The sequence below is a fragment of the Nostoc sp. FACHB-892 genome (genome assembly GCF_014698795.1).
In the GTDB taxonomy this organism is placed as follows: Bacteria; Cyanobacteriota; Cyanobacteriia; order Cyanobacteriales; family Nostocaceae; genus Nostoc.
Map to the genome: position 1 here is coordinate 1 of NZ_JACJTR010000042.1, position 51,526 is coordinate 51,526.

Sequence of the window (51,526 nt, forward strand, 5' to 3'; positions counted from 1 at the left end):
GCTGGTGATCCACTCGCAAAACCGATCCCATACGTTGGCGCTTGAGCGCTGTTGTAAGGTTGCTGTCATGGTTTTATAAGTGCGGTTAGTTATTTATAAATCAGGCGGTTTTGTTTTTGCCTGTGAATCTACTTTACAATGCTTTACATTTTTTAATCAAGTTTCTCACTTTTGTAAAAATGATAAAAGTCATTAGTTTTACTTATCAAAAGGTAAAAAGGTAGATTTAGCCAAACCATGCATATCATTACATATATAGTTGAATTCCTTTACAAACCTTAAATAAGAAGGCGATGTTTACGACGGGTTGCGCCTACGCTCTCCGGCTCTTTCAGATAATTCATGCATATAGGACTTATACGCCTATTGCAGATAATTGTTACAAAAAAGCCCGGTCATTTGCACAACCGGGTTTTGAGCTATCTCAATCTATCAAAGGAGGTAGAGTAGTCTGATCGCAACCCATTAGGTAGCAGATTGTTTCAAATTAACCTTGACAACTTTGTTTTTTTCTTGTTCAGTTTTCGGCAGTGTCAGATTCAAGATGCCGTCTTTATAATCTGCCGTAACGTTAGTATTTTGAATCCGAGCAGATAGAGGAATTACGCGTTGAAATTTACCGTAATGAAACTCACTTCTGGTAACACCTTTATCTTCAGTTTTAGTTTCAGACTTCCGCTCACCGCTAAGGTAAACAGCATTTTCTGTAACTTGCACATCCAGGTCTTTAGCTTCTATTCCTGGCAATTCTAGCTTCAAATGAATAGCATTTTCAGTTTCTTGTATTTCAGCAGCAGGAACTTTGCTTAAGCCTCTGCCTAAGAATTCAGATGTTACTTTGCTGTCTTCAAATAAACTATTGAGTTGACGTTGTAGAGTGTCAATTTCTCTCCAAGGGTTCCAACGAACTAGTGTCATAACTCTTCCTCGCATCAATTAGCTTTTGTTCAAGCAACTTTGCACTTCAATTAGTACTTACATATTCATATTATGCAAAGTTAAATCTGCTATAAATTCGGTTATTACCACCAAGTAAATGATAATTACCGTCCAAAACTAAACATGGTAAAAGTTACGGTTTACTTTCATTTGTATATTCGGGTTTACCGAATATACAAATACATTCAGTCATAGTTAAAGAAGAAATCTGCTGTTGAAGGGAGAGTGCAAAAACTCAATATCTTGGTTGGGTTACGCCTACAACTAAGTAACAGCGCTGCATAAATTTTTAGATTATCTCAGTTAAATGTATATCTGTTTAACTTTGTCCTGAACTTTGCTCTCGATTTATTTTTTCAGTTCTTGCGCTCAATTAGCTCACCCGAATGGGTGAGGAATCCATCAATCGCTCAGGTGACCTGAGTGCAGGAAGCTGAGACTTATAACAAATAATACTCTATTCCTCAAGAACACTAATTGCACTTTACTCTAACTAAGGATAACCCTATGAAATTCTCCACCCTGATTGATTCTGTATTGATTGTTGCTTCTATTGCTTTATTACCTGGAATCGATGGCGCTCAATCAGCTACTAATAACAGTGGCGAACCTATAACTATCAACTCTAACAACTTACTCACTCATTTTACAAACGTTAGCTACCTAAAACCCTTTAATGCTGCATTCCTAGCTTATCAAGGTAACCTGAAAGCACAGGGTATTCCTAGTGGTAGTGCTTTGGTTTCTCAATACCAAACAGGAAAGCTGACTGCACTAGATGTAGTTAAGGCTGCTGTCAATGCTAAAAAATTACCAGCACAAGCTTTGAATGATACAGCTTACCTAAACGCTGTCGAGTCGCAGCTGACATCATTCATCATTACTAGTAATTTATCTCACTAAGTACAGTGTTGTAGGGTTCGTAACGGATTTATGAAATGCTGTACTATCATCTCGTTGCTTTGACAAGAAAATACGTCACCAGAAAAAAAGGCTGCTGTCTTTCCCTAATCACCATCTCATCAACAAAAATTACTTTAACCCCACCAACCTTGGAGGGGTTTTTATTTGGTGCTACGCTTGCTGCTTACTCTAGCATTGTCCACTGTCCTCAGAACCGTTTCATAGTTTAACGCGATCGCGCCATGTACAGTAGATTGGCGTAGTGCATTTGAATCCTGGTATTTACTTTTGGAATGCTTGTTAGCCAGTCGTACTCCTAGGTCGAAGCAAGCTACACGTAGCCTCTCGCAGAGAAGACATAGTTTCTTGCTGAAAAAAATGGTCAGGCAATAAATTATTTACTGTTATATCAAATTAACGTTGTTAAGTTACTCAGCAGGTGTAGTTTTCACCTCCAGGCTGTGTTAAATATTGTGACGCGAAACAGGAGTATAAATACGTTGCAAAAGCTTTCTCCAGAATCTCCTCTATTTGTTCTGTTAATCATTATTAGTTTTCTAGTAGTAACTTTGTCAACTTGGCTATCATCTAAACCATTTATTTTAAAACCATTTGGTCTTAATGATATTATCCAGTTACTCAGCTTGCAATTATTTATTTCTTTGTTGTTAGAACGTTCTTTAGAAGTTTTTATAACTACTTGGCGAGGCCCATCCATCGAACAATTAGATATTAATATTCAGCAAAAAAAGGCTCTATTATCTGAGAAGATAAGACTTATGGAAGAACAACGGAACCAATTCTCTTCTGTAGAATCCAACCAAATCAGTGGACTACCACCTGAAGGAATGAGTTTAGAACAGCAAATTATTCAAAATTTCACACAAAACCAACAAGAACCATTAAAAATATTCAAGCCACAAATTGATGATATAAATGAAAAAGAGCGGCAAAGAGCAGCCTATAAATCTGATACACGAACAATTGCTCTATGGACATCCCTTTTATTCGGTCTTTTAATGAGCGCAATAGGTATTCGATCAATCGAGCCACTTGTCGTTATGGATTTAGATAATTCAATACAAGTAGTAATTTTCCGTTGTTTAGATGCATTGCTGACAGGAGGCTTGATTGCAGGAGGTAGCGAAGGAATCCATAAACTTATAAAAGTTTTTATCGATTTTATGGAAGCTACATCTAAACAAATCAAAAATCAGGGATTATCTTGAGGAAGAAAAGAATTTTTCCTTTCAAAAGACAGGATATGAAACTATCAATTAAAAGTCCTATTTATTCTAAATACATTGTATTGTCTTCCCATAGATAATTTTTAATATCTACAAAATTTTTGTTTGTATCGCTTAAGAAATTTTCCTCAGGAAAAACTTTAATTCCTTCCGTTTCTAACTTATTTTTTTGGTTATTCACATAAGTTATCAAATAACCTTTAGAGTCTAATATTCTATGTACTGGATAATCAGCAGCCGAAGTTTTTTTCAGGTATGTAGGCATAGCTCTTAGATAGCTATTATCTACTCCTATACCTTTGATTATCTGTTTATATGTAACTACTTTCCCATTGGGAATTTTGATAATAAAATTTAGAAATCGTTTATATGGATTTTCAGATAATGCGAGAAATTTATTAGCTTGAACCTGAAAATTACTATTAACCTGAATTTGACCTGATTTAATAACTACGCCTAAAATGCCTCGTTTTCCTTGAATACTCTTTAATGATTTTACCAAATTGGCTATTTGCTTACACGGTTCACAGTAAAAAGTTAGACGAATTGCCGCACCACTTTCAAAGGTTAGTAAAGAACCAGGAATAAAATTCTCAAATTCTATCCCTGCAACCACAATATTTTCTCGCAATTCTCCTGGTTTAATTGATAAGTCTAAAATATCTTCATACCTAACGATTAAAACTTGTCTTGGACTTATAGGGTCGGCATTAATATCCCCTTCTATACCATGACCTACCTTTAAATTTAATGTTTTAAGTTCTACCATCGCAGAGCCTGGTTTTACCTTGGTGAAAAGATGCATGATTGAGAGAGCCATATTGATTTGTTTGCTAGAGGCTCTAAATCTTCTTTATCTGGCTCAAGGCTAGCCGTCACTTTGACATATCCTGATACTAGTACAGCGCGGCGTAAATAAACAACACATTCCAAATCAACGAAAGGCTTACATTATATTCATTATAAGTCCCTAAGATAAGGAGCTTTCCAAATTTCTATGCTTTAGTAGTACAACTTTGTTAAAGATAATCCCAAAATAACTGAAAAGATTGCCTAAATGGCAACATTGCTCTGCTGAGTTTAGGTATTGTCAATGTTTAGTTCATACACTGTATGTTCTACACTCAGACTTGTCTATTCATTTCGCAAACTTTGTATTAAAAACTACAGCTAGCCTATTTTTGGTACTGAAGATCAAATTTGCACCGTTATCTGCTCAACTTTATATATACAGGAGGAAGAAATTTGGTATACTGAAGTCTTTGTCTATACCAAAATCTACGTTAAAAAAACAGAGCAAACATTTAAGAAAGAGGCAGTATAACGATGTAAAACTACGTTATGACCTCTACTAACATTCATTTAGGCTGTAAGTCGCCAATTAAAGCGAAATATGTAACTTTTCTGTAGTTGACTAGTGCTAGATTTAAGTTACTGTTAAAGCGGATCGCTTCTTGTAAGAATCCACCTGACAGAAGTGTATAAAGATATAGTTAAATTTAGCAATTCTGTCCGAGATTTTTAATTTGCAAACTGAATAGTTTGATACGGCGCTCAAAAACTTAATCCACTACCCTAAACAAGGTAGTCAATTAACGACTCAATATCATCTATCCGGTAATTGTATTGAATAGTCTACAATACCAATGGGTGAGAAAATCTAAAGAAAATATAAAAGAAACTCAAATTACTGTGGTGTCTGGAGGACAAAAGTGTTTCTGAGACTAGCACATCAACATCGACAATTCGTTCAAGACTTGGTAATGAACCTGCAAGCCTTGGCGGTTGTATTAGAGCGGCGCGGGTATCCTGCATCCTGCTACACCTGTGGCGACCAAATGAATAGTGCATCGTTTATGGTTAGCTTGGGCGATAACCACCTGATTCGGTTTTTGGTGTCCGATTACGGGATTACTTGGACGGAAATGCGGGATGACCGCGAATTAATGAAGCTAGAAGGTGCTGAGGCAATTAGCCAATTAGACGAACTAGCTGATCTTGTCAAGCAATCTATGCAAACCGATACAGGCTCTAAAACTCTTGCTAAGAAGTGTTAAGGTTTCAAAGGTCAATGGCAAATTACAAATTGATTATCGGTAACTGGTAATAGGTAACAGCGACTTAGTTGACGATCGCTCTTACCTATTCTCCATTACCGTGAAGTGATTGGCTCATGGCTGGCTGATCGCATATATTAGTATCCGCCAAAACCTCACGAACCGGATTTTGAGCCTTTAGCTCAAAGGTTGGTAAAACTTACTGCTAATCACAATTAACTTAATTAGTAATTATTGATTCATAATTCATAATTAAAAGACAGGTTAAAGAACCTGCAACTATCAAGCAAACAATCCTGTTTTGCTTAAGGTCTAAATCTACTTAACATAATGCAATTATGAATTATGAATTTTTAATGAATTTTCTAACTGACACATCAGCCAGAATCTTGACAAAGGCATACTCTGACAGAGGTGAGGAAAGATCAACACCTAAAGTCCATTGCCAATCAAAATAAAAGATCCCCAGTAGTACGGGTGACTAAAATCGCTAACTGCTGCCACGGGTAAATTGTGGCCTCTTGCCTTCCAGTCCCCATTAATTAATGAAACTTGAGCTTGTCGTAAAGCTTCAGTTTTAATTAACTTATTACTAGAGAGAATATTATAAAAAGCACTCATAAGTGCCTGTGTACCACCATCATCCACAGACCATAATGAGGCGATCGCAGCTCTTGCGCCTGTTTTTTGCATCTGATAGCCAAAACCCAAAATTTCCTCACCGTTGCCTAACTTGCCTCCCAAGCCGGTTTCACAGGCGCTCAACACTACCAAATCTACATGGGGGAGTGACCAAGTGGCGACATTTCTAAAGTTAATGCGATCGCCATTCCCGAATAAAATAAACGAATCTTCTGGTTTACCCACCACAAAGGCTGCATGAGTCGCTAAGTGAACAATTGTATAATCATCCATTTGAGGTACAGTGGCTCTGGGGTTAAAAGCATCGTCTAAAAGCTTCGTAGTCTCAGGAACCATAGCTGCTAAACTTTCGACTTCTCGCGTTGCAAAGGGTAAGCCAGCGAAAGCAAACTGCCGATTACCAACTTTGATTTGATAATTACCTTTAGTAAAAGCACCGGCTAAAACCCGCAAGGTAGATTGTTGTGGGGTATTTAAATTAGTCAGGCTGGCAGATGTAATGTGATTGATAGCCAAGCGCTGCACTAGCCATTGTTTGCCATTATATAAAGCAGTTAAAGGAATATAGCGTAACTGGTCATCTGGAGCGTAAATCAGAGTTTGTGTACCTGATAGCTCTAGGTCTTTTTCTATCGGTTTAATTAGCCAGTCATACAGTTGGCGTGCAGGTGCTTTGATATTTCGACTGGGATTGACTAAAGCTTGGCGGAAAATACCAATTGTTTGATAAAGGTCTTCGCGTTTTACAGGAATGGTGCGATGAATTGGTGGGGATTCAGGAGTTACCAGTACCAATTCCAAACTATCTTTTAAAATCAGTGGGTAGAGTAGGGCCGAATTTTGAGGTAATTGCGCCAAATTATCCCGAAGTTGGTTGAGACTCTCCAAATCCAAATTTTGCCGCCTAGCTGTCTGGCTAATTTGCTCTACCTGTGCTTTTACTGAAGGACTATTGATAAATTCGTTAAATCCATCCAGGAGTTGCTGTTGATTTAAGACTAATTGCTCTATGCGTTGTTTCTGTTGGAGCGATCGCTCTTTAGGGGAAATTTTTCGTAGTGTTGTCAGTTCTTTACCCAACACAACAGCATTATTTACGGTTTGATCCAACTTTTGTTTAATTGGTTTTTCTGCTGCCGCTATATTAATACCTTTGGCAGTAAGTTTATTACCTGGCACAGTCTGGAGATATTCTTCTAGTTCTTCAACTTTGAGTAAATCTATTGTCCTTTGTGCTTCAGCAATACGTTCCTGTTTGAGCAATCGTTCACCTAAAATGCGATATGTCTGGCTAACAGTGATGCTATAAGCATCTGGTTGTGGCGCACTAAGCGCTGATGGATTCAAGCGAGCTTTCTCACGATTAATCAAGCAATGCTTGTAGAAAAAAATTGCTAACTCTGGTTGGTTTTGGATGTCAAATAAGTAACCTATATTACTGTAGGTTTTGCCAAGTCGAACGAGATCGCCAAGTTCTCTATTAATTAATAAAGCTTGCTGATAGGATTGAAGTGCTTCGGGATACTTTTTTTGACTTTGGTAAATTCTGCCAATGTTGTTGAATGTTATCGCTTCCCAAGAGCGCTCTCCAAGTTCTCTACTGATGGCTAATGCTTTTTGTAATCTCTGCAACCCCTGTTTCGATTGTCCTTGCCGAGATTCTTTGATACCTTCTTCGTTGAGCCTTGCAATTTCTGAAAGTTGATTATTCTTAGGTAAAGCTTGAGCTTTTTCTCCAGAGCCATCGCTCAACTTTGCATTTGTCGTTACCTGGTTATTGTCTGGATAAGCCATCCCAAAACCTAGTAGACTAAGTAAAGTCAAAGTCATAAAACTAACATACTGGAGATTAGGCTGCATAACAAAACACTCCCTATACTCGGAAGTGTAAATATTAAATCAAGAAGTCCTACAACGCAATTAATTTTTATGCTGTTCAATAATTTGGAAAATTTATAGGTGGTTAGAAAATTGAAGATGTCAGAAGAAAAATCCAACCAGGCAAAATTACCACCAACCAGCGCCCTTGACAATCCATCAACTGATGAATTTGGGAATTGGTTTGAATATCCTGTGAGAGTACAACCCCACCAAACGGACTATGCAGGTGTTGTCTGGCACGGTTCCTATCTAGCTTGGATGGAAGAAGCGCGGATTGAATGCTTGCGATCTATAGGGATTGAATTTGCTGATTTAGTCGCTATAGGTTGTGATTTACCAGTTGTAGAACTCTCGGTGCGCTATCACCGTTCAATTCAATTGGGAATGGCAGCTGTGGTAAAAACGCGCATGGCTGAGGTGACTGGTGTGCGAATTAATTGGGATTATGCCATTGTCTCAACTGATGGACAACAATTGTACGTCACTGCCAAGGTGACTTTAGTAGCTTTAGATCGCGAAAGAGGCAAGATTATGCGTCAATTACCACCGAGTTTTAAAGATGCCTTAGCCAAGATTTCAGCATTAAATAATTAATCAGCAAGGAAGGTTATAAAAACCACAGGAGTTTTTACACAACTAGCATCAAATTTAGAAATTTTGTCATTTCATATTGTTTACTTCACTTTTGCTAATCAAAGGTGAAGTATATATTTTCATTTACCACTTTGGACCTGCGACAGGTTTTGAGCAAACTGCGTTACATAATGCCAAATATCCTGTGGAGTAATGCCAAAACCAATATTTAATAAAATAAGAATTGCCGCAGCAGTTAATGCATTGCTCACGGTTGCTTTCAGCAACTTCCACAATATTATGAAGACTATCCAAGCTACAATCAGCATAGCAATCATATATATTCATTCCTTAATAATTACCCTAGTCTGAGAAGATGTTTTTTCAGAAAGGGGAAGTTTTTGTTTTGCTAAAAATCACCGGGATAAAAGGTGATGAACCCAATTTTTAATCTTTACTATAATGGGGCTTGTTGTGATAGTTAGCCTGGGGATATTTTATCTAAAAATGGGATAATTATTTCTGCTACATGACGCTTTGTTTGCAAAGTTTTTGTAAAGTTTTTTATTTGTGTGTGTAGATAAATATTTATAGATATACATAAAATTGATGGCTGATCCGGAAGCCAATGACTATCTTTAATAAAGTCTCATTTATTAACTTTTTGTAGTTGGGAGAGTATGTCTTTTTTATAAGGTTAAATGATTTCCATATTAATTAGATTAGAGGCTGGGGATTAAAGATTGGGGACTATAGCAATCCTATCTGAGTTGTAAGAAATCTGGATGATGACGAACCGCCAAGTACGCCAAGGAAAAAAGGAATTCACAACTTTCACGAATGAATTAGGAGCGTTATAGGCATCAATTTCTAATCCACAGTCCAATCTCAACTGAAGGTTTTTATCGCACAGAGATTATCCGCGAGTGAGTTTCTAAGTTTTCAGTCGCTGTTAAAACTTCTTGTCTCGCCCATTTATCTGCTGCCAAAATGTCATCTAAAGAGGGATTAGCACGATTATCATTTTGATGGCGATCGCACACCCACTCGATACACCGAGGAATATCTAAAAACCGAATTTTTTCTGATAAAAATAAAGCCACAGCTTGCTCATTGGCGGCATTTAAGACAGCTGGCATCGAACCACCAGCTTTACCCACAGCATAAGCCAACTGCATACAAGGATACTTTTGGTGATCTGGTTCACGGAAGGTTAAGTTTCCAGCTTTGACTAAATCTAGTCGTTCCCAGTTAGTGTAGATGCGATCGGGCCAAGATAGAGCATACAGTAAGGGTAAGCGCATATCAGGCCAACCGAGTTGGGCTAAAACTGAAGTATCTTGCAGTTCAATCAGCGAGTGAATAATGCTTTGGGGATGAATAACAATTTCGATATTGTCATAATCCAACCCAAACAAGAAGTGAGCTTCAATTACTTCCAGTCCTTTATTCATCAAAGTAGCAGAGTCTACTGTGATTTTACGCCCCATTGACCAATTAGGATGCTTCAAGGCATCAGCAACGGTTACATCTGCTAACTTTTCTACATCCCAGTCCCGGAAAGCTCCGCCAGATGCCGTGAGTAAAATTTTTCGCAAGCCTCCCTTTGGCACACCTTGGAGGCATTGAAAGATTGCGGAATGTTCGGAATCGGCAGGGAGTAATTTTACACCGTGCTTTTCAACTAGGGGTAGAACCACAGGGGCCCCAGCAATTAAAGTTTCTTTGTTCGCTAAGGCAATATCTTTACCAGCCTCAATAGCTGCGATCGTGGGTAGCAAACCAGCACAACCAACGATCCCAGTTACAACCGTTTGGGCATCGCCGTAGCGAGCGACTTCTATCACTCCGGCCTCACCAGCCAGTAGAATCGGTTGGGGATCGAGGTCAATGATAGCTTCTTTGAGCGCTGGTAATTTATCTTCTGAGCAAATAGCTGCTATTTCCGGTCGAAACTGCCGAATTTGAGCAGCCAGCATCTCTACATTATTCCCAGCTGCCAATCCCACAATCCGAAACTGATCTGGGTACTGAGTGACAATATCTAAAGTCTGAGTACCAATAGAACCAGTAGAACCAACAAGAGTAATCGCTTTCACAATTGCTTAAGGATTTACAGACAACTCCCACTATAAATTGCTGGGGACTCTTTAATAACAGCAATCACTATAATCGATACACTAACGACAGTAAGTAGAGACGCGGGGAGGGGGAAATGTCCTTGTCGCTGCGCCCCAATCCGTTAATTTCAACTCGATAGACTGCTAGCTAGAAACTACTTAAATTGCTCAATTTTATATATAGCAGTTCCCATTCAGATGCGGTACAAAATTTATCGCAAGGTGTAGGGGCATGGCATTACCGTGCCCCTACGGGTGTACCTTACGTAAGCGAGAAACGTTATAACTAGACAAAAAAGTATTTATAAATACTCTCTTTTCAAGACCAATTCTAAAAAATTGGCAAAAGTAACCAAATAGGAAATAATTTTAATTGATTGTTATTCTGTCCAGTTTGTTAATTATGTTAGTGGAGAATTGAATATGCAAAATGTTACTTATAAATTGCTGTGTTATAGCCATAGGTAAAAGGATGCATAAAGGAGTTTGTTGAAGCAATTAATCTTATGGTCAAAGTTCAGGTAGTTATAAATAAAGTTTTATGGAAAAATGATTTCCTATTTCCAGCAGCAATATGGCTTGCTAGCCGAATATTCATCTGGACTGCTATGTTGCTGATTGCGCCAAAGCTACCGTTACCAGCAGAAGAATCTTTGCCCCATTTTAGCTGGGGGGTTGTTGATGCATGGGATAGTATGCATTATCGAGCGATCGCTACTTCTGGATATGAATATGTAAATGACGGCAAGCAACACAATCTAGCCTTCTTCCCGCTTTTCCCTATCAGCATTTGGGTTTTGATGAAGTTGGGCTTACCGTTTGAGTTAGCAGGTACTTTAGTCAACAACCTGGCATTTTTCGCAGCGCTTTACTGTTTGTACTTTTGGATCAAAGAGCATTATGGCATCAATGCAGCGCAGTGGACTACTGCTGTGGTTTCTTTGTATCCATCTTCCATGTTTACGGGGGTGATTTACACAGAGGGGCTGTATTTGTTTTTAAGTACGGCGGCTTTGCGGGCGTTTGATCAAAAGCAGTATGCTTGGACTACCCTTTGGGGTGCGATGGCGACAGCAACACGTCCCACAGGTATGGCACTAATTCCAGCATTTGCGATCGCAGCCTGGAAAGAACGCCGACCACCTATTGCCTATATTGCTGGTTTTGCTAGTGCTATTGGCATACTTCTATTCAGTTTGTATTGCGCGATTTATTTTGGTAACCCTTTAGCTTTTATCGAAGCACAGAAGGGATGGCGACCAACTCTGGGGTTTGATTGGCAGGGTTGGTTAAATATGCTGATGCAAATTCTAGTTGGCACAAAAAATTGGCAATATGGTTGGATTCAAAAACCATCTGGCGGAATTCAAGATCCCTGGTATCTCTTGTTGTTTGGCGTAATTGTTGCTAGTGGTTATCTTTTATGGCGTTTCCGTCAACGTTTTAGGTCTTTGAAATTATTCTATGGCTTTTATGCTTTAGTCTTATTTTTGTTAATTTTGGCGAGTGAAGAGTGGATCAATAACTTGCTCAACTTATTCATGGTCTTGGTTGGTGGCTATATGTTGTGGCGCTTACACAGGCAACTAACCGCAGTTACAGTTATTTATGGCTTTTGTGGTATTGGTTTGTTGCTAGCCTCTGGAGGTACTATTTCCTTGAGCCGTCTCGCCTACGGTATTGTGCCTCTGAATATAGCCATTGGTGTGCTGCTATCTCGCCATCCTCGCCACGGATATTTAATGTTGGGCGTTTTTGTGACATTACTAGCCAAAATAGCTGTAGGATTTGCCCAAGAGCGTTGGGTTGGTTAGAGGGTTTGATTCTATATTGATAAGAAGTTGAATTTAAATTTCCTAATGAATGTATCCAATCAAACTAAGATAGCGATCGCTTCATTATTGGTAGGTGTAGGTGCCATTTCTTTTGGCTCTATTTTTATGAAATTGAGCGAGATTCAACTCAGTCCCAATGCCACTGTATTTAATCGTTTTTGGCTTGCTAGCGTGGTTTTTTTGCTCTGGCATGGATACAAGGCAATAGGGCAGCAATTTTCCTTAGACAAACCTGTAGAACAGCAGTCTTACACCAGTCAGGATCTGTTGCTATTGCTAGGTGCTGGTATTCTTTGGGCTGCTACTTTAGTCTTTTTGGCTTGGTCGCTGACTCAAACTAGCGTTGCGATTTCTAGCGTGTTGCATAACCTTGCCCCCATGTTTACCAGCTTAGGGGTATGGCTGTTATTTCGTCAGGGTTTTAAGAGGCAATTCCTGATTGGGATCGTCATCGCCCTTGGGGGAGCGATCGCTATTGAATTTGAGGAACTGCAAATTGCTACAGACGAAGTTCAAGGAAGCTTTGCTGCGATTGTTTCTGCGGTTTTCTTAGGTGCATATTTGCTGATTGTAGAAAAATTACGAACCAAATTTTCTCCTACTACAATCCAATTGTGGATTTGTGCGATCGCGGCTTTAGTAATCTTCCCGATACTTTTGTTCACTCAAGATCAGGTTTTTCCCTCTACAATTAATGGGTGGGTTTGGGTCATTTCCTTAGCCCTGATCTGCCAAGTTTTAGGTCATGGGCTTTTAACCTATAGCCTTGCCAGATTTTCCTCTGTAGTTGTTTCCTTGGTACATCTATTAGAGCCAATATTTAGTGGCATTTTTGCTCTTATAATATTTTCGGAAAAATTAACTTTTTCAAATTGGGTAGGTTTTGCTGTAGTTTTAATGGGTTTATACTTAGCCATATCTAGCCAAGCTACTCTTAATTTGCCGTTTCAAGAATCAGTCAAAACTATAGTTAACACTTTCATTAAAAGTATGACGATAAAACTGTCATTACTAAAGCAACAATTCTCCAAAACACCAGCTTTATTAGGAGGCATCTCATTATTTGTTGCCCTAATTCCCATATCTTTGGCACCATCTCTGGCAAAATTGTGCGAACAAGAAATTGGCGCGAATGCTGTAGGATTTCATCGCAGTTGGATCGCCGCAGTCGTCTTTGGGCTGTGGAATGGACTTGAGGCTTTGCGCCGTCAACAATCTGATCCTCAACCTATAGAACAGAAGCCTTTTACAAAACAGGATGTGTGGCTGTTATTGGCAATGGGAACTGCTGCAACGACCTCCCTGTTGTTGTGGGCTTGGTCGCTGAGTCAAACTAGTGTTGCTAACGTGGCTTTACTGTCTAATTTGAACCCCTTATTTGTTGCTGCGGCTGGGTATCTGTTATTCGGTCGGCGCTTCGATAACAGATTCATTATTGGCTTGGTCATAGCCTTGGGGGGAGCGATCGCCTTTGAAGTTCATAAAATGCAATTTGCAACTGACCAAATACTTGGTGATGTGCTAGCGTTTCTAACCGCGATTTTTATTGCCACCTATTTGCTGCTGATAGAACAACTCCAAGCCCGATTTACTACCGCAACCATAATGCTTTGGCGTTGTGGCGTGACTACAATGTTTCTGTTGCCCATCCTCCCATTCATCGAAGAAAGATTGTTTCCGTATTCTTGGATGGGTTGGTTTTTCATCATTTTTCAAGCTCTTTTCTGCCAAGTGCTGGGTCAGGGGCTTATAACTTATAGCCTCAGCAGAATCTCGTCAAGCGTCGTCGCCGTTACCCTTCTCCTCAATCCAGTCTTGTCTTCCATTTTTGCTTGGTTCATTTTTTCAGAACAAGTAGGTTTGTTTGACTGGGCGACTTTCGCCATAGTTTTAGTAGGTATTTATTTAGCTCAATCTAGCCAATCTACAGTTCAAGTAACAAACGAAGGCTCGCAGTAAAGAAATTTTATTTCTCTTTGCCTTTTACTTTCTAAGATACCCAGATGTTTAACTTATGGTGAAATCAGTGTAAATCCTTTAGCTGTTCCTATGATTTTGCTCCCAGTTAAATTTATTTGTTGTAAAGCCGCATCTTCTAACAGCAAATAAGATTTATTAGATAACATTTGTTGTAAAACTGGCATAGTTGTAGCAGTTACCTTGCAATCGCTATAAAAATTTAAGCTAGGACGATCGTAAGCAAAAGAAGTATAAATTTGGGTTCCTGGTGAAACATTTGTCCGAATTAAGTCCGCAACTGGTTTAACTGGAAAAGCTTCATTTAATTCCCAAATCCATGATTGCGAACTCATCAACAGTGCTAAAACTAAATACATACCAGAAAATAAAACTGGAATAAAGTTGCGATCGCGCTGTTTAGCTAGCCATGCTGCGATACCCATACTTATTGCCAAAACAATACTCATAACTATTAAAATAGGTTCTTTTTTAATAAAAAAGTAAACACAACCTCCTAAACCAGCAATACAAATAATAGCCAGGAATATTGTCCAAATTCGCCCTCTAAAATGAGAATTATGCCAAATTTCGCTAAGTTTAGCACCAATTGCTAAAGCTAAAAAGGGATATACAGGCATAACATACCACGGCAGCTTAGTTCTCATTGAAGAGATAGTTAATAAATAAACAATTGTGCCAATAATTACTAGGCTACCCCAGGTTGTTTGACGTTTTTTCCAGGCTAAATAAAAACCTCCTGGTAAAAATAATAGCCAAGGGAAACTATACTTAATTAACTCAATTAAATAGTACCAGGGAGGGCCACTATGACCTTCAACAGATTGTGTAAGGCGAGCAAAAGTTTGTGCTTGAAAATTCACTTGTAAGAAATTTTCGCCATAATGTTGCCATTGGGCAGCAAACCAAGCGATCGCAGGTGCATTTCCTAAAAATATTCCCAATAATAAATAAGGACTTTTTAACAAAGCAAACTGCCGATCTGCAATGAGAAATAAACAAGCGATCGCTCCTAGTGGCAAAACCATCATCCCTTTAGTTAACGTGATTAACCCTAGACAAAATCCCACACCTAAAGCATACCGGCGATTCTGACGTGCTTTTAGCAAACAAAACAACAACAGCAAAAAAAAGGTAATAGTTGCACCATCTAGCATTGCTAGCCTTCCGTGACGCACCACAGGCAACATCGTCAGGTAAACTAAAGCGGCAAACAAAGCTGGTAAACTTTCGTTAAAAAGCAAACATCCCACTAAGTAAAGCAATGGCACACCCAAGGCAGTTAACACTGCACCCGGTAGACGTGTTGTCCATTCATTCACGCCTCCGATAGAGTAAGTCCAAGCAATTAGTAAGTGCATGAGTGGTGGCTTGTTATGATAAGGTTCACCTCCCAAGGTGGGGTAAAGCCAACGCATTGAACCAAGTGGGGCACGCCAAATTTCACGGGCTACCTGTGCCACAGTCCCTTCATCCCAGTCTCGTAAAGGGGAGTTTCCTAAAAATATCAGCCATAAAACTAGAGATATTACCAGTAGGCTAAATAACCATTCTTTTTCTCGGAATAGACGCATATAAAATCGGGATAATCATCTCAAAGACTGTAAGGCGGTATTTTACCCCAGATTCTGCAATGGGAGTTTGGTTACTTTTTTAAAAGGGCGTTTATATGGTGCGATCGCTCAAAATGCCAGAATACTAAAAATTACTTATAGCCAGGATACTTTGACTAAAACAACTATGTGGCAGGTTGACAAAGTGATATAAGCGTATGATCTTAGAGCGTTTAGAAGGTAAACCAGATGAATAACCACATTAAGAGTCTATGCTAACAGCACGACCTATCACTATTGATTTGTTTGCTGGGGCTGGCGGTTTTGGTCTAGGTTTTGAGATGGCAGGTTTCTCTGTTCCTTTATCCGTTGAGATTGATACCTGGGCTTGTGATACACTGCGCTATAACCGTCCTAATATGACAGTTATTCAACAGGATATCCGTGATTTAAACACTGCAAGTAGCGTTAAGGATATCTGTCCCTTCAAGCCGGATGTTGTTATTGGTGGGCCTCCATGTCAAGGCTTTAGTATTGCCGGGCCAGCACAAAAAGATCCTAAAGACCCTAGAAATAGTCTATTTATTAACTTTGCTGAGTGGATATCTTTTCTCGAACCTAAAGCTTTTGTAATGGAAAATGTTAAAGGTTTACTTTCGCGCAAAAATATTGAAAGTAGAAAAGTAACAGATATCATTAAAGAAACTTTTGAAAATCTAGGATATTTTGTAGAAGTATGGTCATTAAATGCTGCTGAATATGGTGTACCACAAATTAGGGAGCGTATTTTTATTGTTGGAAATAAAAGAGGAAAAGAATTAGGTACTCCTCCAAAAACACACTCCTTAGATTTATTGCATATAAATAGCTCCCAATTATCAATATTTGCCTGCATGGGTCTACTTCCTGCCATAAGCTTGTGGGATGCTATATCAGATTTACCACCACTGAATGCACGTGAAGGTGAAGAAGAACAACCTTATATTTCAGAACCTCTCAATAACTATCAAAGCTGGATTAGGAATGGTAGTAAAACACTTTATAATCATGTTGCAATGGATCATTCCCAGAGGCTTGTAGAACGCTTCAAACATATTAAATGGGGTGAATCAAGTTCAGACGCACCAAAAGAACATGGAGCTAGACGGCGTAGTGGAAATGGTGAGTTATCTGAGATAAGTTATGACCAGAATAACCGACGTTTAAATCCATATAAACCATCACATACAATAGCAGCTTCATTTTACGCCAATTTTCTTCATCCTTTCCAGCATCGCAATTTGACAGCCCGTGAAGGCGCACGTGTTCAATCTTTTCCTGACACTTATCGTTTTCTAGGGAAGAAGACTGTTGTATCTCACAAATTATTACATCGGGAAGAGAGATTTGATGAGAAGTTTCTTTGCCAGTACAATCAGGTAGGTAATGCTGTACCACCTATTCTTGCTAAAGCGATCGCACTTCATCTTCAAGAGAAATTAGAGCTATGCCCAAAAGCGATCGGAACCCTTTAGTTCACGGCTCTAATCTTGAACAAAAGGAGAATCACCGGACAAAATACAGAGATGTTGAGAGTAAAAAATATCTCACTGAAATTAGAACTGAGTATGATACGTGGCGTTCAGCTAATCTCGAATTAGTTGGCCCGACATCAACACCTACCGATCAAGATGACGCAATTATTGCTACTTTAGGTATTAATGGTTAAATTTTTGACTTATCTAAACTCAACGAGTACGGTAATTTCTCACAAATGATTTAGGATTGCTATAGATTTTACTTAGGTGATTTCCGACAAAGAAAATACCTGTGTTGTTGAGTTTCGACTTCGCTCAACTCTCGATCTATCAGTTAGTTGAGCGAAGTCGAAACCAACGGCATCGGTATATTTATTCTTGTAAATCACCTTAGTAAACATCATCGTGACTACCAATATCTACAAACACAGAATCACCATCATCTGTAAAGTAAAAAACTACTCTTTCGTCATAATCTACACTAAAACTCCATAAGTCTTTAAGCTTACCTGACAATTTGTGAGTTTTCAAACCCTGGTCAAATGGATCTGCTGTAAACTGCTCCAACTTTTGCCAAAATCGTGCTTCTAAATCTACATTCCTTTGAATTCGCTTTTTAAAAGCACGTTGAAATGAAGAACTGAAACTTACTTTAATCATCACTCTTCTATCAGTTGTCTCAGTTCATCCATATTCGAGGAAAACTTTAGTTCACTATTTTGCTGTTCTACTTGCGCCGCCTGAAAATTTTGATAAATCTCTTCACGCCTTTCTTCTCGTAGATACTGCTGCAATAACAGTTGAATTTCTAACTTTTCTTCGCTGGAAAGACTTTTAATTGCTTCAACTACATCACTGAAGATCATAACTTAGAATACCTTTTAGTGTTTATCGGATTAATCTAACATGGTAACGATAAAGCTAGACTAGAAATCACCGATAATCGCGCTCCATGTCACCACTGAAGGAAACTGCGACTTTGTAACCAATGCGAATACCAAAAAGTCGAGCTAATGGGTTTTGATTACGTAAATATCGTGCCGATTCTAAGCCTGTCTTATCAATTGCGTATTCACCTGTTTCTATATCGATAATCACCATTTTACCTATGTTTTCTTCTCGCTCTACTTGTTGACGAATGCTATTTTCATATAATTCTTTCGCACGTCGTCCAACTTCTTCGCGGCTTAAAAGTATGGCTTGCACGTCTTTGAAACTTGGTTCGTGGTGTGTACTAATTATAAGTTGCTTTAATAGAGCAAATTAACACAAAGTAAGATTAATATTTGTTGAGTTTTACTTAGTTCAATTTTTCTCATAACTCTCTAGTAAATTAGACTAACTCCGCAGCTAAAAGCCTACCTTCAATTGGTTCATACTCATCTTCTAGTAACCATAACTTGGCTGCATTATAGTCATTACTAGAAAATACTATTTTATAACCCTGCGCCGGATCATAAACTTGACAGTTATCTTCACTGTCGCAAAGCAATAAAAGAATATATGGAGGGGATAACATTGGATCTATCCATACTTCTGTAAATTCCCAGTTATTCTTCACTCGGTCTTGTGCGGGGGATGACGTGGTATTGGTCGTCTGCATTGATTTTTATCTCCCCATAGTAAAGTAGAATACGGCTACCATCTGGACTGATTCTATAACCTATTGGTTCATTAAAAAACATCCCATAACGTTCATATCCTCGAATCATTCCAGTGAACTGCCCATTTTCTATTATGGCTTGAGTAACTCTATTCATTGTAGGTTCATCGTTAAATACATGAGCGGCAAGTCCTCGTTTGAGAAGTCTTTGACTTTGAGGTGTACCTGCTATGTGCTTGGTAACTTGTCTAACGTCAAGGGTAATTTGACGATTAATTCCACTCATGATTAAGAGTTAAGTTTTTTGTATTTCCAGGATTTACGCTGAAAACAGCTAAATTCCACAACTACGATAAAAACAAAATTTATATAAATTGGTCTGAGGCAATAAACCCAACCATACCAATAGGATTTGTTAAGTTTCTTTATTACTCAGCCCAACCTACCACTAATTTAGTTATTTTCACGCAATACTTTAAGTTCATTTGCCTGTAACATAACCAAAAGGTAAGTCTGAATCATTAGCAATGACTCTTTAGACAAACCACTTCAATCACTTGCGGGAATAGGTATTGATTTCCGTTGTTGATCCTGCGACGGTGTATTTCACGGTCAGCTTTACGAGGATTTTATTCTTCTAAATTGCCTCCTGATCCTTATCCGAATAGGCGAGAATACACCTGCAAGTGATATTTTTTATTTACAATCGTAGAAATTAGCATGATATCTGTGTCAAGGCTAAATCTAAATATGACTGTTACGTTACATCGCTCAAATGTAGCTGATTAAGCATAACTCAGAGGACAAAGTGAAAAAAAACTCTCAGTTACTTCTCACAGATAGCCCCGAATCTTTACGAGAGAAATTTTACTCTCTCAAACAACCGATGGATATAGCTGACCTTTTAGAGGTTTCCTATCCTCGGCTTGTTTATCATATATATCTTGTTGAAACTGACAAACGTTATAAAACTTTTGAAATTCCTAAAAAGTCTGGTGGTGTTCGTCAGATATCAACTCCGATAACTGCACTTAAAATCATTCAAACAAAACTTAATCAAGTATTACAAACAGTGTATGAGATAAAACCCTCAGTGCATGGTTTTGTGATAGGTAAAAATATTGTAACTAATGCTCAAGCTCATACTAAAAAACGCTATGTTCTAAATCTTGATTTAACTGATTTTTTTCCGTCGATTAATTTTGGTCGAGTTCGGGGTATGTTTATGGCTACACCCTATGGTTTACATCCAGATGTAGCGACTGTTTTAGCACAGATTTGTTGTCATAACAATCAGTTACCTCAAGGTGCCCCAACTTCACCCATCGTGACTAATATGATTTGTGCCAAGATGGATAGTCAATTGCAACGTTTAGCTAAAGAGTATAAAGCGACTTATACAAGGTATGCAGATGATATTACTTTCTCAACAACTTTACCTAAATTTCCTGAAGAATTAGCATATAAAGTTGCTGAAGGAGATGTAGATAAAATTTTGATTGGTAATAAATTACTATCAATTATTAATGAGAACGGATTTGAGGTAAATGAGCAGAAAATCAGACTGCAAAGCAGGGGTAATCATCAAGCAGTAACAGGATTAACGACAAATCAGTTTCCTAATGTTGACCGCAATTATGTGCGTCATATTCGCGCTATGCTACATGCTTGGTCTAAATTCGGACTAGAAGCTGCTGAAGAAGAGTATTTAACAAAATATGAAACTAAAAGTAGATTTTCTGCAAAAGACAAACCAACTTTTCAGCAAGTACTTCGAGGTAAGATAGAGTTTATTTCTATGGTTAAAGGAAAAGATGACCCAATATATAGAAAATATATAAAGCAATATATAAATCTGGTTAGTTTTAGCCAGACATAACCAAGGAATTAAGGAAAAGTGCTTTTATGATGGAAGGAGATTTGTTTAAAGAAATTGAAAATCTAAAGGAAAAACTTAGTGATTTAGAAAATTACATCAAAGTTAATGATTATGAATCATATAAGCGGGTTCAGGAATATATGTCAATAATCCCATATTCTGCTTTGGATTATCTTAAAAAGAATGAATGGCTAAGAAAACAACTTGAATTTGACTACAGGATGATGATTAGAGCTAGGATTGATGATGACTTTTTAGAGTTTTGTCGATATGCTAATTTTCAAATTGAATTGATGATTGATGTATTTATAAAGGCTCAGGAAGAAAAAGGTGATATCACCATCGAAAGAGGGGATTTTGGTGAAATTAAGTCAATTATAAATCACAAACAAAAAAATTACGGAGGTAATAATCTGGATAAACTAGACTTTTGTCTAGATTCAATAGGACATAATAAACGTCCAATGAAAGAAATTATTAGGAAGATTGTGAAATTAAGGAATATTGCTAGTCATAGAGATGCTGCATACGAAAATATCGTGTCTCGGATTAATGATTCATAGTTAAGGCTCATACTAGTAATATTAATCTTACTGTTACACTTATTTTTATTTATAATTTTTTTTAAATTTTTATGGGCTAAAGACAATGACAATTAGCATATTTTTGCAGAATTGGGCTATTGAAGGTAAAGAAGATGATTTAGTGAAAAATGATTTAATTAAAATATTTAATAATAATGGTAGTCAAGTAAAAACAATAGAATTAGTAAATCATAAAGATGGTAACGGTAAATACGTTAATGTTGAAATAGAAAATTTAAATCACGAGAAGCAAGTAGCCGAAAATATTAGCCAAATTAAATATAATAAATCAACACTTCGACCAAAAATATCTCATGATATTATTATCAAAAATCTACCCGAATGCACTGAGGAAGATATAAAAGAAGAATGTGAAAAGATTGGGAAATGTCTGAGGGTAAATATTAAGGGCACAACACATAAATATGCCTATGCCAAACTAGATAGCCTAGAGATCGCACAAAGTTTAGTCACCAATCTTAATAACCAAATTTGGCATGGTAACAAACTTGAAGTGGAGTTCAGTCAAAAAAATCCAAATAAACAAATAGGGAAAAATAATTTAGAATCACAAGAAAGTATAGATAAAACACCAGTCAAAGCTGAACTAAGTTCTCTGAAAAGTTTTTATAAAAGTAGTGACTACGATCTAGTTACCCAAAATTTGAAAATCTTTATATCTGAAATATGTCAAAATTTAAGCAATCCTCCATCTAATTAAAATTAAATAACTATTTAAATAGCACAGAGAATAACTACGAAAAACAGTGAAATGGAATGTGATCGTCAATTGTACACTCCAAAAAAACGGTAGAGCAATAAATACTCTACCGTTTTCTAATTTTTATTTGAGATTTAAATCCCAAACCTTAAATCTTACTCAACACCTTGGGGTAACAATTCCCGACGCTGTTGAGAACTAACTTGCACAACGCCATTTTCATCCACATCAACAAGGGCTGTATCGCCATCCTTGATACGACCAGACAGAATTTCTTCTGCTAGGCTATCTTCTAACAGGCGCATAATTGCCCGACGTAATGGCCTTGCGCCGTAGCTAGGACTGTAACCTTCTTGGATCAATCGATCCTTGAAGCGGTCTGTGACTTCTAAGGTGATACCCTTTTCAGTCAGGCGACCAAATACTTCCTTGAGCATAATTTCGGCGATTTGGGTCACTTCCGGCTTGTTCAACTGACGGAAGACGATAATTTCATCGAGTCGGTTGAGGAACTCTGGACGGAAGTACTGCTTGAGTTCTTCGTTGACCAAAGAGCGAATCCGGTTGTAAGTTGACTCGCTAGCATCTTCAGAGAATTCAAAGCCGATACCGCTACCGCCTTTTTCAATTACCTTAGAACCAATATTGGAAGTTAAAATCAGCAAGGTGTTCTTGAAGTCTACCGTGCGACCTTTGGCATCAGTTAACCGACCGTCTTCCAAAATTTGCAGCAGCATATTGAATACATCGGGGTGCGCTTTTTCGATTTCGTCGAACAACACCACGGTGTAAGGACGCCGCCGCACGGCTTCGGTTAGCTGACCACCTTCGTTATAGCCAACATAACCTGGAGGGGAACCAATCAGCTTGCTGACGGTGTGACGCTCCATGTATTCGGACATATCTAAGCGGATCATCGCTTCTTCGGAACCGAAGAAGTAAGCAGCTAAGGATTTTGCCAACTCGGTTTTACCTACACCAGTAGGACCAGAGAAGACAAAGCTAGCTATGGGTCGATTAGGATTCTTCAAACCGACACGAGCGCGGCGAATTGCTCGTGAAACTGCTTTCACAGCTTCGTCTTGACCAATTAAACGCTGATGCAAGGTGTCTTCCATGTGCAGCAGCTTTTCAGATTCAGATTCGGTGAGTTTGTTCACCGGTACTCCAGTCCAGGAAGCGACAATGTGGGCAATGTCTTCTTCTGTAACTACAGGTTCTTCACCTTCTGTGCCTGTTGCATTGGTCTTGCTTTGAGCGATCGCCCGGATTTCAGCTTTGATTTCCATTTCGCGATCGCGCAGTTCTCCAGCTTTGTCAAAGTCTTGAGAGCGCACCGCGTCATCTTTTTCTTTTAATATCTGACGCAGTTCTTTGTCTAACTCTTTGGCTGCGGGTGGCAGTTGGGAGTTAATCAAGCGCACCCTAGAACCAGCTTCATCAACTAAGTCGATGGCTTTATCTGGGAGGTAGCGATCGCTAATGTAACGGTCTGACAATTTCGCCGCCGCTACCAATGCTTCGTCGGAAATTTTCAGTTTGTGGTGTTGCTCGTAGCGTTCGCGCAAACCATATAAAATTTCAATTGTTTCATCAACTGTAGGTTCACCAACCATTACTGGTTGGAAACGTCGCTCTAGCGCTGCATCTCGCTCGATGTGCTTCCGGTATTCATCTAAGGTTGTAGCACCGATACACTGCAACTCACCTCTAGCCAAAGCTGGCTTGAGGATATTTGCTGCGTCAATTGCACCTTCTGCTGCACCCGCACCAATTAAGGTGTGTACCTCATCAATCACGAGAATGACATTACCCGCCGAGCGGATTTCATCCATGATTTTTTTCAAGCGTTCTTCAAATTCACCCCGGTACTTGGTTCCTGCTACGAGCAAACCAATATCCAAGGTGACAACGCGTTTATCTTCGAGGATGTCAGGGACATCTTTGGTGGCAATGCGTGAAGCTAAACCTTCAGCGATCGCTGTTTTACCAACCCCTGGTTCCCCAATCAGCACTGGGTTATTTTTTGTTCGGCGACCCAATATCTGGATCACTCGCTCAATTTCTTTAGCGCGTCCCACCACTGGATCGAGCTTATTATCTATTGCCATCTGAGTCAGGTTTGAGCCAAATTCATCCAGAGTCGGGGTTTTTGTGCGCCCGGATGAACCGCCTGGTGAAACTTCAGCAGTTTCTCCCAACATGCGGATGACTTGGGTTCTTACCTTAGATAGATCCACACCGAGGTTTTCTAGCACCCTGGCTGCGACGCCTTCCCCTTCGCGGATTAGGCCCAACAGCAGATGCTCGGTGCCAATGTAGTTATGCCCCAGTTGGCGTGCTTCCTCCAAGGAGAGTTCTAAAACTCGCTTTGCCCGTGGCGTAAACGGAATTTCCACAGCAACAAAGCCTGATCCCCGTCCTATAATTTTTTCAACTTCAATTCGGGCATCTTTGAGATTGACGCCCATTGATTTCAGCACCTTGGCAGCCACTCCAGTGCCTTCGCCAATCAGACCCAGGAGGATCTGCTCGGTTCCAACAAAGTTGTGACCTAAACGGCGGGCCTCTTCTTGGGCCAGCATGATTACCTTAATGGCTTTTTCTGTGAAGCGCTCAAACATGGCTTTATCCCATCATCTGCGGTCGTGCCGGTATGCTGATTTTAGCACAGGCAAAGCTTTTGGATGCCTGTATAACAGATTATAGACATCCTGAAGCTATGACTTGAGTTGATGGGCTAATTGTTAACTATTAACTACTTTTATCTGGCTAGTGTACTGAGGAGCTTTAGTTCACCAGCCTTTTTGGGATTTATTACAAACAGTTCACTGCTTACATTGAGAGTTAATTTATTCAATCCCAAACATCTATAACTAACATACGCTTTCTTTAATGTCAAGTATAGAAAAATTTTTATAGCTTTTGCTTATGAATATTGATTATTAAATTAAATATTTAAATATATATCAGCGCAGCAAAGTTACATTTTTTTGCTGAAGCTGATCGCAAGCTCCAATAATTCAAAATTTGTAATCTTTAGCTACTAAAAGTTATGCATTGACAAGAACGAGTGATATAGATTTGAAAAAATACATCTGTCGTAAGAAGTATTATCAAGAAAGGCAGAGGGCAGGAGGCAGAAGGGAATTCTCCTGCTCTCTGTCCCTAATCTCTGGTCGCAGCAGTCCCCACGTTAGGCATGCTCTGTCTCCAACTGCGAACGAGACGACAAGACGAATCCCCAACTACTTAAAAAGCAAGTGCCAAGAGGATTTGTTTAGGCGATCGCTAACCATAGAATACCACTGGTCTAAAGTTGCTTTAAATTTGGAGTGTTGTAAATCTGGGAGCCAAAGGATTAGGGCATCCTCACCGTTATCTTGGTAGTAACGCCGCCGCCGTCCAGCTGTTTTGAAGCCAAATTTTTGATATAAAGATATTGCCGCCAAGTTGGAAGCTCGGACTTCGAGGGTAGCTCGCTCCATTTTGCGATCGCAAGCTGTCTTAATGAGTGAATATAATAAAGCCGCACCCATTCCTTGACGGTGATATTGAGGATGAACCGCCAAAATTGTAATGTGGGCTTCATCTAAAATTGACCAAAAGCAACCCATTCCTAGCAAACTTGTGCTGGAGGACGGGGAAAATAAACCGAGTATATCGCTGTTGGGACTATCCAACTCTCGTTTGTAGCCCTCCAGAGTCCAAAGTCCGCCAAAACAAGCTTGATCAAGTTCCAGTATTGCACTGAGATTATCTGGTGTCAGTAATTTAATTTCTAAGTCTAATGAGATCACATTTATTGAATAACGTTACAAACCCTTTGTACACTGGGAATCGGGAGACAAACTCAAAGCCCGTAATTTGAACAAGGAAAACTTTTATAGTTATGGTATCGACTCACCCCACTGGGGTTCAACATTCTGGAAGTCAATATTTACCTCAAAGGCACGACACCAAAGCAAATCCATCGCCTAATCAGGAACTTTTACCCTTAACTGCCAGAGTCCATAATCATGACTCCCTGGAAATTGGTGGGTGTGATGTCACAACCCTAGTTGAGCAGTTTGGTTCACCTTTATATATTTTAGATGAAGAAACCCTGCGTTCAGCTTGTCAGCAATATCGAGATGCTTTCAAGCAATACTACAAGGGTGAATCTCAAGTATTGTATGCCTCAAAAGCTTGGAATTGTTTAGCCGTTTGTGCGATCGCAGCATCAGAGGGTTTAGGAATTGATGTTGCATCAGGTGGTGAACTTTACACCGCGCTGCAAGCAGGTGTCAATCCTGAGAAAATCTATCTTCATAACAACAATAAATCTCGTGAAGAACTGATTTTTGCTACAGAAGTCGGTTGCACTATTGTCGTGGATAACTGGCACGAGTTACGCACTTTGGTAGAAATTGTCGAGAGTGCAAATTCTGCCTCTGTACATCCTCGATTCCTGTTGCGTCTGACCCCAGGTATTGAATGTCACACACATGAATATATCCGCACGGGGCAACTAGATAGTAAATTCGGCTTTGATCCAAATGAGTTAGAGGAATTATTTACTTTTGTCAGCAAACAGTCTTTCCTTAACTGCGTAGGGTTACATGCTCATATCGGTTCCCAAATTTTTGAACGCCAACCGCATCGAGATTTAGCAGCTTTGATGGTGCAGTGGTTGCAAAAAGCGGCAAAGCATGGTTTAAAACTGACAGAGTTAAATGTCGGCGGTGGTTTAGGGATTAAATATATAGAATCAGACGATCCCCCTAGCATTGAAGAGTGGGTGAAGCCGATTTGTGAAGTGATCCAAGAAGCTTGTGCAGCCGAAAATTTACCTTTGCCAAAATTATTGTGTGAACCGGGGCGATCGCTAATTGCCACGGCTTGCGTCACTGCTTATACTATTGGTTCATCCAAAGTTATCCCAGAAATTCGTACCTACGTAGCGATCAATGGGGGAATGTCTGACAATCCCCGTCCGATTACTTACCAATCAGTTTATCGGGCAGTCGTTGCCAATAAAATGTCTTCTCCTTTAACTCAAACAGTCACAATTGCTGGTAAACATTGTGAATCAGGAGATATTCTGATTAAGAATGCACTACTTCCAAAGACTGAACCAGGAGATATTCTCGTAGTTATGGGAACTGGTGCGTACAATTACAGTATGGCATCTAACTACAACCGCTTACCCCGACCGGCAGCAGTCGTAGTAGCGAATGGCGAAGCAAATTTAATTTTGCAACGTGAAACTTATCAAGACTTAATTCGGCAAGATCGCCTACCAGAAAGACTAAAAAATCAAGAGTTAGGAGTTAATAGTTAGAAGTTAGAAGTTGTGTATTTTAAGTTATGAGTTGTGAATTAAAGTTTTTTTCATAACTCCTAACTCATAACTCCTAACTCATAACTCATAACTCCCAATCGTAATTAGAGGCAAAAGTGTAATCCAGATGTCATGAGAGATTGGTGGACGCAATGGCTGATAAACCTGGGATGGTCACAGTCCTTGCTACTTGGGACTCTGGATATTGTGTTAGTGCTGGCGCTGACGTACATGATACTAGTTATTATTAGTGAGCGCCGAACACTATGGATGGTGAGGGGATTCATTATCTTAATGCTAGCCTCAGCACTAAGTGGCAGCTTAGGACTACCTCTGCTAAGTTTTGTACTAGAAAAACTGGTGATTGGTTGTGCTGTAGCGATGGCAGTTGCTCTACAGTCAGAGTTTCGGCGATTTTTGGAGCAATTAGGGCGTGGCGAATTCCGCCAGCTGTTTCAACCCGATCGGCTGGCAATCCCCAAATCTGATAGTGTAATTGATGAAATTGTTGAGGCTGTTAAAGAATTGTCAAAAAACCGTATTGGAGCTTTACTAATTGTGGAAACCACAGGGCCAATTGATGAGCGAGATTTTTCTGTGCCAGGAGTAAAGCTAAATGCGGAGGTTTCTAAAGAACTAATCCAGACAATTTTTCAGCCGAAAACTTTGCTACACGATGGGGCAACATTAATTCGCGGATCACGGATCATCTCATCAGGTATAATTTTACCACTTTCGGGACGCACAGCCTCACGCCAGTTGGGAACACGCCATCGGGCGGCAATGGGAATTACTGAGCGGGTCGAAAATTGCATTTGTGTCGTTGTTTCTGAAGAAACGGGTTCCATTTCCTTAGCGGAACGGGGAACCTTAAATAGACCCCTGACGATTAGGAAACTGAAAGAGTCATTAGAGGCTCTTTTATCCCCAACCGTAGATAGGGAAGCTGTTGCTCCTGGTCTATTGAGTTTTGTTCGTCAGACAGGTGGGAAGGCACTAGCACTGGTTTCACGTTTACTCGGATTACCATCGACCGCTTCTCGAGATAAAAAATGACAGCACAACAAACTAAACTGCAAGATTTGCCTACTGACTTAAAACGAGAACAATTGCCGCAGCACGTTGCGGTGATTATGGATGGCAATGGTCGATGGGCTAAACGTCAGGGTCTACCACGGATTATGGGTCATAAGCGAGGAGTAGATGCTCTCAAGGATTTACTTCGCTGTTGTCAAGATTGGGGAATTCAGGCGCTGACGGCTTATGCTTTTTCAACAGAAAACTGGAAAAGGCCGCAGGAAGAGGTAGATTTTTTGATGACTCTGTTTCAAAGAGTTTTGCGCCAAGAATTGCGGGAAATGATCGAAGAGAATGTTCAAATTAAGTTTGTGGGAAATTTGCAGGCCCTGCCACGATCGCTCCAACAAGAAATATCCCGTTCAATGGAAGCAACAAAGCATAATGGTGGTATCCGATTTTCAGTAGCAACTAATTATGGCGGACGGCAAGAGATTTTACAAGCTTGTCAGGCGATCGCAAAACAAGTCCAGCAAGGTCTGCTACAACCCGATGAAATTAATGAACAGGTCTTTGAGAGCCACTTGTACACAGCCGGAATTACTGACCCAGATTTGTTAATTCGCACCAGTGGAGAAATGCGTCTCTCAAATTTTCTTCTCTGGCAAATGGCTTATGGAGAAATTTACATCACTGATGCTCTTTGGCCAGATTTTGACCGGGCTGAGTTTCACCGCGCCTTATGTGCCTACCAGCAACGCGAACGACGATTTGGGAAAGTGTAAAATAATACATTTATAAATATGTAGATGCGTTAGCGAAGCTACAAGATTGGCGATCACCTCCACCTCATTTTCATGCAATCTATGGCGAGTACAATGCGTTAATCAGCATTGAATCACTTGAAACCATTGAAGGAGATTTGCCAAATCGCGCACAAAAGCTAGTCCAAGAGTGGGCAACTTTATACCAGCAAGAACTGTTACAAATGTGGAATACCCAGGAGTTTCGTAAGCTACCTCCTTTGAAGTAAATTTAGTTAGAAGCATTATGAAGTATCCCAGAATTCATCAAGCCAAAGCAATGGATGATACAACTTTAGTGATTGAATTTACCAATCAAGAGGTGAAAAAATACGATGTTCGTCATCTCTTAGATACTCCAATGTTTTCTCCACTTCGACAACCTGCTTTTTTTAAGAACTTTAAAGTCGAGCCAGGGGGCTATGGGATTGTGTGGAATGAGGAGATTGATCTTAGCGAGTATGAGCTTTGGAAGAATGGTATGTCCTTGATGGAGAGTGAAGACAAGGCTAGTGATCGCATTCAGCAGCCATAGTACGATGGCTTTCCTCCCTTTTTAAAGCTTCTTGAAGGTTGGTTGCACTATCGACTTTGGTCTAAATTTACGCTCAACTGTACTCAGCAATTCCTTATGGCCCAGAAAACACCGCTTGTTCTACATCATCCCGACTGAGAGAATATTTGAATGAACGTTGGATATCTTGCCCATTTTCTCCAGATTGGACATATCGCACTACAATTTGCTCAACATCGAGCCATAGTTCAGCTTTCCAACTAGGGCGCTGTATGTGCCAGCAATGCCTCTGTGTGTCGTCTTGTTGACAGCCTTGGTCTTTTAGCCACTGTTCAATTTGTGGCAGGGGATGATTATATAACGGGGTATCAGAGGGAAGAAGAGGCATAGGAATTTTGGATTTGAGATTTTGGATTAGGAAATTTTTTAGTTTTTAATTACTATAGGGGTAATTAGTTGTAATACATGGGTTATCTGCTGTTGTACAGATGGAGTTGGCTGTAGCAAAGGCGAATGGATCGCAGCCTCACCACGAGTTAAGCCAATGGCAATTGCTAGTAGCAGACAACCTACAAATGTTAACACCAGCATAAATAAAGCAAAAATTTCGCCAGATGAGAGGGGGCGATCGCTAGGATCGAGATAAGCTGATTTTGACCAGTCATGACGCGAGACGGGACGGTTCAAGTCAGGAGGTGGTTGAATCACCGCAAAGCGAGAATAGCCAATTTTTGAATCATAGCTTAACCGCCGTTCTGGATGGCTAAGGGTAGCGTAGGCTTCGTTGATTTGCTGAAATTTGAGAGTGGCGATCGCAGTAGGCAAGTCTGTAGTATCAGGATGATAGCGTTTGCTCAGTTGCCTATAAGCACGACGAATGTCGATTACCGATGCCGAGGGATGCAGTCCTAGCAGGGAGTAATAAGTTGGTTTACTGCTTTGTGGCATTGCCCCGTTTTGATTCACGGCTGTTTGAGTCACCTTGCTCAAAGATATTTTTTATATTCTAAATCCTTTGTGATTGGGCAAGACGGAAGAAGACAGAGCTGGTCAAGTATTTGATAAAATATTTTATAAAGCATTGAATTAGATGCGATGGATATCAAAATTAATCTCGAAAATATTCAAACTCTCACCGATTTTAAACGCAATGCCAAGGATTACCTAGAGCGAATCAAGTCCACAAAGTCGCCACTTGTACTAACTGTAAACGGGAAAGCGGAGGTTGTGGTACATGAAGCGCAAGCGTTTCAGCAGATGATAGATAAACTCGCTCGTCTTGAGGAAGAACTCGAAAAATTTAAGCTAGAAGCGTTACGCAGTCAAATCGATATTGGGATTAAGCAGCTTGAGAGCGGCCAATATACTGAATATAATGACGAGTCACTTTCGGCTTTTTTTGCAAATATTAAAGCACGAGGGCAGGAAAAATTGGCTGACAGCGATTCTGTATGAGTCAATTTCGGATTTCTACCCAGGCAGCGCAAGATATTGAAAATATCTGGGAATATGTACCGCCAAATAATTTAAAAGCTGCTAATAGACTTTTTGATACTCTGCGAGAAAGTTTTCCAAAACTGGCTAAATTTCCCCAAATGGGCAGAGAACGGACTGAATTGGCACCTTTTTTGCGAAGTTTTCCGGTAAAAAATTATTTAATTTTTTATCGTCCAATAGACGAAGGCATAGAAATTGCACGTATATTGCACGGATCACAAGATATAGAAACTATTTTTCAAGATAAAAGTTGAGGTCAAAATAATTCGTAATTCATAGTTAAGTTCCCACGAATAAATGAGAGGGCTTGAAATATTGATTACATTTTTTCTCCATTGATAAATTAAGGGATTTATACCATTAATTACAAAATATTTTGGTCAATAGCTGGATATGCTATCTCATTCCTAACCCAATAAATCAGCACGGGGTTTAAAGGTTTCGATTTGCCGTAACTTTTCGTACAGTTCCCGTTCTTCTTCACTAATATTTTTCGGTGTGACTATTTGAATTTCTACTAATTGATCGCCACGTTTGCCATCATCGCTGGGGTAGCCTTTATTCCCTAGCCGGAATTTTTGACCAGACCTAACTCCTTGAGGGATGGTCATTTTTACAGGGCCGTCCAAAGTTGGTGCTTCTACCTGTCCTCCTAAAACTGCCTCAGTGGGAGTAACTGGTACTTGGCAGAGGATATTTAAACCATCTAGCTTAAATAATGGATGAGGATTAACGGTAATTTTTAAGTATAAATCGCCACCACCAACGCCTTGGTTTCGCAAACGGATGGTTTGACCTGTTACCATACCTGGAGGCATACTAACTTCTAGCGATCGCCCATCTTCCAAACGAATGCGTTCATTACCACCTTGGTAAGCTTTTTCTAGTGGGAGCGTTAATCTAGCTTCTATATCTCGACGGGTAGTGCGAGGTGGGGTGCTAACTGTGTAGGCAACTTTTGTTCTGGGGGAACGAAACGGATCGCTAGTATTGCCATTATTAGACTTACTTGCGCCACTCTTATTTTTGACACCGATAACTTGATTAATAAAGCTTTCAAAATCAGAGTATTGGCTGGGATCTACGTCCTGACTGCCGTTGCGATCGCTAGGGTTACTCTGCCAGGTTTTAGCTTTTGGCGCTTGTTTATTGCCTGCAAAGCCTTTTTGCTTCCAGTAGCGGCTAAACTGATCGTATTGCGATCGCTTGGCTGAGTCCGAAAGGACTTCATAAGCCTCGCCAATATCCTTGAATTTTTCCTCCGATTCTTTGTTACCCGGATTGAGATCGGGGTGATATTGTCTTGCTAAGCGCCGATAAACCTTTTTAATTTCCTCACCAGAGGCGTCTTTAGATACTCCTAAAATCTCGTAGTAATCGCGGAAATTCGGCAAATTTTGCATAGTTCAGTTATTTAAATTTTAGATTTTAGATTTTGGCTTAATTAGGAGTAGCGATTAATCGCGTCTGTACAGGAGTTAGGAGTTGAAAGATTTAATTTTTAACTCCTCACTCCTCACTCCTCACTTCTCACTTTTATTAGGAGTATTACAACCAATCATTGTCTTCTTCGTCATCCCAGTTATCTTGGTAACTGGGACGGGATTTGCGTGGCGCACGGCTTTGACTTTCATAAGAGGAAGAACGACTGTCTCGACTATAGTCTCTGCTATAGTCTTTACCGTAATCTCTGCCATAGTCCTTACTGTATGAATCGCGTTCCCGATACGTATCTCTAGGAAAGTCGCGTTCTTTATCTTTATCACCAGTAAAGATGTCACGGATTGTACCAAACAAGTCGTCATCTTCATCTTCAGCATAAGTTTCCCTGACTTCCCGATTTAGCTCATAGAGAGCATCTTGCAAATCGGCGTAGGCTTGGTCAATACCGCGATCGCTATTTTCCTTAAGACTCTCTTTTAAGTCTCGGCAAATATTATCAATTCTTTGGCGGCGGTTTCGGGCAAACTGCATACCAAATTCTAGTGCTACTTCTCTAAGTTGCCGTTCTGCTTGGAAAATCAACGCCTCTGAACGAGTCCGCTTTTCTACCCGTTCTTTACGTTCGCGATCAACATCAGCGTATTTCTGAGCATCTTGAATCATCCGATTTACTTCTGACTCGTTCAAGGTGGAAGCACCTTGAATAGTGATACTCTGCTCTCGCCCAGTGGTTCTATCTAAGGCTGTTACCTGTAAAATACCGTTAGCATCAATATCAAATGACACTTGAACTTGGGGAATTCCTCGTGGTGCTGGTGGAATGCCATACAGCTTGAAACGTCCTAAAGACTTATTGTTTGCTGCCATTTCCCGTTCACCCTGGACTACGTGGATTTCCACAGTATTTTGGTTATTTTCGGAAGTGGAAAAAATATCAGAACGACGGACTGGGATGGTAGTATTGCGAGGAATAAGTTTTTTCATTACGCCGCCGATGGTTTCCAATCCCATAGAAAGGGGTGTGACATCCAAAAGCAGCACATCTTTGAGTTCGCCTGCGAGAATTCCTGCTTGAATTGCTGCACCCACTCCCACTACTTCATCAGGGTTGACGTTTTCGTTAGGTTCTATGCCAATTAAGTCCCGTACTAGCTGCTTCACCATTGGCATTCGTGTAGAACCGCCAACTAACACCACTTCTTCAATGTCTCTAGATGAGAGTCCGGCATCTTTGAGGGCGCGTTTCACTGGTGTCCGCAATCGCCCCACCAAATCACCACACAAGCCTTCAAATTGAGAACGCGTTAGACGAGTTTCCAGATGTTTGGGGCCTTCCTGATCAGCAGCAATAAAAGGTAAGTTAATTTCGGTGACGCTGACAGCAGAAAGCTCAATTTTGGCTTTTTCCGCCGCTTCCATCAGACGTTGTAAAGATTGTCTCTCGCGTCTTAAATCTATCCCTTCGGCTTCCAGAAATTGCTCTGCTAGCCAATCTACTATTACTTTATCAAAGTCGTTACCACCAAGTTGCGTATCTCCACTGGTAGCTTTAACTTCAAATATGCCATCGCCTACTTCTAAAATTGACACGTCAAAAGTACCACCACCCAAGTCAAATACTAAGATAGTTTCCGTGTCACCCCGATCTAATCCATAAGCCAAAGATGCAGCAGTTGGTTCATTAAGAATCCGCAGCACCTCTAAACCGGCAATTCTGCCAGCATCGCGGGTTGCCTGCCGTTGAGAATCGTTAAAATAAGCGGGTACTGTAATCACTGCCCCTGTTACCGGTTCACCCAAATAGCGACTAGCATCGTCTGCCAATTTCTTCAGCACCATTGCTGAAATTTCTTCTGGGGCGAAATCCTTGTTGAGACGCGGACAGGCAACTTTAATATTGCCTACTTCGTCCTTGCGGATGGTGTAGGGTACACGCTTGGAATCTGGACTAAGTTCGCCATACTTGCGCCCAATGAAGCGTTTAACTGCGAAAAAAGTATTTTGTGGATTGAGGACGGTTTGCCGCCGTGCCATTTGCCCAACCACCCTTTCGCCTTCTTTGCTGAAACCAACTACGGAGGGGGTTGTTCGCATTCCTTCTGCATTGGCAATCACCACCGGCTTGCCACCCTCCATAACGGCGACTACTGAGTTGGTTGTACCCAAGTCGATGCCGACTACCTTGCCCATGCGTTACTCTTCTCCTAAAGTGTCTTATATATTTATTATGATTGGGCGGAACTACCTCTAGCTTTGTGCTATTGGATGAAAACACCTCAATGGTATAATAGTCATCATTAAGGCAATAAGCTAAGAAGTTCAGCTAGAGCAGATAGTTGCAAGACTAGGATAGCATTGACGATGATTGGTATGTCCAAGCACCCTCAATTCTTGTTATCCTTTCTATGTAGTGTATCTGCAAGTTTGTAAATGCACCTTAATGATACTTGCTTTGCTTGTTTGAGTGCCTGAAAACCTTAATATTGCCACTATTTTAACCATTTGAATTTAACAGAGCGATTACAAACTTCCCTAGCCGAGATTGCGCGAGAACGCGATCCTTACATGGCAACGGCTGGACATTTTTTTGTCCAAGAATACATTCGCCAGCAATTTTCCCAATGGGGGAGTGTGGAAATCCACACCTTTGAAGTCAGGGGTAAAGCTTGTAAGAACTTGATATTAAATTTACCTTCCCAAGGGAGACAACAAAAAAAGGATTTGCTACCGATTTTAATTGGCGCTCATTATGATGGCGTTCCGGGAACAGTAGCGGCTGATGATAATGCCACGGGTGTGGCGGTGTTGCTGGAATTAGCCAGAAAGTTTGCTGCCCAAGCTGCAAGATATCCTTTAAGGCTAGTTGCTTTCGACATGGAAGAATACGGCTTACTGGGTAGTGCCGATTATGCAGCCCTGTTGCACGAACAAAAGCAACAGCTACGCTTAATGATCTCCTTAGAAATGCTGGGTTATACCGATTCTACGCCTGGTTCCCAAAGTTATCCCCCTCCTCTGGAACGCTTCTACCCAGACAGAGGTGATTTCATTGCTTTAATTGGCAATTTACGGACATTGCCTGACTTAATTGGCATGAGCCGTAATATTCGCAAAGCTGGCGTACCTACTCAATGGCTACCTGTGCCGAATCGAGGTTTAATAGTTCCCCAAACCAGACTTAGCGATCATGCACCTTTTTGGGATTTGGGTTATCCGGCAATGATGGTTACAGATACGGCATTCTTACGAAATCCCCATTATCACAAAGCTAGTGATGCGATCGCTACCTTAGATTTAAATTTTCTTACTGGTGTATGTGAAGGGTTAGAAATTGCAATTCGGCGGTTGTGAAAATATTTAGATATGTCCAAAAATTAAATATGCATGATCCAGAACCCTTGTAGAGACGTAGCAGTGCTACGTCTCTACATTCTTTTTGCCCAATCCCCATTCCCCAATTCCTAATCCAGTTGTTACCAATTACCACTTTGCGACTATGAGGATTGTACGAATTAACACGAAACAATGGGGCTAATGAATGCCAAGATCAAAAAAGGATGCCCCAAGAATATTAAAAGTACTATGCCAGAATTACACCAATCAATTGCCCAGCATTATCACGAACGGACTAAATACGATCCTGAGACTCTCGCCTCTAAAAGTCAGCAGTTAGACTGGGCTAAACAGCCAGTACCTTTCAAAGAGTACAAAATTGGCTCTACTTTTGATCTCAAACCCTATATCCAAGAAAAAGCAGAAGGTGCTAATAACCCAGATGCTCAATGGTGGCAAAGACTTTCCCGGTTGCTATTTCGCAGCTATGGATTGACGGCGAGAATGCCTTCTATGGGTAGTGCTGTGTATTTACGTGCTGCTCCCAGTGCAGGCGGATTATACCCGGCTGAGGTATATGTGGTTTCTCGTGGCACGGCGTTATTGCCACCTGGTCTATATAACTACCAGTGTCGGACTCATTCTCTCATGCATTATTGGGAAAGTGATGTTTGGCAAAATCTCCAAGCGGCTTGTTTCTGGCATCCTTCCCTAGAAAATACCCAACTTGCAATTATTGTGACTGCGGTTTTCTATCGTTCTGCGTGGCGCTATGAAGATCGGGCTTATCGGCGGATTTTTCTAGATACGGGGCACCTGTTGGGCAATATCGAGTTAGCTGGTGCGATTACTGACTATCGCCCCCATTTAATCGGCGGTTTTGTGGATGAATTGGTAAACGATCTGCTTTATATTGATCCGCAACAAGAAGGTGCGATCGCTGTCTTACCTCTGGCAGACTTGTTAGATGTCAATCAAAATTTACCATTAGGATGTACTGCTTTACCTTCCACCACCGAAACCAGTTATCCCCAAATTCCCGATGGGGAATTGCTGACATATTTCCATCAATACACCCAGATCCAATCAGGTGTAACTGGCAATCTCAATCTACCAACTATCAAACAAGAAAAATCTTTGGAGGATAAATATAACTTTCCTTTCTGTTTGAAAATTCCCACCACCACTGCGCCTATAGATTGGGGACAAAAGCTGTCAGAACTGGAAATTACTATGTATAAGCGACGCTCTACCCGCGCTTATAATGGTGATGATTTAAATTTTGATGAATTGAAAGGTTTACTCGATTTCACTTACCAACCGCAAAATTACATTGACCAAAGTTTAGATATTTCTCCAGACTACTTTGATTTGAATTTAATAGAAACATTTATTGCTGTTTGCGGAGTCAAAGGATTGGATGCAGGTTGTTATTATTACGCACCCAAAGCCCAAGAATTACGCCAAATTCGCTTTAAAAACTTTCGGCGAGAGTTACATTTTCTCTGTTTGGGGCAAGAATTAGGACGGGATGCAGCAGCAGTATTGTTTCATACAGCTGATCTGAAAGCTGCGATCGCACAATATGGCGATCGCGTTTACCGTTACTTACACATGGATGCCGGACATTTGGGACAGCGCCTGAATTTAGCTGCAATGCGCCTAAATGTAGGCGTTAGTGGTATTGGTGGTTTCTTTGATGATCAAGTCAATGAAGTTTTGGGTATTCCTGCTGATGAAGCTGTTCTATATATCACCACGCTGGGACGGCCAAGATAGAAATAATCTGGAGGCACAAAGAATGCAAAGAGTTTCTTTCTGTGTTCTTTGCGTCTGTGTACAAGTGGTATTTGCTTAGTGTAAACTATCAGACATACTTTACACTACTAGATTGCTATGAAAATTGAACCAACATATACCTCTGTGGGAAGTCTCTTTGAGTACAGGCCCATGTTTTTTATTCCTAAGTATCAAAGAGCTTATGCATGGAGTTCCGAATCAGTAGAGGACTTTATAAAAGATTTAAAGAACTGCTTTAATAGAAGAAAATCAAATTCCCCTGTTAATCATTTCTTCGGAGGGGTACTTTGTGTCAGATATTCTGTTGGAGGAACAGTAAATCAACATGAATATGAAATTATTGATGGACAGCAGAGAATAGCAACTTTTACTATATTAGTATCTTGTCTAATCAAGATATATGAGGACTTAAAAAAACAAGCTGAAAAATCTGGTAGCTCTGATAATAAAATTATACTCGATAGTCGAATTAAACTTATTTCTGAAAGATTTATAGAGTTTAGCCAAGAAGTTCAAAGAAAGATAAATTCTGTAGAAGTTTTAAGGCTATCAATAGTAGATCACCCGTTTTACAAAGAACTGATTAGAGGCAGAAAATCATCAGTTTTACGAGATTCTCATAACAGAATTTTATCTGCATATACGGCTTTAGATAAAGCTGTGAGAGACATTATTGATAGTTCTACATTAGAAGGCAAAATGGATAATGTTGAAATTATTCAAAATATTATAGATATTGATTTTACAATACTATATATGGTTACTGATAGTAAAGAAGATGCCTTCCGTTTATTTCAAGTTATTAATGATAGGGGAACTAATTTAACAGTAGGAGACTTATTAAAAGCAAAAACTTTAGAAATTGTAGAAGGTTTTAATCAGTATCAGGATAAAGTTGAAGTCTTATGGAATAATATCCTTGCAGATCCTCCATCGGATACAGAAAAATATTTGAATTGGATTTACGAATCTTACCAGGGTAACAGGGCTAGGCAAGATTCTCTCTTTGATCTATTTCTCGATAAATTTTTTCCTCAGCATAAAAATCATAAAACAGAGAATTTTAAAGAAGATGAGGTTATAGAAGTACATACAAAACTAAATAATATACATGATGACATCAAAAGCTGTAGGCTACTAGTTGAAGGACAATGGCTTTACGAAGTGAAACAGCCTATTATGAGTTGGGATAGAACTCGTTTAAATCTTCTTTTGAAAGAACTGGATCATGAATTATCTGTCCCATTATTTTTAGCTGCATCCAAGCTTGATCATAAACGTTTTGCAGAAATAGTACAGATTTTAGAAAAGGTCTTCTTCCGCTACAAAATAATATGCAACCAACATGTGACTCCCCTAAAAACTATTTATTATCAGGAGTTACTTGAAATTAGACAAAATCCCGATTCCTATAATGCATCAAGCTTGAGGCAAAAGTTACGGCGACTAATAGATGATAAAGCACCAGAACGTGTATTTAAAACTAATCTTGAGACTCTTGAATATAGAGATTCAGGTGGTAGCAATAAGCCACTAAAATACTTTTTAATGGCAGTTGAATATTACTACCAATGGTATAAGAATGGTGCTGTAGGAAATCCCGAATGTGTTGACAAAAGTAGAGTCTATGACTTTGCTGGCACATCGATCGAACATATATATCCACAAAACGCAGAGAAAAGTTTTTTAGATTCTAATCTAGAACCTCTGAAAAATACGTTGGGAAACCTTACCATTTTAGACCCTGCACAAAATACTTATGGTGGAAATGATACCTTCGTTCAAAAAATACCACTTTATCAAGCTTCATCTATGTTATTGAATAGAGATATAGCAGTGCAAACAAATTGGACTCAGCAAGAAATAAACAATCATAAAAATTTACTCGTAGATGTTGCTATCAAGATTTTTTATCCATAAATGATAAGCTGTTCAGCATTGAAGTTGCAAATTTAAGGCAGAATCACAAAAATTGCACATTTTACAAACATTTAATTATATTTTCAGATTAACGATTTGCCACAAACCCCCTTGTAACATCAAATCATTATTTCCGCTTTTATGCAGGTGTTCCTCTAATTACCTCTAACGGCTTTGCATTAGGTAGTCTTTGTGTAATTGATTTTGCACCGCGAAATTTGACTGTTAAAGAGCAAGTAGCCTTACAACAGTTGGCAGGGCAAGGAATTAGGTATATAGAGGATTTAAGAGAAAGGTACTCTAACTTAGATTTTTCTGGACAATAGCATTAACTTACATCGTGATTTTTAGAATTAACAACTTGGGTTTGGTAGTGCCGCCATTTTTCTTGCTGACGCGCTCTTTTCTCCTCAGTGAGGCTATCAAAACAATAGGGGCAGGAGATACCTTGCTCATACTTTGAAGACACCTTATCTTCCTCAGAAATCGGACGCCCACAACAGAAACATAACTCATAACTTCCTTCCTCTAACCCATGACTGACAGCTACACGCTCGTCAAAGACAAAACATTCCCCTTCCCATAAACTTTCCTGTGCTGGAACTTCTTGTAAATACTTGAGAATGCCGCCCTTGAGATGATAGACTTCTGCAAAGCCTTGAGCAAGCATGAAAGATGAAGCTTTTTCACAGCGAATGCCACCCGTACAAAACAGAGCAACCTTTTTATGTTTACTTGGGTCAAGGTGGTGTAGCACATAATCGGGAAATTCCCGGAATGAGTGAGTTTGCGGATTTTCTGCTCCTTGGAAAGTACCGATATTCACCTCATAATCATTACGGGTATCAATAACGGTTACTTCTGGATCACAAATCAAATCATTCCATTCTTGGGGACTTACATAAGTGCCAACTTGTTCATTTGGGTCAATTTCAGGCAATCCCAGAGTAACAATTTCTTGCTTCAACCGCACCTTCATGCGCTCAAAGGGTGGGGTTTCAGTATGGGACTCTTTGTATTCTAAGTCTGCTAGACGAGGATCAGTACGCAGAAACCTGAGAACAGAATCAATCGCCTGACGCGAACCCGCAATTGTACCGTTAATACCTTCTTGTGCCAGCAAAATTGTCCCCTTCACACCTTGTGCTTGGCAGTAAGAAAGTAAAGGATCTCGTTTCTCGGCAAAATCTGGCAACTTGACAAATTTATACAGTGCTGCAACAACTTGGATATTTTCTGGCTTCATCCCTTTGGTAATTGAACAATATAAGTTACAATAACAACGGCAACCAAAGTTACCCACTATTTTAATTTTATGGGGGTTTAGCTCAGTTGGTAGAGCGCCTGCTTTGCAAGCAGGATGTCAGCGGTTCGAGTCCGCTAACCTCCATTACATTAGATGTAATTTATCTTACATTTGCTATGTCTACATCAACTCGTCGCGGCGAGGAGTTCCCCACCATACCTTATGTTAGTGGCGGGAGGAACGCAGCTCCGGTACTGGGGACTGGGGACTGGGAAACATCCCAAAATTTGGGAGGTGTCAGAGCAACTACCATAATTTTTTATTTTATAACCCAATAAAGAGTACCTAATCCCCAATCCCCAGTCCCTTTTACTCAAACCCTATTCCTTATGAAGTAATGGAGTTATTTTACTTTGTAGGCAATGGACATTTAGTTTACTTATTGGGAGCAAAATGTGCGGCGATTAAGTATTGCTACAATAAACGTCTTAGTTGGCATCATTAAAAACTACTCAATCAAAGTTTGGGTTCTACCTACTTAGGGGGTTGTTTGAAAAAGCGTCCATTGGGGTTAGTGGCAATTGTTCTCTACAAATCATTTGTCGCGTTGCTGCTTATGGTTACTTCACTCACTTTATTATTGGCATTAAAAAATTATCACACTCTAGAGATGTTTTCAAAAAATTATGTTTTAGAAGGTAAATCGATAATTATTAATTGGCTTTTAAAAGAAGTTCTCAACTTAAATCCCCGAACCTTAGCATTTAGCGGCATTGGAGCAGGTGTCTATGCTATTGTTACTAGTATCGAAGCCGTTGGTTTATGGTACGAAAAGCGTTGGGCACATATCTTAGTATTGGGACTTGTCGGCATTAGTATTCCACCAGAGATTTATGAATTAATTCGGGGAATATCTGTTATAAAAATATTGATTTTTTTGTTGAACTTAGCAGTCCTTGGCTATTTACTCCGCAATTTTCCTAAACATCCAAATTAATTTTTTCTTTGATTCTTTGGGTCAACACAAAACTAAGACCGCACGTTGTACAATCGCTAGAAATACAATCTGGAGAGCGACTTGCCTAGATCGATTCAGTCTACTCAACCACCACTAAAATTTATTACTCAACGATTGAACCCCCTGGTACTCCAGATTGTTCGGTGGTTACTACCGATCGCACTACGGTTCCGCACTCGTCCTTGGCTAACGGCTGGTATTGTGGGGGTTGAAGCCAATAACGTTGAGGTATTAGCTGAACTTTATCAACAATTTCAGGCTGGAAAAATTCGCTTTTTGTTGGCATTTCGCCATCCAGAGGTGGAAGATCCCCTGTGTATGCTATATTTGCTTTCCCGCATTGTGCCACAGGTTGCTCGTCAGAAAGGTATTACACTGCGATCGCTTGTTCACAGCTATTTTCTCTATGACCGGGGTATGACGGTTTGGGCTGGAAACTGGCTAGGTTGGTTGTTTTCTCGGTTAGGAGGTGTGCCGGTTCATCGCGGTAGGCGACTAGATCGCCAAGCTATTCAAACAGCACGGGAGTTGTTTGCTAATGGCAAACTACCGATCGCAGTAGCACCAGAAGGCGGTACTAATGGTCATAGTGGTATTGTTAGCCCCTTGGAACCCGGTGTTGCTCAAATGGGGTTCTGGTGTGTGGAAGACTTGCAAAAAGCTAATCGGACTGAGACTGTGATCATTGTGCCGATCGCTATCCAGTATTGCTACGTTGAGCCACCTTGGTCTAAACTGGATTGGCTGCTCAGTAAGTTGGAAGCTGATAGTGGCTTGCCGCCAATGGAAATTGAGCAAGGCGCGAACGAAGAGATTTACCATCAACGCCTCTGTAGGTTAGCTGAATATCTAATTACCGAGATGGAAGAGTTTTATCGTCGCTTCTATCATCAAGACATCCCAAAAACCATCTCAACTGATGAATCTGCTAGTCACAATCAGGTGTTGATTGCTCGACTTTATCGGTTACTGGATAAGGCTTTACAAGTTGCTGAACAATATTTTGGAGTTCAAGGGCAAGGTAATTTTATTGATCGCTGTCGCCGATTGGAAGAGGCTGGCTGGAATTACATTTATCGGGAAGATTTGCCAGATATCAATGCTTTACCACCTTTTAAACGCGGTTTGGCAGACTGGATTGCCCAAGAAGCAGACTTGCGAATGCGGCATATGCGGATAGTGGAAAGTTTTGTTGCAGTTACAGCTAGTTATATTCAGGAACAACCGACGGCGGAACGGTTTGCGGAAACAGCTTTGCTTGTATTTGATATGCTTTCTAGAATTCAAGATACAACACTTCCAGGGCGACCTCGCTTAGGTTTGCGACAGGCACAAATTACCGTGGGGGAGCCAATTTCAGTAACCGAACGCTGGAAAAATTGTCAAGGCGATCGCAATGCGGCTAAAAAAGCTGTGAGCGATTTAACAAAAGATTTGCAGGTTGCTTTAGAGAAGATGATTGCTTGATTGCCCAACGCAGAGGTGATAATTATCCTCAAGGATAACTAGTTTTAGAAACTTCTGGACTGCGAATTATTATATGTCCCTTATCACTTTGTTGAATTGCCAACACCGATGGTATTTCGTTAGGTTTTGCATTTGGGGGCAATGCTCGAAACAAATAAATCCAGCCGCCACGTTCTAGGAGTAAACGCCAAACTCGCGGCTGCTTTGGATTAGTAATAATATCAGTATCTTCTCTGCCTCGCAAGTCATCGAATAGACCTAGATCGCCAATTATGCGGTAGCCTTTTAAGGATGGATTGGTAAATATATCATCAAGTTTACGTCCCACAGCAAACTTTTCTTCAGGTGTAATTAAGGCTACAACGGGTAAGGTGGAGTTTTGACCAGCATCTGCAACGCCTTGCCAACGAGCTAACCAAAATATCACTATTAAAACCCAGGATACTATTACTATTTCATTGACTAGTGATCGCAGAAAATCAACTGAACGCAATTGCCCAAAACCAAATTCAGCTAGAGATTTAAGCTGTTTAGCTGTCCATGAGCGTTTGTGTTGAGTTGCAGAGATGATGCGATTTAGTAATAATTGGCTGGCAGAGACTACCGTTTCACTGATGATTTTAATTAACCATAATGTTGCTTGAATTGCGATCGCAGCCATAAAAAAGGCGATCGCTGTTTTGCAGATTGTCCAGATATCTCCGAAAAATATTTGCAGGGGAACTATCAAAAAAGACTGTGCAGGTAAGTCGAGAGTATTGACTTCTAGTTGAAAAAAGTAGAAATATGACCAACGGTAAATCCAGCCTGCAAAGAAAAGCGCCGCACCCAGTAAGCCCAGTACACTGGTGAATTTACCTAAAATATTGCTTTCCTGGTTGGGGGTTTGGGTCATAGGGGAGACGAGGGAAAAAATCTACTAACTTTAGGCTCAGATCCCCGACTTCTTAAAGAAGTCGGGGATCTTGTTGTTGTGATTTTACGTAAATTTGGTATTCGCCTTTGAAGTTTAATGAGAAACTTAAACATATTCAAATATACCGTTAAAGCCATGAAAGCTTTTTTCCAGGGATGGGTTGTGGCAATCTTAGTAATGGCAACAGCGATCGCAGGAAACATTCAAGCTGTAATCAGCCAGGATATCAAAACGGGAAATTTGTTGTTGGTACAGACACCAGTCAACACAGATGAATTAGACCTTGCAGTAGCATTACCAGAGTTAGCAGAAGTCATCCTTAAGGGGGGTGAGTCAAGTAGTGGCCAGATAACAGGAATTGATGCACAGGGAGAAGCACTATCAATTCAGCGTAGTGGTAAAACTGCCACAATTCCCCTGAACAAAATTCAAAGAGTAGTTTTTAAGAATGGGGCATTGGTTTACAGAAGTAATGGCCGGCAAATTATTCGCGGTGAGCGCGATCGCCCTACAGGTAAACTAGTAACTTGGAGTGGTATCCCTCTAAATACTTTTACTATAAAAAATTCTACTCAGGGTCAAGCCGTGGTAAAGCTGAAACCACCCGTAGTTACCACAGCACAGTTGCGGGGTATTCAATCAGTGGCGAGAAATCGGCAATATGTGGTAGATAAAATCCAGTTCAATTCGCAACAAAGAACGATCACTATTCTGGCAAAACCTTATTGAGCGTAAATTAATTCATCTGTAGGGGTGTATATCTATGCCCCTAAGCTTTTTGACGTTTCTAACGACAAACACAATATTAACCAGAAACATTGGGATGTTCCTCACAAACATTGCGACATTCATGACAAACATCATGATATTAATACGAAACATTGCGACATTCATGACAAACATCATGATATTAATACGAAACATTGCAACATTCATGACGAACATCACGATGTTAATACGAAACATTGCGACATTCATGACGAACATCATGATATTAATACGAAACATTGCGACGTTCATGACAAACATCACGATGTTAATACGAAACATTGCGACATTCATAACAAACATCACGATGTTGATAACCACAACTTTTGTTTTTGTTAAACCCAATGAAAAACAGCTACCTGTTATTTTATGAAAAAATTTCTCAGCAGTTTTTTGGCTTTGGGTGTTTGTCTAACGCCTTTAACAGTAATGCTGATGGCTCAACCCACCTGGGGACAGGCTCAAAATTCGCGATCGCAAGAAGCAGAAAAATTACTAAAGCAAGGCATAAAGCTGACACAGCAACAGAAACACCAACAGGCAATACAAATATTACAGCAAGCTTTAACTATTGCACGAGAACTCAAAGACCAAAAACTTGAAGCAACTGCACTGGTTCGCCTTGGGTTGAACTATAGCCGTTTAGGAGAAAAGCAAAAAGCACTCGATTTTTACAACCAAGCTCTGCCACTATATCGTGCTGTGGGCGATCGCTCTGGTGAAGCCACTACACTCAATAATATCGGTGGAGTCTACGACGATTTAGGAGAAAAGCAAAAAGCACTCGATTTTTACAACCAAGCTCTGCCACTATATCGTGCTGTGGGCGATCGCGCTGGTGAAGCCACTACTCTCAATAATATCGGTTTAGTCTACGACGCTTTAGGAGAAAAGCAAAAAGCACTCGATTTTTACAACCAAGCTCTGCCACTATATCGTGCAGTGGGCGATCGCTCTGGTGAAGCCACTACTCTCAATAATATCGGTTTAGTCTACGACGCTTTAGGAGAAAAGCAAAAAGCACTCGAATTTTACAACCAAGCTCTTCCCATATTGCGTGCAGTGGGCGATCGCTCTGGTGAAGCCACTACTCTCAATAATATCGGTGCAGTCTACTCCGCTTTAGGAGAAAAGCAAAAAGCACTCGATCTCCATTAGGCATTTTAAGTCTTGACTTGGAATAAGATAATCACTTAAAGCTGATTATAGAGTTGCTTTTGCGTTAAGTTCACACCAATGACAACTGTCATACATGTCAAATTAACGTTAAATTGGCAATAGTATGCGACTCCAAAGTGCTAGAACTATATTTCAACGTCAGGTTACTAGGGTAATCGCTCTACCCAGCCTTTTTTTGCTGCTGTTTTCTGGGATATCGCAGTGGCAAGTTAGCCGTTTGTTTTCAGCACTGCAATGGGTAGACCATACACACCAGGTAATTGGTCAGGCATACCAAACCCAGAAACTGATAGAAGGCTTGGAAACAGGACTACGTGGCTATATGCTCACAGGTGATCAACAATTCCTAGAGCCTTATTTAAAAGCCAGTCCGATTATTGATACCGTTTTTCAAGAATTAAGTGATTTAGTGTCGGATAATCCCAGTCAGGTGCAAAGTGTCCGTCAACTGATTAGCCAATATGATAATTGGAAACTTTTAGTATCTTTGCCGCAGAAACGTTATCAGCCAGGCGACGAAGCATCTTTGTTAAACCTCAAAGCTCGTAAACAGCGAATGGACGCTATCCGTCGTCACATTAATGATTTTATTGCCATAGAAGAACAGCTACTAACCCAGCGCAGTGAAGCGGTACGTGAGACGACAATACAATTAAGTGTAAGCAGTATTTTTTTGGCGCTGGGAATTGGCGCTATTCTAACTTTATTTATTCGACGACAAATCTTGAAGGTGTCAACAACTTATGAAGATGCTTTGAAAACCGCAATTGAGCAAACTCAAATTGTTCAACACTCTGCTCAACGCCTTGCTGATTTGCATGAAATCGATCGGGCGATTTTATCTGCTACACCTAATAATCAAATTATACAATTTGCTCTGGAACGGTTGCGTCAACTCGTAAATTGCCAACAAGCGTTTTTGGTGTTATTCGATTTAGAAACCAAAACAGCTCAGGTGATTGAGAGTGGCACTGATGGTGTATTCCAGTCTGCTGAAGGTATGGCACTGCCAATGGAAGACTTTGCTACTACTGAAGTTTTACAGCAACGGCAAATTCGTTTGATTCAAGACATTGCTCAATTAGAGCAGCGATCGCCAATTCTAGAGCAAATGCTGGCGGCAGGGTTAAATAGTTGCTTAACAATTCCGATGCAGATTCAGGGAGCTTTGATAGGTGAGCTTCATCTTGCCAGCACTGAAGTTGAGGCTTTTAACAACGAAAATCGGCAGATGGCTTGTGAAGTCACAGAACAGTTAGCGATCGCTATTCAACAATCTCAACTCCGTCAACAACTGCAAGAATATGCCGAAGAACTAGAGCATCGTGTTTTAGAACGCACTGCACAACTACAAGAAACTAATCAAGACTTGGAAGCTTTTAGTTATTCCGTTTCTCATGACTTACGCGCACCTTTACGCACTATACAAGGCTTTGCTCAGGCATTACAAGAAGATTACAGCAGTCAACTAGATTCTTTTGGACAAAGCTACCTCAACTATATTAATGAAGGTGCTATGCAAATGGACGGCTTAATTACTGACTTGCTGTCTTATAGTCGTCTGAGTCGAAGCCAAATCGAAATTCAACCTGTTGACTTAGCTGTTGTAGTTAACGAAGCACTCAAAAAATTACAAGAACAAATCCAAGAACAACAGGCTCAAGTTACAGTTGACATTCCTTTAGTGCAGGTCATGGCTCACTATTCTACACTGATCCAAGCGGTGATAAATTTGATTAGCAACGCCCTCAAGTTTGTCCAACCAGGCGTATTACCTTTAATACACATTTACTCCCAGGAGTATATTCAAGAGGGTAAAAGTTGGATCAAATTGTGGATAGTTGACAATGGTATCGGTATTGCACCAGAACATCAGGAACGTATTTTCCAAGTATTTGAACGACTTCATGGTATAGAAGTTTATCCAGGTACAGGTATTGGGTTAGCCATTATACGTAAAGCTCTAGAAAAAATGGGTGGTTTCTCTGGTGTAGAATCACAGTTAGGTCAAGGCAGTCGCTTCTTTTTTACTTTGCCAAAAGCTGTTTTGAATAACAACTACATTAGCTCTTAATACTTGGGAGAGAAGACAAAGATTTGAGGATTGTTTACCTTTAATACAGGTAAACTCTCAGTGTTTTTGGGAGTTGAGATATATCTAAACTGAATCCTAAACGAAGTTAGATAACACAACTTTGTTTCAATCAGCTACACCAATAAACAGTCAATTAGGTGCAAAATCTCAATTATTTTAGGAGAATTTGCTGGGATATGAAATTGCTATTAACTACAGACAGGAAATAAATTCTTTGCATGCAGACACAGGACACAATTTTACTAGTCGAGGATAATTCAAGAGATATTCTCCTGATCCAAAGAGCTTTCCGCAAAGCTGGGATTCTTAACCCACTTCAAGTAGTGAGCGATGGAGATGCAGCTGTGCTTTACCTATCTGGAGAGGAACCTTATAGCAAACGTAGTCATTATCCTTTACCAGTACTGATATTACTCGATCTCAAACTTCCGCGCCGCTCTGGGGCTGAGGTTTTGATGTGGTTACGGCAGCAACCTATACTCAAGCGGATGCCAGTCGTGGTTCTGACTTCTTCGCGGGAATATGCCGATGTTAATCATCTTTATGACTTAGGTGTTAATGCTTATATGGTCAAACCTGTTGCTTTTGATAATTTAGTCGAAATTATCGATATTATTAACCGACATTGGATAGTTTTTAATGAAAAGCCACAGATTGAAATTTCGTAAATTATCTTTGTAAGCTTGCATATTAACTTTAAAAACCTCAAGTTGAAATGGTATTACGCATTCTTCTAATAGATGATAATCCTCACGATCGCTTGTTAGCAATTCACGCATTGGAACAAGAGTTTGCTGATCTTCAGATTAAGCAAGTTATTCGTCCAGAAGAGCTAGAGGAGGCGTTGTTAACAGGAAATTTTGATGTAGTAATTACTGACTATCAACTGCGATGGAGTGATGGTATAACTGTTCTGCAAAAATTTAAAAGCCGTTATCCCGAACTGCCGGTAGTGATGTTCACTAATAGTGGTTCAGAAGAAATTTCTGTAGAGGCAATGAAGTCAGGGTTAGACGATTATGTGGTTAAGTCTGCGCGTCATTATATGCGTTTACCTGTAGCGGTACGTTTAGCAGTAGAACGGGCTGCAACTAAACGTAAAGTTCAAGGTCTAGAATTGCGCTTTCAAACCCTGCTCAATCAACTAAATGTAGGAGTTTATCGTCTCACAGGAGATGATGCTTTATTAGAAAGTAATGGTGCATTTCTGCATCTACTGGGTATAAATTCCTTGACTAAAATTCCAGAAAGTCACACCCTTGCACCTTATTTTCAGCCAGGAGACTATGCCCAACTCTTGCAAGAACTCAAACAAACTGATGATTCACCCGAACGTGAAGTACTTTTACGGCGAGCAGATGGCAATGAAATTTGGGTGCGGATTAGTCAGACTTTGAGCGCCAACAATGAGATTACGGTGATTGATGGCATCATTGAGGACATTACGGCACGTAAGCAGGCAGAGCAAGAGCGAGAACAATTGCTGCAACGGGAACAAGCTGCACGCGCAGAAGCAGAAGCAAGTAACCTAATTAAAGATGAATTTCTTAGCGTTTTATCTCATGAGTTGCGATCGCCACTTAATCCAATACTCGGTTGGTGTAGGCTACTTACTAGCCACCAGTTAAACGAGTCTAAGAAAACTGAAGCTATAGCCATTATTGAGCGCAATGCAAAATTGTTGGCTCAGATGATAGAAGACCTTTTAAATATTTCTCAAATTCTGCAAGGTAAACTCAACCTGAATATTTACTCTGTAGATTTAGTATCTATAATTTCGGTAGCGTTAGAAAGTGTTCAGTTAGCAGCCCAAGCCAAAAACATTCAGATGCACAGTGTTTTAACACCAAATGTATGTTTTGTTTTGGGAGATCCCACTCGTTTACAGCAAGTATTTTGGAATTTGCTGTTTAATGCTATCAAGTTCACACCTGCTGGTGGTTCTGTAGAAGTTCGCTTAAAGCAAGTTGATACACAAGCCCAGATACAAGTCACTGACACAGGCCAAGGAATTAGCCACGACTTTTTACCTTACGTGTTTGATAAATTCCGTCAAGCAGATAGCAAGACTACTAGAAACTTTGGTGGATTGGGAATGGGGCTAGCAATTGTCAAACATCTCGTAGAGTTGCATGGTGGTCAAGTCTGGGCAGAAAGTCTTGGTGAAGGACAAGGTAGTACTTTTACCGTCAGACTACCATTAATGACAAAACAGACTCAAACAAATATAAACATTAAACAGTTTGATAATCGTCTAAATTTAAGTGGTATCCGAGTCTTACTAGTAGATGATGAAGTTGATTCTAAGGAATTAGCTGATTTTATACTTCAAGAGTATGGAGCAGAAGTAATAAGTGTAGGCTCACCCTTTGAAGTTATTTTAACTTTGATGGATTTTCAGCCAGATGTATTAGTGTTAGATATTGGAATGCCCGATATGGATGGCTATATGCTGCTGGAAGAAATTAGAAGTTTGCCACCAGAGCAAGGAGGGCGAATTCCAGCGATCGCATTGACAGCTTATGCCGGAAAGGTGGACAAGCAACAAGCAATCTCAGCAGGGTTTCAAGCACACTTACCCAAGCCAGTAGACGCTGACCAGTTAGTAGAAGTTATTGCCGAACTTGTAAAGCCAACCTTTTAGTCACAACAGATCCAGCACGTTTCTTTGGGGGAAAAAGAAGGGTATTTTTATCAGAGATGGAGTTTGTTCGTAAGTAATGATATGTATTGAGTTTCAAATTCTTTGAGTTTGCGTAGGCGGCCTATCCTTCGGGAACGCCAAGGGCGAACGTTTGTGTAACCGCGATTTCTAATCGCCTGGTATATTTGCAAATGCGATCGCTTAATCAAAATGTGAATTTTTAAAAGATAAGAAATTTCTAGGATTCTGTAGTAGTTGGATTTAAAATCCTCAAAATCCAGAAGGTCTAAATTATAATCCTCCTCGTACTTCAAGTACGAAGAGGATTAAATATCCCTAATTAGCAATGCTGATGATTGCAATTGCGGCTATTGGCATCTAGCCACAAACTTGCAGACATATCATTAGTTAAGCAACGATCTCAAAGTTTATAGTTCTCAACACAGGTGATGTTGTGGATGCATTGTTATCGTTATCAATGTTGGCAAACAGACTACCTGTGCCAAAGCCTG

The 51,526-nt window shown here is 40.1% G+C and carries 48 protein-coding genes, 1 tRNA gene and 1 pseudogene; 31 read left to right on the forward strand and 19 right to left on the reverse strand.

The genetic code is table 11. The features are described 5' to 3' along the window. Window positions 1-465: 465 nt before the first annotated feature. A complete protein-coding gene (locus H6G96_RS32160) occupies window positions 466-918 on the reverse strand; it encodes an Hsp20/alpha crystallin family protein (RefSeq protein ID WP_190917239.1) in 453 nt (150 codons plus the stop codon). A 528-nt stretch (window positions 919-1,446) separates the two neighbouring features. Here H6G96_RS32160 and H6G96_RS32165 point away from each other — a divergent pair. Next, a complete protein-coding gene (locus H6G96_RS32165; protein WP_190917241.1) occupies window positions 1,447-1,842 on the forward strand; it encodes a hypothetical protein in 396 nt (131 codons plus the stop codon). A 500-nt stretch (window positions 1,843-2,342) separates the two neighbouring features. Next, entirely contained in the window at window positions 2,343-3,071 is a 729-nt protein-coding gene (locus tag H6G96_RS32170) for a hypothetical protein (RefSeq protein WP_190917243.1), read from the forward strand. Window positions 3,072-3,132: 61 nt separating this feature from the next. Here the strand turns inward: H6G96_RS32170 and H6G96_RS32175 are convergent, their stop codons facing one another. Then, on the reverse strand, window positions 3,133-3,909 hold the full coding sequence (locus H6G96_RS32175; RefSeq protein WP_190917245.1) for an MGMT family protein: 777 nt from the start codon (window positions 3,907-3,909) through the stop codon (window positions 3,133-3,135). An 892-nt stretch (window positions 3,910-4,801) separates the two neighbouring features. Here H6G96_RS32175 and H6G96_RS32180 point away from each other — a divergent pair. Beyond that, entirely contained in the window at window positions 4,802-5,146 is a 345-nt protein-coding gene (locus H6G96_RS32180; RefSeq protein WP_190917247.1) for a DUF1815 family protein, read from the forward strand. Between the two features lie 432 nt (window positions 5,147-5,578). Here H6G96_RS32180 and H6G96_RS32185 read toward each other — a convergent pair whose 3' ends face one another. Next, window positions 5,579-7,648 carry a CHAT domain-containing protein gene (locus tag H6G96_RS32185; RefSeq protein WP_190917249.1) on the reverse strand — a complete coding sequence of 690 codons (2,070 nt, stop codon included), beginning with the start codon at window positions 7,646-7,648 and terminating at the stop codon, window positions 5,579-5,581. 117 nt (window positions 7,649-7,765) lie between these two features. Here H6G96_RS32185 and H6G96_RS32190 point away from each other — a divergent pair, with 117 nt between their 5' ends. Beyond that, window positions 7,766-8,263, forward strand: a complete 498-nt coding sequence (locus H6G96_RS32190) for a thioesterase family protein (protein ID WP_190917251.1) — start codon at window positions 7,766-7,768, stop codon at window positions 8,261-8,263. 119 nt (window positions 8,264-8,382) lie between these two features. Here the strand turns inward: H6G96_RS32190 and H6G96_RS32195 are convergent, their stop codons facing one another. After that, window positions 8,383-8,580: a hypothetical protein gene (locus tag H6G96_RS32195; RefSeq protein ID WP_190917253.1), complete on the reverse strand. Its 198-nt coding sequence runs from the start codon at window positions 8,578-8,580 to the stop codon at window positions 8,383-8,385. A gap of 564 nt (window positions 8,581-9,144) precedes the next feature. Continuing rightward, window positions 9,145-10,341 carry a 1-deoxy-D-xylulose-5-phosphate reductoisomerase gene (gene dxr, locus H6G96_RS32200; RefSeq protein WP_190917255.1) on the reverse strand — a complete coding sequence of 399 codons (1,197 nt, stop codon included), beginning with the start codon at window positions 10,339-10,341 and terminating at the stop codon, window positions 9,145-9,147. Window positions 10,342-10,868: 527 nt separating this feature from the next. Here dxr and H6G96_RS32205 point away from each other — a divergent pair. Beyond that, window positions 10,869-12,176 carry a mannosyltransferase family protein gene (locus H6G96_RS32205; RefSeq protein WP_190917257.1) on the forward strand — a complete coding sequence of 436 codons (1,308 nt, stop codon included), beginning with the start codon at window positions 10,869-10,871 and terminating at the stop codon, window positions 12,174-12,176. Window positions 12,177-12,221: 45 nt separating this feature from the next. Beyond that, window positions 12,222-14,156: an EamA family transporter gene (locus tag H6G96_RS40835; protein ID WP_199339812.1), complete on the forward strand. Its 1,935-nt coding sequence runs from the start codon at window positions 12,222-12,224 to the stop codon at window positions 14,154-14,156. Between the two features lie 53 nt (window positions 14,157-14,209). On the opposite strand, the gene H6G96_RS32220 is transcribed toward H6G96_RS40835, so the two are convergent. After that, window positions 14,210-15,748: a glycosyltransferase family 39 protein gene (locus H6G96_RS32220; RefSeq protein WP_190917259.1), complete on the reverse strand. Its 1,539-nt coding sequence runs from the start codon at window positions 15,746-15,748 to the stop codon at window positions 14,210-14,212. Between the two features lie 67 nt (window positions 15,749-15,815). Here H6G96_RS32220 and H6G96_RS42555 point away from each other — a divergent pair, with 67 nt between their 5' ends. Genes H6G96_RS42555 through H6G96_RS32230 form a run of 3 tightly spaced genes read left to right on the forward strand, consistent with a single transcriptional unit; the run spans window position 15,816 to window position 17,435 of the window. Then, window positions 15,816-15,941, forward strand: coding sequence for a hypothetical protein (locus H6G96_RS42555; RefSeq protein WP_277933003.1), 126 nt, complete (start codon window positions 15,816-15,818; stop codon window positions 15,939-15,941). 58 nt (window positions 15,942-15,999) lie between these two features. After that, window positions 16,000-17,241 carry a DNA cytosine methyltransferase gene (locus tag H6G96_RS32225; RefSeq protein WP_190917261.1) on the forward strand — a complete coding sequence of 414 codons (1,242 nt, stop codon included), beginning with the start codon at window positions 16,000-16,002 and terminating at the stop codon, window positions 17,239-17,241. Then, entirely contained in the window at window positions 17,214-17,435 is a 222-nt protein-coding gene (locus H6G96_RS32230; RefSeq protein WP_242063481.1) for a hypothetical protein, read from the forward strand. The genes H6G96_RS32225 and H6G96_RS32230 overlap by 28 nt, the downstream gene beginning before the upstream one ends. A 199-nt stretch (window positions 17,436-17,634) precedes the next feature. Here the strand turns inward: H6G96_RS32230 and H6G96_RS32235 are convergent, their stop codons facing one another. The 5 genes from H6G96_RS32235 to H6G96_RS32255 all read right to left on the reverse strand — a co-directional run bounded on the left by H6G96_RS32235 (window position 17,635) and on the right by H6G96_RS32255 (window position 19,133). Then, the gene (locus tag H6G96_RS32235; protein ID WP_199339813.1) at window positions 17,635-17,904 is read right to left on the reverse strand and encodes a type II toxin-antitoxin system YafQ family toxin; all 270 of its coding nucleotides are present in this window, start codon (window positions 17,902-17,904) and stop codon (window positions 17,635-17,637) included. After that, window positions 17,904-18,110, reverse strand: a complete 207-nt coding sequence (locus H6G96_RS32240; protein WP_190917263.1) for a hypothetical protein — start codon at window positions 18,108-18,110, stop codon at window positions 17,904-17,906. Before H6G96_RS32240 ends, H6G96_RS32235 begins: the two co-directional genes overlap by 1 nt. A 67-nt stretch (window positions 18,111-18,177) precedes the next feature. Beyond that, window positions 18,178-18,450, reverse strand: coding sequence for a hypothetical protein (locus H6G96_RS32245; protein WP_190917265.1), 273 nt, complete (start codon window positions 18,448-18,450; stop codon window positions 18,178-18,180). A gap of 127 nt (window positions 18,451-18,577) precedes the next feature. Continuing rightward, the gene (locus tag H6G96_RS32250; RefSeq protein ID WP_190917267.1) at window positions 18,578-18,847 is read right to left on the reverse strand and encodes a hypothetical protein; all 270 of its coding nucleotides are present in this window, start codon (window positions 18,845-18,847) and stop codon (window positions 18,578-18,580) included. Continuing rightward, on the reverse strand, window positions 18,795-19,133 hold the full coding sequence (locus H6G96_RS32255) for a hypothetical protein (protein ID WP_190917269.1): 339 nt from the start codon (window positions 19,131-19,133) through the stop codon (window positions 18,795-18,797). The genes H6G96_RS32250 and H6G96_RS32255 overlap by 53 nt, the downstream gene beginning before the upstream one ends. Window positions 19,134-19,655: 522 nt before the next feature. Here H6G96_RS32255 and H6G96_RS32260 point away from each other — a divergent pair. The 3 genes from H6G96_RS32260 to H6G96_RS32270 all read left to right on the forward strand — a co-directional run bounded on the left by H6G96_RS32260 (window position 19,656) and on the right by H6G96_RS32270 (window position 22,031). Further along, the gene (locus H6G96_RS32260; protein ID WP_347242302.1) at window positions 19,656-20,726 is read left to right on the forward strand and encodes a reverse transcriptase domain-containing protein; all 1,071 of its coding nucleotides are present in this window, start codon (window positions 19,656-19,658) and stop codon (window positions 20,724-20,726) included. Between the two features lie 26 nt (window positions 20,727-20,752). Further along, window positions 20,753-21,289, forward strand: coding sequence for a hypothetical protein (locus H6G96_RS32265; protein WP_190917271.1), 537 nt, complete (start codon window positions 20,753-20,755; stop codon window positions 21,287-21,289). A gap of 85 nt (window positions 21,290-21,374) precedes the next feature. Further along, a complete protein-coding gene (locus H6G96_RS32270; RefSeq protein WP_190917273.1) occupies window positions 21,375-22,031 on the forward strand; it encodes an RNA-binding protein in 657 nt (218 codons plus the stop codon). 155 nt (window positions 22,032-22,186) lie between these two features. Here the strand turns inward: H6G96_RS32270 and H6G96_RS32275 are convergent, their stop codons facing one another. Both H6G96_RS32275 and rimI read right to left on the reverse strand, forming a co-directional pair. Beyond that, the gene (locus H6G96_RS32275; RefSeq protein WP_190895090.1) at window positions 22,187-24,655 is read right to left on the reverse strand and encodes an ATP-dependent Clp protease ATP-binding subunit; all 2,469 of its coding nucleotides are present in this window, start codon (window positions 24,653-24,655) and stop codon (window positions 22,187-22,189) included. Between the two features lie 624 nt (window positions 24,656-25,279). Continuing rightward, a complete protein-coding gene (rimI, locus tag H6G96_RS32280; protein WP_190917275.1) occupies window positions 25,280-25,831 on the reverse strand; it encodes a ribosomal protein S18-alanine N-acetyltransferase in 552 nt (183 codons plus the stop codon). 92 nt (window positions 25,832-25,923) lie between these two features. Between rimI and lysA the strand changes: the two genes are divergently transcribed. The 5 genes from lysA (at window position 25,924) to H6G96_RS32305 (ending at window position 29,709) form a co-directional block, all read left to right on the forward strand. Next, window positions 25,924-27,354 (forward strand): diaminopimelate decarboxylase, encoded by a 1,431-nt coding sequence (gene lysA, locus H6G96_RS32285; protein ID WP_190917277.1) that lies wholly within the window; start codon window positions 25,924-25,926, stop codon window positions 27,352-27,354. Between the two features lie 132 nt (window positions 27,355-27,486). Further along, on the forward strand, window positions 27,487-28,410 hold the full coding sequence (gene cdaA / locus H6G96_RS32290; protein WP_190917279.1) for a diadenylate cyclase CdaA: 924 nt from the start codon (window positions 27,487-27,489) through the stop codon (window positions 28,408-28,410). Beyond that, window positions 28,407-29,156 carry an isoprenyl transferase gene (locus H6G96_RS32295; RefSeq protein WP_190917281.1) on the forward strand — a complete coding sequence of 250 codons (750 nt, stop codon included), beginning with the start codon at window positions 28,407-28,409 and terminating at the stop codon, window positions 29,154-29,156. Before cdaA ends, H6G96_RS32295 begins: the two co-directional genes overlap by 4 nt. An 8-nt stretch (window positions 29,157-29,164) precedes the next feature. Next, a complete protein-coding gene (locus H6G96_RS32300) occupies window positions 29,165-29,404 on the forward strand; it encodes a DUF4160 domain-containing protein (protein ID WP_190917325.1) in 240 nt (79 codons plus the stop codon). Window positions 29,405-29,421: 17 nt separating this feature from the next. After that, complete coding sequence (locus H6G96_RS32305; protein ID WP_190917283.1) at window positions 29,422-29,709, forward strand: DUF2442 domain-containing protein; 288 nt, start codon at window positions 29,422-29,424, stop codon at window positions 29,707-29,709. A 94-nt stretch (window positions 29,710-29,803) separates the two neighbouring features. Here H6G96_RS32305 and H6G96_RS32310 read toward each other — a convergent pair whose 3' ends face one another. Together H6G96_RS32310 and H6G96_RS32315 are read right to left on the reverse strand one after the other, a co-directional pair. After that, window positions 29,804-30,076: a DUF3143 domain-containing protein gene (locus tag H6G96_RS32310; RefSeq protein ID WP_190917285.1), complete on the reverse strand. Its 273-nt coding sequence runs from the start codon at window positions 30,074-30,076 to the stop codon at window positions 29,804-29,806. 38 nt (window positions 30,077-30,114) lie between these two features. Further along, window positions 30,115-30,636 (reverse strand): J domain-containing protein, encoded by a 522-nt coding sequence (locus H6G96_RS32315; RefSeq protein ID WP_190917327.1) that lies wholly within the window; start codon window positions 30,634-30,636, stop codon window positions 30,115-30,117. Window positions 30,637-30,783: 147 nt separating this feature from the next. Here H6G96_RS32315 and H6G96_RS32320 point away from each other — a divergent pair, with 147 nt between their 5' ends. Together H6G96_RS32320 and H6G96_RS32325 are read left to right on the forward strand one after the other, a co-directional pair. Further along, the gene (locus H6G96_RS32320; RefSeq protein ID WP_190917287.1) at window positions 30,784-31,143 is read left to right on the forward strand and encodes a type II toxin-antitoxin system prevent-host-death family antitoxin; all 360 of its coding nucleotides are present in this window, start codon (window positions 30,784-30,786) and stop codon (window positions 31,141-31,143) included. Next, on the forward strand, window positions 31,140-31,439 hold the full coding sequence (locus H6G96_RS32325) for a type II toxin-antitoxin system RelE/ParE family toxin (protein WP_190917289.1): 300 nt from the start codon (window positions 31,140-31,142) through the stop codon (window positions 31,437-31,439). The genes H6G96_RS32320 and H6G96_RS32325 overlap by 4 nt, the downstream gene beginning before the upstream one ends. A gap of 153 nt (window positions 31,440-31,592) precedes the next feature. Here H6G96_RS32325 and H6G96_RS32330 read toward each other — a convergent pair whose 3' ends face one another. Both H6G96_RS32330 and dnaK read right to left on the reverse strand, forming a co-directional pair. Then, window positions 31,593-32,588 carry a J domain-containing protein gene (locus H6G96_RS32330; protein ID WP_190917291.1) on the reverse strand — a complete coding sequence of 332 codons (996 nt, stop codon included), beginning with the start codon at window positions 32,586-32,588 and terminating at the stop codon, window positions 31,593-31,595. A 145-nt stretch (window positions 32,589-32,733) separates the two neighbouring features. After that, complete coding sequence (dnaK, locus tag H6G96_RS32335) at window positions 32,734-34,818, reverse strand: molecular chaperone DnaK (protein WP_190917293.1); 2,085 nt, start codon at window positions 34,816-34,818, stop codon at window positions 32,734-32,736. A 312-nt stretch (window positions 34,819-35,130) separates the two neighbouring features. Here dnaK and H6G96_RS32340 point away from each other — a divergent pair, with 312 nt between their 5' ends. The 4 genes and pseudogenes from H6G96_RS32340 to H6G96_RS42950 all read left to right on the forward strand — a co-directional run. Next, window positions 35,131-35,979, forward strand: a complete 849-nt coding sequence (locus tag H6G96_RS32340) for a M28 family peptidase (RefSeq protein WP_190917295.1) — start codon at window positions 35,131-35,133, stop codon at window positions 35,977-35,979. Between the two features lie 231 nt (window positions 35,980-36,210). Further along, on the forward strand, window positions 36,211-37,740 hold the full coding sequence (locus tag H6G96_RS32345) for a SagB/ThcOx family dehydrogenase (RefSeq protein ID WP_190917297.1): 1,530 nt from the start codon (window positions 36,211-36,213) through the stop codon (window positions 37,738-37,740). Between the two features lie 117 nt (window positions 37,741-37,857). Next, complete coding sequence (locus tag H6G96_RS32350) at window positions 37,858-39,681, forward strand: DUF262 domain-containing protein (protein ID WP_190917299.1); 1,824 nt, start codon at window positions 37,858-37,860, stop codon at window positions 39,679-39,681. Between the two features lie 104 nt (window positions 39,682-39,785). Then, window positions 39,786-40,007, forward strand: a pseudogene (locus tag H6G96_RS42950) (GAF domain-containing protein); the annotation flags it as partial. Window positions 40,008-40,009: 2 nt separating this feature from the next. Here the strand turns inward: H6G96_RS42950 and H6G96_RS32355 are convergent. Next, the gene (locus H6G96_RS32355) at window positions 40,010-40,927 is read right to left on the reverse strand and encodes a rhodanese-related sulfurtransferase (protein ID WP_190917301.1); all 918 of its coding nucleotides are present in this window, start codon (window positions 40,925-40,927) and stop codon (window positions 40,010-40,012) included. A 71-nt stretch (window positions 40,928-40,998) separates the two neighbouring features. On the opposite strand from H6G96_RS32355, the gene H6G96_RS32360 reads away from it, so the two are divergent. From H6G96_RS32360 to H6G96_RS32375, 3 genes are all read left to right on the forward strand, one after another. Then, window positions 40,999-41,071, forward strand: a tRNA-Ala gene (locus H6G96_RS32360). Between the two features lie 406 nt (window positions 41,072-41,477). Continuing rightward, window positions 41,478-41,924, forward strand: a complete 447-nt coding sequence (locus tag H6G96_RS32370; protein WP_190917305.1) for a DUF2127 domain-containing protein — start codon at window positions 41,478-41,480, stop codon at window positions 41,922-41,924. A gap of 81 nt (window positions 41,925-42,005) precedes the next feature. Beyond that, complete coding sequence (locus tag H6G96_RS32375) at window positions 42,006-43,412, forward strand: 1-acyl-sn-glycerol-3-phosphate acyltransferase (RefSeq protein ID WP_190917307.1); 1,407 nt, start codon at window positions 42,006-42,008, stop codon at window positions 43,410-43,412. 28 nt (window positions 43,413-43,440) lie between these two features. Here the strand turns inward: H6G96_RS32375 and H6G96_RS32380 are convergent, their stop codons facing one another. Then, the gene (locus tag H6G96_RS32380; RefSeq protein WP_190917309.1) at window positions 43,441-44,307 is read right to left on the reverse strand and encodes a hypothetical protein; all 867 of its coding nucleotides are present in this window, start codon (window positions 44,305-44,307) and stop codon (window positions 43,441-43,443) included. 117 nt (window positions 44,308-44,424) lie between these two features. Between H6G96_RS32380 and H6G96_RS32385 the strand changes: the two genes are divergently transcribed. The 5 genes from H6G96_RS32385 (at window position 44,425) to H6G96_RS32405 (ending at window position 51,014) form a co-directional block, all read left to right on the forward strand. Next, a complete protein-coding gene (locus H6G96_RS32385; RefSeq protein ID WP_190917311.1) occupies window positions 44,425-45,057 on the forward strand; it encodes a hypothetical protein in 633 nt (210 codons plus the stop codon). Window positions 45,058-45,465: 408 nt separating this feature from the next. Continuing rightward, window positions 45,466-46,254 carry a tetratricopeptide repeat protein gene (locus tag H6G96_RS32390; RefSeq protein WP_347242303.1) on the forward strand — a complete coding sequence of 263 codons (789 nt, stop codon included), beginning with the start codon at window positions 45,466-45,468 and terminating at the stop codon, window positions 46,252-46,254. Between the two features lie 124 nt (window positions 46,255-46,378). Then, window positions 46,379-48,349, forward strand: coding sequence for a CHASE3 domain-containing protein (locus H6G96_RS32395; RefSeq protein ID WP_190917313.1), 1,971 nt, complete (start codon window positions 46,379-46,381; stop codon window positions 48,347-48,349). 239 nt (window positions 48,350-48,588) lie between these two features. Further along, window positions 48,589-49,038 carry a response regulator gene (locus H6G96_RS32400; protein ID WP_190917315.1) on the forward strand — a complete coding sequence of 150 codons (450 nt, stop codon included), beginning with the start codon at window positions 48,589-48,591 and terminating at the stop codon, window positions 49,036-49,038. Window positions 49,039-49,085: 47 nt separating this feature from the next. Next, window positions 49,086-51,014, forward strand: a complete 1,929-nt coding sequence (locus H6G96_RS32405) for a response regulator (protein ID WP_190917317.1) — start codon at window positions 49,086-49,088, stop codon at window positions 51,012-51,014. Window positions 51,015-51,526 lie beyond the last annotated feature (512 nt).

What these genes read in the sequence shown, in the direction of transcription:
- H6G96_RS32160 (WP_190917239.1), bottom strand. Translation starts at nt 918, where the DNA reads ATGACACTAGTTCGTTGGAACCCTTGGAGAGAAATTGACACTCTACAA.
- H6G96_RS32165 (WP_190917241.1), top strand. Translation starts at nt 1,447, where the DNA reads ATGAAATTCTCCACCCTGATTGATTCTGTATTGATTGTTGCTTCTATT.
- H6G96_RS32175 (WP_190917245.1), bottom strand. Translation starts at nt 3,909, where the DNA reads ATGGCTCTCTCAATCATGCATCTTTTCACCAAGGTAAAACCAGGCTCT.
- H6G96_RS32185 (WP_190917249.1), bottom strand. Translation starts at nt 7,648, where the DNA reads ATGCAGCCTAATCTCCAGTATGTTAGTTTTATGACTTTGACTTTACTT.
- H6G96_RS32190 (WP_190917251.1), top strand. Translation starts at nt 7,766, where the DNA reads ATGTCAGAAGAAAAATCCAACCAGGCAAAATTACCACCAACCAGCGCC.
- H6G96_RS32195 (WP_190917253.1), bottom strand. Translation starts at nt 8,580, where the DNA reads ATGATTGCTATGCTGATTGTAGCTTGGATAGTCTTCATAATATTGTGG.
- H6G96_RS32205 (WP_190917257.1), top strand. Translation starts at nt 10,869, where the DNA reads ATGGTCAAAGTTCAGGTAGTTATAAATAAAGTTTTATGGAAAAATGAT.
- H6G96_RS40835 (WP_199339812.1), top strand. Translation starts at nt 12,222, where the DNA reads ATGAATGTATCCAATCAAACTAAGATAGCGATCGCTTCATTATTGGTA.
- H6G96_RS32220 (WP_190917259.1), bottom strand. Translation starts at nt 15,748, where the DNA reads ATGCGTCTATTCCGAGAAAAAGAATGGTTATTTAGCCTACTGGTAATA.
- H6G96_RS32225 (WP_190917261.1), top strand. Translation starts at nt 16,000, where the DNA reads ATGCTAACAGCACGACCTATCACTATTGATTTGTTTGCTGGGGCTGGC.
- H6G96_RS32230 (WP_242063481.1), top strand. Translation starts at nt 17,214, where the DNA reads ATGCCCAAAAGCGATCGGAACCCTTTAGTTCACGGCTCTAATCTTGAA.
- H6G96_RS32235 (WP_199339813.1), bottom strand. Translation starts at nt 17,904, where the DNA reads ATGATTAAAGTAAGTTTCAGTTCTTCATTTCAACGTGCTTTTAAAAAG.
- H6G96_RS32240 (WP_190917263.1), bottom strand. Translation starts at nt 18,110, where the DNA reads ATGATCTTCAGTGATGTAGTTGAAGCAATTAAAAGTCTTTCCAGCGAA.
- H6G96_RS32250 (WP_190917267.1), bottom strand. Translation starts at nt 18,847, where the DNA reads ATGCAGACGACCAATACCACGTCATCCCCCGCACAAGACCGAGTGAAG.
- H6G96_RS32255 (WP_190917269.1), bottom strand. Translation starts at nt 19,133, where the DNA reads ATGAGTGGAATTAATCGTCAAATTACCCTTGACGTTAGACAAGTTACC.
- H6G96_RS32265 (WP_190917271.1), top strand. Translation starts at nt 20,753, where the DNA reads ATGATGGAAGGAGATTTGTTTAAAGAAATTGAAAATCTAAAGGAAAAA.
- H6G96_RS32270 (WP_190917273.1), top strand. Translation starts at nt 21,375, where the DNA reads ATGACAATTAGCATATTTTTGCAGAATTGGGCTATTGAAGGTAAAGAA.
- H6G96_RS32275 (WP_190895090.1), bottom strand. Translation starts at nt 24,655, where the DNA reads ATGTTTGAGCGCTTCACAGAAAAAGCCATTAAGGTAATCATGCTGGCC.
- lysA (WP_190917277.1), top strand. Translation starts at nt 25,924, where the DNA reads ATGGTATCGACTCACCCCACTGGGGTTCAACATTCTGGAAGTCAATAT.
- cdaA (WP_190917279.1), top strand. Translation starts at nt 27,487, where the DNA reads ATGAGAGATTGGTGGACGCAATGGCTGATAAACCTGGGATGGTCACAG.
- H6G96_RS32295 (WP_190917281.1), top strand. Translation starts at nt 28,407, where the DNA reads ATGACAGCACAACAAACTAAACTGCAAGATTTGCCTACTGACTTAAAA.
- H6G96_RS32305 (WP_190917283.1), top strand. Translation starts at nt 29,422, where the DNA reads ATGAAGTATCCCAGAATTCATCAAGCCAAAGCAATGGATGATACAACT.
- H6G96_RS32310 (WP_190917285.1), bottom strand. Translation starts at nt 30,076, where the DNA reads ATGCCTCTTCTTCCCTCTGATACCCCGTTATATAATCATCCCCTGCCA.
- H6G96_RS32315 (WP_190917327.1), bottom strand. Translation starts at nt 30,636, where the DNA reads ATGCCACAAAGCAGTAAACCAACTTATTACTCCCTGCTAGGACTGCAT.
- H6G96_RS32320 (WP_190917287.1), top strand. Translation starts at nt 30,784, where the DNA reads ATGGATATCAAAATTAATCTCGAAAATATTCAAACTCTCACCGATTTT.
- H6G96_RS32325 (WP_190917289.1), top strand. Translation starts at nt 31,140, where the DNA reads ATGAGTCAATTTCGGATTTCTACCCAGGCAGCGCAAGATATTGAAAAT.
- H6G96_RS32330 (WP_190917291.1), bottom strand. Translation starts at nt 32,588, where the DNA reads ATGCAAAATTTGCCGAATTTCCGCGATTACTACGAGATTTTAGGAGTA.
- dnaK (WP_190917293.1), bottom strand. Translation starts at nt 34,818, where the DNA reads ATGGGCAAGGTAGTCGGCATCGACTTGGGTACAACCAACTCAGTAGTC.
- H6G96_RS32345 (WP_190917297.1), top strand. Translation starts at nt 36,211, where the DNA reads ATGCCAGAATTACACCAATCAATTGCCCAGCATTATCACGAACGGACT.
- H6G96_RS32350 (WP_190917299.1), top strand. Translation starts at nt 37,858, where the DNA reads ATGAAAATTGAACCAACATATACCTCTGTGGGAAGTCTCTTTGAGTAC.
- H6G96_RS32355 (WP_190917301.1), bottom strand. Translation starts at nt 40,927, where the DNA reads ATGAAGCCAGAAAATATCCAAGTTGTTGCAGCACTGTATAAATTTGTC.
- H6G96_RS32380 (WP_190917309.1), bottom strand. Translation starts at nt 44,307, where the DNA reads ATGACCCAAACCCCCAACCAGGAAAGCAATATTTTAGGTAAATTCACC.
- H6G96_RS32385 (WP_190917311.1), top strand. Translation starts at nt 44,425, where the DNA reads ATGAGAAACTTAAACATATTCAAATATACCGTTAAAGCCATGAAAGCT.
- H6G96_RS32390 (WP_347242303.1), top strand. Translation starts at nt 45,466, where the DNA reads ATGAAAAAATTTCTCAGCAGTTTTTTGGCTTTGGGTGTTTGTCTAACG.
- H6G96_RS32395 (WP_190917313.1), top strand. Translation starts at nt 46,379, where the DNA reads ATGCGACTCCAAAGTGCTAGAACTATATTTCAACGTCAGGTTACTAGG.
- H6G96_RS32400 (WP_190917315.1), top strand. Translation starts at nt 48,589, where the DNA reads ATGCAGACACAGGACACAATTTTACTAGTCGAGGATAATTCAAGAGAT.
- H6G96_RS32405 (WP_190917317.1), top strand. Translation starts at nt 49,086, where the DNA reads ATGGTATTACGCATTCTTCTAATAGATGATAATCCTCACGATCGCTTG.